Source organism: Acinetobacter sp. AOR41_HL (assembly GCF_027854645.1).
Taxonomy (GTDB): Bacteria; Pseudomonadota; Gammaproteobacteria; order Pseudomonadales; family Moraxellaceae; genus Acinetobacter; species Acinetobacter nosocomialis.
This window is the reverse complement of record NZ_JAKTHZ010000036.1, coordinates 57,672-115,342: the sequence shown is the minus strand read 5'-3', so window position 1 is coordinate 115,342 and position 57,671 is coordinate 57,672. Positions and strand designations below refer to the sequence as shown.

Genomic DNA, 57,671 nt, shown 5'->3' with positions numbered 1-57,671 from the left:
CTTGCAATGTTGATTGAATTCTCTACGTTTTTTATCAAAAATTTGGGGTAAACTAGGTGCGAGTTTTCATGTGAGCAGATTATGCGTAAACGACAACCAGTACTTAAACAGGAAGAAGTGTTAAATCCTGCATTGAAAACATGGTTGTATGCGTCTGGTTCTCTGACCCAACAATTGACTGAACTTGGCGGTGGACAGTTCAGCGTAAAACCTTTTAAAGAATACTTTCAGCGTTTAACTTTTGCAGACAGTCAATGGATGAATATGCCTCATACCCATACTTCATGGGTAAGGGAAACATATTTATATGGCTGTGAAGTGGAACCTTGGGTTAAAGCAAAAAGTATTTTTCCAATTCGAAGTTTACAAAAAAAAGCCCGTATATTTCAGCATATTGGTTCTAAACCGATAGGTCGTTTTTTATTTCAAAGAACTACGCCACTGTGTGATCGCCGTGTTATTCGCTTACCCGAAGGTTGGACGCGACAAAGTTGCTATACTTGGCATGGCTGTAAATTTATTGTTCAAGAAACATTCTTACCGGCTTTTGAAGCTTTTTTATATCAGCAGCACGACAAGGAATTACTATGACGACTGCAACAGGTACAACATGGCGTCAGCGTTTAGAAGCTTATTATTATCTATGCCGATTTGATAAGCCAATTGGTACAGAACTGGTGTTTTGGCCAACCATGTGGGCACTTTGGGTTGCATCAAAAGGAATACCGAATTTAGGTATTTTATTCGTCATGATTTTAGGCGTTATTTTTATGCGCGCTGCTGGATGTGCGATTAATGACTTTGCTGATCGTAAAGTAGATGGTCATGTAGAGCGTACAAAAACTCGTCCTTTGGCAACAGGTGTCATTCGTGCGAGGGAAGCAGTATATGTATTCTTAGGTCTTGTTTTAGCAAGTGCATGTCTTTTGTTCTTTTTACCTATAGAAACTTTTTATTGGTCATTTGGCGCGTTATTTTTAGCGTTTATTTATCCATTTATGAAACGCTATACCAACTTACCGCAAGTTTTTTTAGGAGCAGCATTTTCATGGTCAATTCCAATGGCCTTTACTGCTGTAGGTAAAACTCCGGATCTGACTTGCTGGCTGCTGTATTTTGGTAATTTGGCTTGGACAGTGGCTTATGACACTCAATATGCAATTACAGACCGCGAATATGATTTAAAGATTGGTGTGAAATCTACAGCTATTCTTTTTGGTCGATATGACATCCAGATTATTGCACTCCTACAAGCAGCCAGTCTTGTTTTGATAGGAACGGCGTTGTATTTAGAAAATATCTTATTTCCATGGGCAATTGTTGCTTTAATTGTTGTGGCATTCGATTTTATATATCAAACAATTAAAACCAAAGACCGCAACCCTCAGGTTTGTTTCTGGGCATTTCGTCACAATCGCTGGGTAGGATTAATCATTTTTCTAGGAATATTTTTAAATTTCATATAGTAAAAATGACCGTGAGGTTGAAAAGTGTTCTATGCAGAGCACTTTTTTTATGTCTTAATATTTGTGCATAAAAATTATGCGGAATAAATAACACATAACATAAAAAGGATATTTTATGAAACGGTCAAAAATCGCTTTAGCTATAACATTATCGGTTTCAGCATTATTTCTTACAGCATGTAATGACAACAATGACGATTACACTGGGATAGATTCAAATAAAACCTTTTTGTCTGAAAGTAATTACGCTATAGATAAAGTTGATAATGCTTCATCAATTAAAGTCATGACTTATAACATGACAAATGTGCAGGGAAAAACAGCTACTGCTACTGCTATGGTATTGTTCCCAAAAGCATCGCAACCTAAAGATGGTTATCGAGTGGTTGTATGGGAGCATGGAACTGTAGGAGTAGGAGATAGCTGCGCGCCAAGTAAAAATGCAATTAATCCGCGATTTAAAATTTTAGCTGAAAACTTATTAGCAGCAGGTTATGTGATTATTGCACCAGATTATGAGGGTTTAGGTACGCCAGGTGTACATCCGTACTTAAACTTATCTAGTGAAGCAAAATCCGCATTAGCAGCAGTCAAGGCAGCAAAAGACCATTATGGAAATCAGTTGAAAGGCGATTGGATGTCAATTGGCCAATCACAAGGTGGACATGCATCATTAGGTACTGCTGAATTCGCCAATACAGATACAAGTTATAAAGGTGCTGTAGCTGGGGCGCCGGCATCAAGCTTGGGCACAATTATTCAAATTTATATTGATCCTGCAATGAATCAAGATAGTAATTTTGCAGTTAGTAAGCTAGATCAGGCAATTATAGCGCGTAGACAAATTGATGCAGCGATTGCTGCAGGGCAAATGTCTCCAAATGATCCACTGGCGCTTGGTGTACCAACAATTGATAAAACTGCAGAAGGATATGCTGAATTGTTAGCATATGCTGCTTTTGCAAGTGCTGGGATTAAAGCACAGCAACCAAATTATGATTTGAAGTCAATCTTTACATCAGGGGCAGCTGATATTGCAGAATTGGCTTATGGTCGTACAGGAGATGATGGTACATGTCTGAGTTATCCTGCACCTGATACTGCAAATGGTTTACAAGAGAAATTTAAAGCAGGAATCCTAGCTTTCTTAGCTGACCCTACACATCAAATTTCACAGTACGGTATTGATCTAAATAAATTCAAGACCGATCAAGTAGTTCAAAGCTTTTTAACATCGACTCAACCTGCAACGAATGCTACAGCTGAAAAAGTTATTAAAGCACCTGTATTTATTATTCAAGGTGAAAAAGATCAAGCAGTATTGCCTGTAGTAACACAAGCCTTATTCGCAAATATGAAAGCGAATGCTTTGAAATTTTTCCCTCAAGCTGGGTACGATAAGGGATATAACTTAACTATTGTACCGAATGCGACTCATACACAAGCAATCGTATGTCAAAATGCAAATGCCATAGATTTTATTCAAACGAATATGTCAGCAGGTACCGGTATTGTTTTAACTGATGCACAGAAAGATGCTAGCCAAAGCCCGCACTGTACAGGTAAGTTCTAAGTTTTATTTAACTAGCATTTAGCTTAAGAAAAGAGCCTTTATATAGGCTCTTTTTTGTTATATTGTTACATAGCTTAAAATTAATGATGTTCGAGTTTAAATCACTTATGAGTCAGCAATCAGTTGAAAAAAAATCTGTTCCTTGGTTATTAATGGGGTTGGGTTTACTTATTCCTTTTTTAATTATTGGAATGCTTTTCTTGGCTGCAAAGAGTGATGCTAAGAATAAAAAACAATATGAGCAGCAACGTATAGAAATGGAAAAAAGAATAGCTGAAAAAGAGGCTGCAAATTCAGATAAGAAATAGCATTAGCTGTTCAATGAATATCTCTTTGTAGTTGGCGTACGCTCGGTATGCTTGTATAACGTTTTACGATATATCCGGCTTCTGTCAGCATTTGATCGCGTAGACGGTCTTCTTCTGCTTTTTCAAGATGAGTAGGGTCATCTAACTCAATAATAGCAATTACTTCCATTTTGTCATTAAGCAAAACAAAGTCGGTAACTTTACGATTGAATTGGCTACGAACCTTATAGTCATTGCTGGTGATTAATGCGCTAAACGCCACTTGCGCTAAAACATGGCAACTTGGGAAACTCTGTTTTAGACGTATAAACATTTGAGTTTCAAAATTAGTAATAACAGGACGAGCAAAGAATTTTTGTTTTGGGAATAAATAGGGACGTAAACAAACAACAAGAAAAATACAGGTGCTTAAGCAACCTAAAACAATAAAAAATAAGTGACTCGATTCGAACATGTGACAACATCATACAAATAAAAACCCACTCGTAATGAGTGGGTTTTTAAGAATCTTGGCTCTCCCACCTGGGCTCGAACCAGGGACCTGCGGATTAACAGTCCGTCGCTCTACCGACTGAGCTATGGGAGAATCTGGAAAAGGATTTTAGGCAGGAAAGGGGGCTGGGTCAAGCCTTAATAGCAGAATTAGTGAGAATATCTAATCGTTTGGCTTAAAAATACACGAAACATTGATTTTATTCAAAATAATAGAAAGTTATTAGAGGATTAGAAAAGAAAAAACCCGCAATAAATGCGGGCTTTTAGAATCTTGGCTCTCCCACCTGGGCTCGAACCAGGGACCTGCGGATTAACAGTCCGTCGCTCTACCGACTGAGCTATGGGAGATTAGTAGATGGCTCTCCAACCTGGGCTCGAACCAGGGACCTGCGGATTAACAGTCCGTCGCTCTACCGACTGAGCTATTGGAGAATCTGATGCGCATTTTATGGATGAAATCTAAAAGCGTCAATAAGAATATTAAAGAAAATGAATCGTTTGCTTGATTAATATGCTTTTGTTGCCTTAAAAATAAAAAAACCACCCTAAAGAGGGTGGTTTTTTATAAAGAAATAAAATTATTTCTCTACACCAGCTGGCTGACCTGCAAGTTTTGCATTTGCATAGTCCCAGTTCACAAGGCTTTCTAAGAAAGTTGCGATGTATTTAGGACGTAAGTTACGGAAATCGATGTAGTAAGCATGTTCCCATACGTCAATTGTTAATACAGCAATTTGACCATGTGCAAGTGGAGTGTCTGCATTTGAAGTTTTAGTAATAGAAAGTTTACCGTTTACTTCATCAGCAACTAACCAAGCCCAACCTGAACCGAATTGAGTTGTTGCAGCAGCAGTAAATTCTTCTGCAAATTTTTCGTAGCTACCAAAAGCTTCGTCGATTTTAGCAGCGATTGCGCCAGTAGGCTTTCCACCACCATTTGGCTTCATGCTGTTCCAGTAGAAAGTGTGGTTCCAAACTTGAGCAGCATTGTTGAAAATACCAGCTTTAGATGCGTCACCAGCAGTTGCTTTGATGATTTCTTCTAAAGTTTTACCTTCAAGGTCAGTGCCTTTGATAAAGTTGTTTAAGTTAACAACATAGGTGTTATGGTGTTTGTCGTGATGGTATTCTAAAGTTTCTTTACTGATATGTGGCGCTAAATCATCATAGCCATATGGAAGTGCAGGTAAAGTAATGGTTGTCATGTTCCTATTCCTTGCATTTGCTGGGTTATACAATATTAAGTGGCTCTATTGTAAATGATTCTGTTAACAATAGGGCATCGTTTTAAAGAACTATACACAATAAAGATCTAATTAATACGCATAACACAGATTGAAAAAAAGACTTAATTAAATCGGATTATTCAATTCAAAATATTCAGATTCAACTGTGAACTGTTTTGAAATGGCTTGTGCCAAACGTTGAACTCCATAACGTTCGGTTGCATGGTGACCACAGGCAAAATAATGAACACCTAATTCTTTTGCTTCGTAAAAAGTTCGTTCACTGACTTCCCCTGAAATATAAGCATCACAATTTTGCAAAGCAGCTTTAGCAATAAAATCCTGAGCACCGCCTGTACAGAAACCTACTTTTTGAATCGTTTTCTTCTCGGCTGGTAAGTGAATCACTTTAAAATCAAAACTGTTTTGTAGTTTTGCTTTAAAGTCATCTACAGAAAGTGCTTGTTCTAAATAACCAATATTACCAATTGGGTGTTTCTCGGTTAAATCGAGTGGTTCTAAGCTTTGCAAGTTTAGCTTTTCTGCAATGGCGATATTATTGCCTAAAGATGGGTGTGCATCTAAAGGTAGATGATAAGCGACTAATGAAATATTATTTTGAATGAGTTTCTTAATGCGGTTGCCTCGCATACCAGTAATAGGATACGGTTCGCCTTTCCAAAAATAACCGTGGTGTACAAGTAATAGATCGGCATTTTGAGCAATAGCTGCATCAATTGCATCTTCAGAAGCAGTCACTGCACAAACAATACGTTTTACTTCAGTTGAACCTTCAATTTGCAGGCCATTTGGTGCGTAATCTTTAAACTCTGCTGCTTTTAAGGTTTGGTCGCACCACTGAATAATTTCATGCAAATTTGCCATGATATTTCCTGAATTGAGTAGTAAAAGTTGCTAAAGCTATAGAAACATATTTTGTTGTGTAACTAAAGCTAGACAAATCTTTTTTGACTTTTTTATGTATATCGACATATTTAATTTAAAATGCTTAACTGAAAACTCTTTTTGTTCAATATATTAATTTAATTAAAAACTTCTTTGCGTAGAGGATATGAACGTGCGCCGCACCTTTACATGGTTACCTTGGGTGTTACTTATTATTGTAATTGCCAGTTTTATTGCATGGCAAAAATACCATCAGCCGAAACCAACTGTTGCAGTTGATGGGGTGCAAATGCCTGCTGAGAAAGTTGAGCCTCTGGTGAATACTTCTCGAACGGGTGGGGTGGTATCTTATAGTGCTGCGGTAAAAGTTGCAGCGCCGGCAGTTGTTAATATTTTTACGACCCAGAAAGTTAAACAAAATCATCCTTTATTAAGTGATCCGGTTTTCCGTGAATTTTTTGGAAATCAGGTTCCTGAACAACAACAGCAAAATGAAAATAGCTTAGGTTCAGGGGTTATTGTTCGTGCTGATGGTTATATTCTTACCAACAACCATGTGATTGCCCAAGCTGACCAGATCGTAGTTGCTTTACATGACGGACGTCGTGCAGAAGCTACAATTGTGGGGACTGACCCAGATACAGATTTGGCAGTTATTAAAATCGATTTAGATAAACTGCCAGTATTGCCATTTAAATTGAGTGGTAATGAAGTGGGTGACGTTGTTTTAGCAATTGGTAACCCGTTTGGTGTAGGACAAACGGTAACTCAAGGTATTGTTTCAGCGACAGGTCGATCAGATTTAGGTATTAATACCTATGAAGACTTTATTCAAACTGATGCAGCAATTAACCCTGGAAATTCAGGGGGAGCCTTAATTGATGTTGCTGGTAACTTGATTGGTGTGAATACGGCTATTTTTTCACAATCGGGTGGTTCTTTAGGTATTGGTTTCGCTATTCCCGCGAAGGTTTGTCAACAAGTACTTAACTCAATTTTAAAAGATGGCCGTGTGGTTCGTGGTTGGTTAGGTATTAGTTTACTACCACCTACACAAGACGATGTATTGGCACCAAAACCACCAGTTGGTGTAATCGTTGCTGATGTATTAAAAAATGGTCCAGCGGCTTCTGCTGGTATTAAAGTGGGCGATAAAATTGTTCAGGTGAATAATGAACCGATTACTTCGGCTTCTCATTTGATTAACTACGTTGCTTTACAGGCGCCCAATAGTGAAATTAATGTATTGGTTGAACGAGATGGTAAACAACAAAACTTTGTTGTGACTGTGGGCGAGCGAAAAGCGCAAAATACTCAATCTCAGTATATCCCGCTTCCTAAACGTTAAAACCTCAATAAAAAAAGCCTCACGATGAGGCTTTTTTTATGACTACTGATTAAGAATGGCTAAAACTTTGATGTTGGTTTTTAAACTCAGCTAAAGCCTCAATTCGATATTGAATGAGCATTTCACCAATTTCTGCACCCTTAATGTTGTCAGGTAAATCCTGAACTTTAATAGAGCGAACAATCTGCATGGCTTCACGCATATATTGAGCTTGAGGATATGGACGGTCTTCTAGTCCTAATCTGCCTTTTGCATCACATTCACAGGCTTGGACAAAAGCTTCTACTCTTTCTGGACGACGTAAAACATCTAAGCGTTGTAATAGACGCCATAAAGTACCTGGCTTTAATGACATAATCTGGTGGCATTTCAAATGTTCTTTACACACTGATAATGCCAACTGCTTGGTTTGCGTTGGGACTCTTAAACGTTCACATAATTGAGTAACTGGTTTAATTCCACGTTCTTCATGCATGATATGACGAGGAAGCTCATCGGCTGGAGTAAGAGCCTTACCTAAATCATGCACTAAAACAGCAAAACGTACATCGAGTGAGTAATTCGATTTACAAGCTTGTTGTAATGACATAAGGGTATGAACGCCACAATCTACTTCAGGATGATATTCAGGACGTTGAGGTACACCAAATAAAGCATCAATTTCAGGGAAAAGATGTTTTAATGCGCCACAATCACGCAAAGTTTGAAAATAAATATCTGCATGAGTTTCCATTAAAGCGCGAGAGGTCTCTTTCCAAACACGCTCTGGTGTTAATGCATCCAGTTCACCTGACTCTGCCATGGTTTGCATAAGTTGCAAAGTCTCTGGCGCAATTTGAAAACCATATGGAAAATATCGTGCAGCAAAACGAGCGACACGCAAAACCCGTAGGGGATCCTCAGCAAATGCTTCTGAAACATGACGTAGAATTTTATTTTCTAAGTCGCTTTGACCGCCATATGGATCATATATTTTGCCATCTTGATCCATGGCAATTGCATTAATTGTTAAGTCACGGCGAATTAAGTCGTCTTCTAAACTTACGGTTGTATCAGTAAAGAATTGAAACCCATGATATCCCTGACCAGACTTTCGTTCGGTTCGTGCAAGTGCGTATTCTTCTTTGGTTTGAGGATGAAGAAACACAGGGAAATCTTTGCCTACAGGCTGGAAACCTTGGGCGAGCATGTGTTCCGGCGTTGCACCGACAACAACATAGTCTTTTTCTTGATAGGGATGCCCAAGTAAAAAATCTCGGACGGCACCGCCTACTAAATACACTTGCATGAAAAAACCTCTATTCTTCAAGCAATCATGCTACAGAATAGAGGTTTTCTCAAGTGATTAGAGATGCTTTTCGTAAAAAGCAGTTTCTAAATTACTTTTCTTGTTGTTGAATTTCAGCAACAGTTAAAGCAGTCATATTGATAAGGCGGCGAGTCGTCGCTGTAGGTGTCAAAATATGAACTGGTTTAGCAGCACCTAGCAAAATTGGACCAATTGTAACGTTGTTACCAGAAGTTGCTTTTAACAAGTTAAATGAAATGTTTGCTGCATCTAGGTTCGGCATAATCAGCAAGTTTGCTGAACCTTTGAAACGTGAACCTGGGAAAGCATATTGACGGATGCTTTCATCTAATGCTGCATCACCATGCATTTCACCTTCAACTTCAAGCTCTGGAGCTTGCTCAGATAAAATACGATAAACTTCACGCATTTTTTGAGCGCTTGAATCAGTCTGGTCGCTACCGAAGCTTGAATGAGAAAGTAAAGCTACGCGTGGTGTAATACCAAAGCGACGTACTTCTTCAGCTGCTAAAATTGTCATTTCAGCAAGTTGTTCAGCAGTCGGGTTAGTATTTACATACGTATCAGCAATAAACAAATTACGGTCTTCAAGCATTAATGCATTGAGCGTGAAGAAGTTGTTCATGCCTTCTTTAAGACCAATAACGTTACGCACAAAGTCAAGGTGAATGTTATAGCTACTGTACGTACCACATAACATACCATCTGCTTTGCCGAATTTAACCAGAAGAGATGCAATTAAAGTTGAACGACGGCGAGCTTCACGTTGAGCATATTCAACAGTAATGCCTTTACGTTGCATTGTTTGATAGTAGTCTTTCCAAAACTCTTCGTACATCGGGTTTTGTTCTTGATCTACAATCTCAATATTTACACCGTGTTGTAAACGTAGACCTAATTTTTTGATGTTTGCTTCAATGACTGCAGTACGACCAACTAAAATTGGTTTAGCCAAATCTTCATCCACTGCAATTTGAACAGCACGTAATACGCGCTCATCTTCACCTTCAGCATATGCAATACGTTTAGGATCTGTTTTTGCTTGAGCAAAGATTGGTTTCATCAAGAATGCTGAGTTATAAACAAACTCAGAAAGTTTTTGACGATATGCAGAGAAATCTTCGATAGGGCGAGTTGCAACACCTGAATCCATTGCTGCTTTAGCAACAGCAGGTGCGATTTCTAAAATTAAGCGTTGATCAAGTGGGCGTGGAATTAAGTAGTCACGACCAAATGAAGCAGATTTTTCACCATAAGTAGCTGCGTCAGCTTCTACGTGAGCCATACGTGCAATTGCGTGTACACATGCAATTTTCATATCTTCGTTAATTGTTGTAGCACCTACATCAAGTGCACCACGGAAGATATAAGGGAAACATAACGCATTGTTTACTTGGTTCGGGTAGTCCGAACGACCAGTTGCCATAATGACATCAGGACGTACTTCATGTGCATGTTCAGGCAGAATTTCTGGATCTGGGTTTGCTAATGCAAAAATAATTGGATTTTCAGCCATTTGTTTCACCATATCTTTGGTGAGAATACCTGCAGCTGAAAGACCTAAGAACATATCTGCGCCAGCCATTACTTCATGTAATTGAGTCGCTTTAATGTCTTGTACATAACGCTTTTTAGATTCATCTAAGCCTTCACGTGAAGTCGTAAGTAGACCACGAGAATCGGCAACAATGATATTTTCTTTATTTACGCCTAACGCGCAAAGTAAATCTAAACAAGAAAGGGCAGCAGCACCTGCACCTGAAGCAACGATTTTGATTTCTTCAATTTTCTTGTTAACGATTTGTAGAGCATTTAATAATGCTGAACCTACAATAATACTTGTACCGTGTTGGTCATCATGAAACACAGGAATTTTCATGCGTTCACGAAGTTTCTTCTCAATATAGAAACATTCTGGTGCTTTGATATCTTCAAGGTTAATGCCGCCAAAAGTTGGTTCTAATGAAGCAACAATATCAACGATTTTATCTGGATCGTTTTCAGCAATTTCAATATCAAATACATCAACACCAGCGAACTTTTTAAACAGAACGCCTTTACCTTCCATTACCGGTTTAGAAGCTAATGGACCGATGTTACCTAAACCAAGAACCGCAGTACCGTTACTGACAACAGCAACTAAGTTACCACGCGCTGTGTATTTTGCAGCAGCTGAAGGATCACGTTCAATCTCTAAACATGGAGCAGCAACCCCTGGTGAATAAGCTAGAGCCAAATCTCGTTGGTTGACGAGTTGCTTACTAGGCGTGACGCTGATTTTCCCTGGATTTGGATATTCGTGGTAATTTAAAGCGGCCTGTTTTAAAGATTGATCGTCCATCTGAGTCTCTATTTGATACAAAAAAGCAAACTAGTCAAATCACTCATTTAGGGGGAGGCAACTCATTTCGTTTACTTTGCTTTAATTTTTACCAATTAAGAGAATAGTAGACGAATTGCCAATAGCCCCGTAGTGAGCTAAATGCTAAAGAATATAACACTACTTCTTTATTTCTCACAGTCAAAAACGCTCATTTTTGGAAAAACCAGCGCATGTAAAATAGACTGTTAAAACAATTATGAAATATACGTATTTGATTGTAGATATTGAATAATCTGATTTGGATGGAGTGGGCGACTAAAGAAATAGCCTTGTAAAAAATCACATTGTTGTTTTTGTAGATAAATGACTTGTTCCTCAGTTTCAACACCTTCAGCAACCAGTTTTAATCCCATGCTTTTACCCATCGCAATCATGGCATTGACAATCGCTTCTTGTTTTTGATCACCAATTTTAGAAATAAAGGCTCGATCTATTTTCAAAACATCGATTGGGTACTCTGTTAGATAAGCTAAAGATGAATAACCTGTACCAAAATCATCGAGTGCAATTGAAATATTGCGTTCTTTAATTGAATGCAATAATTTTTTCACATTATCAGTATTGTCTAATAAAGCCGATTCGGTAATTTCTAGCTCTAAATTTGAACCATCTAACTGATATTGTTCTAAAAACTCATCCAAGTCATTGAGTAAAAGGCCTCGATGAATTTGTTGGGCAACAATATTTACCGAGACTTGGATATCTGTATAGCCAGCTTTTTTCCATTCTTGTAATTGTTTGCCGACTTTATCTAAAACGACTTTACCGATATCAGAAATAAGGCTACTACGTTCAGCAAAAGGAATAAACATATTTGGCATAACTAGTCCTTTTTCAGGATGTTGCCAGCGAATTAAAGCTTCAAAACCCTTAACTGATTTGTCATTTAAATTAATTTTCGGTTGGTAATAAACAACGAACTCATCATTTTGAATGGCTTTACGGAGTTCTTGTTCTAAATCGGCTGTCTTATATGGATTTGTTGTTTTATTACAATAATAGCTAATAGTATTGCCTCCCAGACGTTTTGCTTCTGACAATGCTTGTTCAGCGTGGTTGTTAAGATGGTCAACTTGTCTGCCATGTTCTGGAAAACAAGCGACTCCAATAGATGCTGTAATAAAATATTCCTGCTGATCAATATAAAAAGGTGCATTCAAAGCTTGTAATATATTTTGACAATATTGCTCAATATTTGGGTGAATCGGTGATATTTCATAAATAATCGCAAAATCGTCCCCATTTAAATAAGCGACTAAAATAGCATTAATATTGGTGAGACGTAGACGCTGTGCAAATTGTTTCAGTAGTTCGTCACCACTATCATTATTTAAGAACTCATTAAATGCTCTAAATCTATCAATATTAATTCGAATTAATGCCAGATTTTTAAAACTATAAGAAGGATTGACTAAATATTGATGTAATTGATTGTAATAATAAAAACGGTTAGGAAGGTGAGTTAAACTATCATAATTTTTTAAATAAGATAAATGTTGTTCTTGGCGTTTTTGCTCAGTTAAATCACGTGCAAAACCAATATAATTAATGACTTGATTGTGTTCATCTTTAACCGCATTAATATGAAGCCATAAATAAACGCTCTTACCCGATGCAAATTTTTCATCAAACTGGCCCATATATTCACCAGTTTTAAGAAGTTGTTGGGTAATCGAGTCATGAAACTGTTGTTGCTGCAATTTCTGATTTATTGCGATGTTAAATAACTGCTGATTTAATAACTCAGATTTCGAAAAACCAGTTAATTTTTCATAATAAGGATTAACATCAATATAATTAAGTTTTTCATCAAGAATGAAAATTCCTTCAGCAGCTTGTTCAAGAACAATAGCGCAGAGTCTTAGATGCTCTTGATCTTTTTTTTCCTGATGAATATCTCTGGTCATTCCAACCATGCGTAAAGCTTTATTGGTTTTAGGATCACGGCTAATGACACGCCCTACATCATGAATCCAGCGCCAAGAGCCATTACGACGTAAAATACGAAAAGTAATATTGAAATGATCAGATTTTCCTTCCAAATGTTCTTTTAAACGTTCATCAAATAATTTTCGGTCATTCGGATGAATACGCTCTAATATGGCTTTGAGATGTAAAGAGGTATTTTGCGTTTGTTTTTGTTGATCAAAAAAAGTGATTTCTAGTTTTTGTTTTTCAATATCCCAGTCCCACGGTCGAATACCTGCAGTTTCATGGGCAAATGCTAAATTATGACGATGACTTTCAAGCCTCTCATTCATTTTGGTTAAGTCGTATGTTCTCTCACGTACTTTTTGTTCGAGTAAATGATTATTAAATTGAAGCTGTGCTTCAATATCTTTGGATTTATTTACTTCTTGTTGGAGCTGTACACATAACTCTTCAGCCCATTGAGTATGCTGTTCTGCGACTTGTACAAGTTGCTTATTTTTAAATAATAGTTGAGAAATTTTTTGATAGTTACGTTGAGTTGCATATGCACAAAGCAAAGTTGCTACAAAGGCTAAGTTATAAGCAAAGTAAAAAGGAAGTTGGGTGACTTGAGAATGGGTAAATTGACTAATAAGGAGTGGAACTGTACTTGGAATAAAGAGTAAATAAAAATATCGGGGCTGCTGAGTTAAAAAAGTAAGACCAATAATGTGTGCTGAAGTAATAAATAGGGCGATTAGGATATGAACATCGGATATGGAGATTAAGCTAGCTGGAAGCGAAAAATGAAGAACAATTATATTTATTCCCATTAAAATTCCAGAGAGCAAACAAATAGCTTGCAGGGTCAAATCAGTTTTTTTAATAAAATTAATATCGCGATATTGTGTTAAAAGTTTTGGAATAAATAATAGACAGGTAAAAATTAAAACGGTAAAGCCAATTGACCAAATAAACTTTGTAATGTAAGAAGTAAAGTAACAAGAGAAAATAAGGGCTGAAATTATGCAAAGTAATATTAGGCTAATCAGATACCAGCGAATATATTGAATTGAGAGCCGGAGCTGTTCAATTTTTGTTTGATGCTGTAAATATTCTTCCTGAAGGCCAGACATAAGATTTTTCTATCCTATTTTTTTACATTTATACAGAAAGAATCTGATTTATCAGTGGAAAAAAATTTAAATTAATATTCATACAGTAAAAGTAAGTTAACTTTAATTGTTGATTTAATCAATGTTCAATTAGTTTATATGGATAAAAACCGATAATTTAAAATAGATAATGCTACAACAGGTGCAGTTTCAGTGCGTAATACACGATCTCCAATACACCAGTTCATAAAACCAGCTTGATTCGCTTGCGTAATTTCATTTTCGCTTAAACCACCCTCTGGACCAATTAATAGGGCAAGTTCAGGCTGAATCCCTGACAATACATCTTTTTGTTCTTTTTCAGGAGCTAAAACAAATTTAGATACAGGAAGTTCAGAAGAGCTTAGCCATTCATTAAGCGAAATAGGGGCTAAAACTTCTGGGACTAAGTTAAGTCCACATTGCTCACATGCTGCAATCGCAACAGCTTGCCAATGGTCTAATTTTTTTTGGTCTCGGTCATATTTCAAACGCATTTCACAACGTTCACTGGTTAAAAGCTGAATTTTGCTAACACCAAGTTCAGTGGCTTTCTGAATAGCATAATCCATTCGGTCACCTTTACTCATGACCTGACCAAGAATAGCTTTAAAAGGAGCGTTACGGTTTGTAGGATTAAAACTCTCAATTGTGATAAATGCATTTTTTTTATTAATTTCGGTCAATGTTGCGAGATATTCTCCGCCTTGTCCATTAAATAGAGTCGCTTGTTCTTGTAGTTGTGCACGTAAAACACGTACCCAATGATGGAATACCGATTCAGTCAGCTGAATTGTTGAGCCAACTGTAAGTTCAGTTTCGATAAAAAAACGATTCATTGGGTACGCCTTACAAAATTAATTTAAACCAAGATCAACAACAAGTTGACGAGTTGGTTCGACTTGGTTCATTGAGTAGAAGTGCAAGCTTGGTGCACCACCTGCAATCAGGCGTTCGCATAGCTTAACAACAACTTCATGACCAAAAGCTTTAATACTTTCACTGTCATCGCCATAGGCTTGTAACTGCTTACGGATCCAGCGAGGAATTTCAGCACCAGTACCATCTGCAAAGCGAATTAAGTTGCTTGCATTGGTAATCGGCATGATACCAGGAGCTACCGGAATGTTAATTCCAGCTTTTTCCAAACGCTCCATAAAATAAAAGTATGAATCTGGATTAAAGAAGAATTGGGTAATTCCAGCATTGGCACCAGCTTGTACTTTTTCAATAAAACGTTGGATGTCTGAATCAAGGCTTTCAGCTTGAGGATGCATTTCTGGGTAAGCTGCAACTTCAATATGAAAATGATCACCTGAGTGCTCACGAATAAAACGTACTAAGTCTTGAGCATAAGGAAGCTCGCCAAGACCAACCTGTCCAGATGGTAAGTCGCCACGTAAAGCGACAATACGGTCAATGCCTTGAGCTTTATATAAATCGAGTAGTTCAGCAATACGCGTCTTATCATCACCAATACAAGAAAGGTGAGGGGCAACAGGAGTGCCTTTACCGTTGAAATCTTCAATAGCGGCAAGTGTACGTTCGCGAGTAGAACCACCAGCGCCATAAGTAATCGAGAAAAACTCTGGATTTAATAGCTGTAATTCTTGGTGAACAATACGAAGTTTTTCAGCACCGGCATCAGTTTTTGGCGGGAAAAACTCAAAAGAAATAGGTGTACGTTTAGTCATGTCAAATCCTTGTAAACAGCGAAACATTTTTAGAAAAAAGGGCAGTCGGTTCACCGTCTGCCCTTAAGTTCTTAGTATTTGTAAGCGTCAGATTTGAATGGTCCCTCAACAGCAACACCTAAATAATCGGCTTGCTCTTGAGTTAACTGAGTAAGTATACCACCGAAACCTGCAACCATTGCTGCAGCAACTTCTTCGTCAAGTTTCTTAGGAAGAACTTCTACGCGAATTTTTGCAGCTTTTTCGCTTGCAGGAAGGTCAGCAAATTTCTCTTGGAATAAGTGAATTTGGCCTAAAACTTGGTTAGCAAAAGAACCATCCATTACACGTGATGGGTGACCAGTTGCATTACCTAAGTTCACAAGGCGGCCTTCAGAAAGAAGGATAAGGTAGTTGTTTTCGTCTTCTGAACGATAAACTTGGTGAACTTGTGGCTTAACTTCAACCCACTTGTAACCACGTAAATAAGCTGTGTCGATTTCTGTATCGAAGTGACCGATGTTACATACAACTGCACCAGCTTTTAAGCTGTCTAGCATTGCGGCATCACACACGTGGTAGTTACCAGTTGTTGTTACAACAAGGTCAGTGTTGCCAAGAAGATCGTGGTTAATATCTTCTTTTTTACCTGTTTGTACGCCGTTTTTATATGGAGATACAACTTCATAGCCGTCCATACATGCTTGCATTGCACAAATTGGATCAACTTCAGTTACACGAACGATCATGCCTTCTTGACGTAAAGATTGAGCAGAACCTTTACCTACGTCACCGTAACCGATCACAAGCGCACGGCGGCCAGATAACAACATATCTGTAGCACGTTTGATTGCGTCATTTAATGAGTGACGGCAGCCATATTTGTTGTCGTTTTTAGACTTAGTAACAGAGTCGTTTACATTAATTGCAGGTACTTTCAAAGAACCGTCTTTCCACATTTCGATAAGACGTTGAACACCTGTAGTTGTTTCTTCGGTAATACCGTGAATACGTTCTAAAAGAGCAGGGTATTTTTCATGAACAAGAGCAGTTAAGTCACCGCCATCGTCCAAAATCATGTTGGCATCCCAAGGTTGACCATTTACATTGATCTGTTGTTCTAAGCACCATACATATTCTTCTTCAGTTTCACCTTTCCAAGCAAAAACTGGAATACCGCGAGCAGCAATTGCAGCAGCAGCATGGTCTTGAGTAGAGAAAATGTTGCAAGATGTCCAGCGAACTTCAGCACCTAATTCAACAAGCGTTTCAATAAGAACAGCTGTTTGAATGGTCATGTGGATACAGCCAAGAATTTTTGCGCCAGCAAGTGGTTTAGAAGCTGCATAGCGTTTACGTAAGCCGATCAAAGCTGGCATTTCTGCTTCAGCAAGTTTGATTTCTTTGCGACCGTAGTCAGCAAGTGAGATGTCAGCAACTTTGTAATCTGTAAATGAAGCATTAACCGCGTTCATCAGGATCTCCTAGGAAAAAATAGTATTGATCATTCTGTTCGCGGATGCCGTTGTTGGTTAAAACGAGTGTTTAACCGATCGTCGAGCCTGGCAAAATGATCTTTAGTGCCGATCATTTGTCGCAGCATCCCTCGACTAGCGAAACATTGTACTTGGAAAAGCTTTTAGTGCCAATCCAGTTTTGTTTATTATCTGCTTAATTACGACTTTAGGTTTAAATTATGGCCTTAAATATTCCCGAATCTTTGGCAAATCTCGAAGCGAACAGTGGAGTTTTCGCAGTTTGGATGGTACTAAAGCATTATGGGATAGAAATTGATGTCGCTGAGTTGATTAAAGTTTGCCGATATGAGCAAGATGGTACCTATACCATTGCTTTAGCTGTTGCTTTAAAAAAGTTTGGTTTTGATGTGTCCTTTCACTCAGATCATGATCCCAATATTAGCCCGAGCGAACGCATGAGCTATAAAGAAGCAAAGGTACTAAAAATTCCAATAGGATCTGCTTTGAGCTATCAAGATATTCAAGCTGCTATTCATCATGGAAAAATGATGATTGTGTACTACGACACTTTAGATGGTGTAGGTAATCAGTCACTGGTTTATTCTATAGATCAAAAGGAAATTTGCTTTTTTGATAGTTTTGAGCCGATGTCGGCAACAGTTTTTGAGAACCAGCGTAAAGCAGAAGGAATTTGTCGTCAGGCTATTATAATTGGTGAACGTAATTTAAATATTTATTCGACTACATTAAATTAGATCAAAGTGAGCCAGTAGAGTTCTGGCTCAGATTAAAGTTATTGTTGTTGATATTCTTGAATGACTTCTAAAGCAGCGCGAAAAGCTTCCTGAGTAGCAGGAGCACCGCAATATGGCAAACTATGCAATAAAGTTTCCTGAATTTCTTCCACTGTACAACCATTATTGAGTGCACCACGGACATGGCCTTTAAGCTCGGTAGGAGATTTAAGCGCAGTTAACATTGCTAGAGTGATTAATGAGCGATATTTACGTGGTAGCACACCTTCACGCTGCCAAGTCGAACCCCAAGCATGTTCATTAATCCAGTCTTGTAAGGGCTGGGTAAAGGGTACCGTATTTTCTTGTGCACGTTTTACAAAAGCTTCTCCCATTACTTCTATGCGTACTTTTAATCCATTTTCGTAATCTTGCTTAGACATTAATTTCTCCTAAAAATAAAAGCGTCGAGTGACGCTTTTATGGTTATTTATTAATTAATGCGAATCAAAAATGATTGCAATAGTGAATTGGTGGAGGCATCAGTCACACTATTTGATGAGGGTTTGATAAAGGCAGATCCTTGTCGAGTTTTTCATCAAAAACATCGGTAAGCATGCTGTCAAATCGAATTGCGTTGTATTGCAACAATTGTTGAGCTTCGCTATCAGAAATAAAGCCTTCTTTTGTAGCCTGTGCAATATTCTCTTCAAAAGTAAGCCCTGTAAATTTTCCTTTAGATTCAGCTTTCTTAAACTTATCCCAAAGCGGCTCGATGGTTCTTAAAATCTGGAATGTATGTTCCAGACGTCCAGTCACGTCATTAGGTTCAGTTGAATAGTACACATGGTGTTTAAGTTGCTCTCTAAATGGGTGTTCTTCCATCATAAGTTCAGCTACTTGTTGTTTTAGCTCATCGTCAGGTTTTGAAATAATGCGGCCTAACGGGAAACATATCCATTTTACAAGTGCTGCTGGAAACTTGGCTGGGAAGTTATCAAATAGCCCCCAAAACGCTTCCTGAATATTCAAGAATGCTTTTTGTAGTGCTAGTTTAGCATGCAGTTGTTCAGCTTCAGTTTTTTGCCCAGCTTCATAAAATTTTAAAATTGCAGTAGATATAAATAAATGCGCATGTATATCGGCCAAACGTCCTGATAGCATTTCTTTACGTTTTAAATCTCCGGCAAGTAAGCCAAGCGACATGTCAGAAACAAGTGCGAAGTTGGCACTAAAACGATTAATCGTTTTATAGTAACTCGCAGTGAACTGATCTGATGATTGAGGTGCATCACTTGAACCACCTGTCCAACCATAAGCAAATGATTTTGCACCACGGTTAAAGGTATAGGCTAAGTGTTTAAATAACAGGTCATCGAATTTTTGTACTGCATTGGCTTTATCATCAGACTGAAGCAATTGTAGTTCTTCAAAAAGATAAGGGTGACAGCGCATTGAACCCTGACCAAAAATCATTAATGAACGGGTTAAAATATTTGCACCTTCGACTGTAATTGCAATAGGAATAGCTTGATAGGTAAGTGCAAGGAAGTTGCGGGGCCCAAGCTGAATACCACGTCCACCAGCAATATCCATGCCGTGATTAACCACTTTGCGCATGGTTTCAGTTGCATAGTATTTTGCCATGGCGGTCATCACGGCAGGGGTTCCACCTTGATTTAAACCACATGTCACTAAATAACGGAATGCTTCAAGCATATAGGCATCACTGGCAATTTCACTACTTGCTTCTTGTACACCTTCAAATTTGCCGACAGAAATATTGAACTGTTGACGAATTCTCGCAAAAGCACCGACAGTTAAATAGCTCATTTCACCTGCGGCTGTGGCTAATGCTGGAAGGGAAATGCCACGACCGACGCCTAAGCATTCCATCAGCATGCGCCAGCCTTTACCAGCATTTTCTTGTCCGCCAATAATCCAATCAATTGGAATGAAGACATCTTCACCTTCTACTGTTCCATTCATAAATGGAGAGCCGGGATAATGGCGTGCACCTATTTTTACACCTGCATGGCTTGCAGGAATGAGTGCACACGTAATACCGTATTCGGTTTTATTTTTATCGCCGAGTAGACCTTCAGGGTCATAAAGCTTAAATGCTAGGCCAACTACGGTGGCAATTGGAGCAAGCGTAATCCAGCGTTTAGAGAAATTCATGCGTAGACCAAGAACTTGAGCGCCTTCATATTCGCCGTAGCAAACCACTCCCGAATCTGGAATTGCGCCTGCATCTGAACCTGCTTCTGGACTCGTTAAACCAAAGCATGGGATCTCTTCACCTTTAGCCAGGCCTGGTAAGTATTGCTGTTTTTGTGCATCAGTACCGTAGTGCATGAGTAGTTCGCCGGGTCCTAATGAGTTAGGAACCATACAACTCACCGCAGCAGTTAACGAACGCGAGGCAATTTTGCTCATAATGCGGCTTTGAGCAAATGAGCTAAATTCTTTACCGCCAAAGGATTTTGGAATAATTAGGCCTAAGAAACCTTTATCTTTAATGAATTGCCAAACTTCAGGAGGAAGGTCTTTTAATTGATGATGAATTTCCCATTCATCAAGCATACTACATAGCACTTCAACTTCATTATCGATAAAACTTTGCTCTTCTTGTGAAAGTGTAGGATAGGGATATTTTTCAAATTGCGACCAGTCTGGAGCCCCCATAAACAATTCTTTTTCCCACCAGCTTGTTCCTGCTTCTAAAGCTTCTTGTTCGGTTGTGCTGATGCTCGGCATTGAATTTGCCAGAGTTTTATATGCAGGTTGAGTAATTAAGTTAAACCGTAAAGGTTTAAACAAAATGATAATGCTCAGCGCAATAAGAGGAATACCTAAGAGTAATGACCATGGCGTTAAAATGAATGCAGTAAGTATGGCGACCGCAATCATAAGAACACTGCCAATGACTCTGTTTAGGTTAAAAAAGAAAATTGCCCATATTGCAATGAGCTGAATGACAATACTTAAAACAAAGAGTAGGAAAATCATACTTGCTCCTTGCTAGATAAGCCCTCAAGTTGGAAGTTACAAAAAAAGCGAGGAGAGATTAAGGCTTAACTAGCTAATTTTTTAATGCTGTTTAAATTTAATTTTTTATGTCGCAATTGATGTATATGCTAGAGCAGGGATATATCGTGCTTTTAGATATAAGATATTTTTAAATGAATGTGTAATGGCTTGTTTTATCGATTTGTCAAGAAATGTTATTGATTTTCTTATACAAATAAAAAGCCCTCAGATTAGAGGGCTTTTTAAAAAGATTTACTAGATTAAGCTTCGACGACCTGAACCGCGATTTTTTTAGCAGGATCTACTTTACGACGAACTTCTGGTACTGGTTCGCCATGATATTGGCGGTCAGCAAAATAACTTGAACGAACCATTGGTGCAGACCAGATATTTCTAAAGCCAAGTTTACGGCCATGCTCTGCATAGCGTTCAAACTCTTCTGGTGTTACAAAACGGTCAATTGGCGCGTGTTGTTTAGAAGGTTGTAAATATTGACCGATAGTCACATAGTCGACATCGTGAGCACGTAAGTCATCAAGTAATGCAATCACTTCTTCTTCAGTTTCACCAATACCTACCATCAAACCACATTTTGTTGGAATGTCAGGGCAGTATTCTTTAAACATTTTCAATAAGTTTAAAGAATGTTGGTAATCTGAACCTGGACGCATGGCTTTATACAGACGAGGTACAGTCTCAATGTTGTGGTTAAATACGTCTGGTGGACATTCAGTCATAATGCGTAAAGCAATATCCATACGTCCACGGAAGTCTGGCACTAAAATTTCGAGTAATGTATTTGGACTAAGCGCACGAGCTTCTTTAATACAGTCAACAAAGTGTTGTGCACCGCCGTCGAGTAAGTCATCACGGTCAACCGAAGTAATTACTGCATATTTGAGCTTAAGATTGGCAATTGTCTCTGCCATGTGACGAGGCTCATCAGGGTCTAATGCATTTGGACGCCCATGTGCTACATCACAGAACGGACAACGACGTGTACAAATATCGCCCATAATCATGAATGTTGCTGTACCACCACCAAAACACTCTGGTAGGTTAGGACAAGCTGCTTCTTCACAAACGGTATGGAGTTTTTGAGCACGTAAAGTCGTTTTAATACGCTGAACTTCTTCTGGTGCCGTCATCTTGACACGAATCCAGTCAGGTTTACGCGGCACTTCAACCGTAGGTACAACTTTTACAGGAATTCTTGCGACTTTTTCTGCGCCACGAAGTTTTACACCCTGTTCAGGTTTACGGTGTTCTGACATATTTAACTTTTCCACTCGTTTATAGAGACATTGACATTGTATTATAGCGGAGTTCTTTGGTTAATAGCGGAAAATAACTATTCATATAATAAATGTGGTTATTCAGAAATATAGGGTTGAGAAATACATAAATTCACCGCATATTAGTCATAATCTATTATAAAATATGGTCATTCAAGAGAGGAAGGAGCTTTCAATGCCACGTAAAAAAGAGGTCGTTAGTGGGAATTTCGTTAAGTACGATACGGTAGTTCTCGGTTCTGGACCTGCAGGTGAAGGCGCGGCAATGAAGCTTGCAAAAGCGGGTAAGCGTGTTGCAATTGTAGATGTGCGTGATCAACTTGGTGGTAACTGTGCTCACGTAGGGACTATTCCAAGTAAAGCATTGCGTCAAACAGTATCTAGTATTATCCGCTATCAACGTGATCCAATGTTTCAAAAAGTAGGTGAATGGAAACAGTTCACCATGAAGCAGGTTTTGCGTAATGCACACAAAGTAATTCAACAACAAGTTGATACACATACACGCTTTTATGATCGTAACAAAATAGGTGTATTCCATGGCCGTGCATATATTCAAGATAAAAATACAGTTTTAGTTTTTAGCCATGAAGGTATTAAAGAAACAATTATCTGTAAGCAAATCGTGATTGCGACAGGTAGTCGTCCTTATCATCCACAAGGCCTCGACTTTGACCATCCTCGTGTATTTGATTCAGATAAAATTCTTGATCTTGATTATTCGATTCAAAAAATCATTATTTACGGCGCAGGCGTTATTGGCTGTGAATATGCTTCAATCTTTATTGGTTTAGACCATAAAGTTGACTTGATTAATACTCAGCAAAAACTCTTAAGCTATTTAGATGATGAAATTGCTGATGCTCTGTCTTATCACTTACGTGAGCAAGGGGTGTTAATTCGCCACAACGAGCAAATGGATCATCTTGAAACATTTGATGACCACGTTGTTTTACACTTACAAAGTGGTAAAAAGATTAAAGCTGATGCGATTCTTTGGTGTAATGGCCGTTCAGGAAATACAGAAGGTTTGGGTCTTGAAAATGTCGGACTAGTACCAAATAGTCGTGGTCAACTTTCTGTAAATGATCAGTATCAAACTGAAGTTGAAAACATCTATGCTGCTGGTGATGTGATTGGTTGGCCTTCACTTGCTTCGGCTGCTTATGACCAAGGACGCTGTGCTGGTGCGAACATGAGTGGTGAAGATGCGAAGCCAGTGCGTGATATTCCAACAGGTATCTATACAATTCCTGAAATTTCTTCGATTGGTAAGAATGAACAGGAATTAACGGAAGAGAAAATTCCATATGAAGTGGGACAGGCATCTTTCCGACATTTAGCACGTGCACAAATTACGGGTGATACCGTGGGTGAGTTGAAGATACTTTTCCACCGCGACACTTTAGAAGTTTTAGGTATTCACTGTTTTGGTAATAATGCTGCCGAAATTATTCACATTGGGCAGGCAGTTATGCACAGCCCAAATAATACCTTGAAATATTTTGTTGAAACGACGTTTAACTATCCAACAATGGCTGAAGCATATCGTGTAGCTGCACTTAATGGTATGAATCGTTTATTTTGATTTTAAATAAGTTTTTCATAAAAAAGCCCGCAAACTTGCGGGCTTTTTTATTTTCATTAGACCATACGATTTTTATATTTTTATGACAATGTGCAGACTGATTTTAGTGTCTCATCTATCTAGTGTGCACAAAATGCTTGATTAAAATATTCAAATAAATCAGGCGTCTGCTTCCATAATACGATAGAAAGAACCAGAAGAGCGGCAATGAAGAAAGTCATAATTGTTTTCAAAAGTAAGGCATTATGCGTCATGAATAACAGCCTCCTCATTTACAAAGAAATGTACGATTATCCCTAATATACTCAATGCAATAGAGCAGAGCCAAATCGCATTGTAATTACCTGTTAAGTCATGGTTAACACCACCAAGCCAACCGCCAAAGAAAGAACCAACTTGATGGGTGAAAAACACGATTCCGCTCAGCATTGAAAGATATTTAACACCAAACATATTTGCCACAATGCCGTTTGTAAGCGGAACTGTAGAGAGCCATAGAAGTCCCATGATGATGCCAAAAGCATATACCGTATAAGTGCTTAAAGGTAATAATAAAAAGGCAATGATTGCGATGCCACGGCTTCCGTAAAGTGCCATTAATAGTTTAGGTTTCGAGAAACGGTCTCCCAACCAACCTGCACCGTAAGTTCCCACAATATTAAACAACCCGACCAAAGCAAGAAATACTGTACCTGTGGCTGCATCAAAGCCGTGATCGATTAAATAGCCTGGTAGGTGGACACCCAAGAAAACAACCTGGAATCCGCACACTAAAAAACCTAAAGCTAACCACCAGAACGGCTTATGTTTTCTAGCAATATTTAGTACTTGTTTAAAGGTGAGCTGAGATTGAGCGATTGCTTTTGGGGCTTGGTTGCTTGGCCCTTTTAACATCCATGCTAGAGGAATGATAAGAGCGATTAACAGCGCACTTACCATTAAAGCTGACGACCATCCCACTGTTTTAAGTAAGAGAAGGGTGGAAGGCAGCATAATAAATTGGCCAAAAGAACCAGCTGCACTGGCAATGCCCATTGCCATACTTCTTTTTTCTGGTGGAGCAGCTCGGCCTACTGCGCTAAGTAATACTGTGAATGAAGTGGCTGATAAAGCTAAACCCATAATAAGACCTAGGCTCAAATTCAAAATGAGTACACTTGAGCTAAAAGCCATTAAGAGTAAACCAAGCGCATAAAGTAATCCGCCGACAGCAACCACAACTTTACTGCCATATTTGTCTGCGATTGCACCGGTAAAAGGCTGCACAGCTCCCCAAATTAGATTTTGCATAGCAATTGCGAGACTAAAAACATGCTGACCCCAACCAAAATCATGGCTCATTGGGACCAGATAAAGTCCGAAACCATGACGAACACCTAATGAAAGAGCCAAAATAATGGCACTACCAATGAGCATATAAATGAGTGATTGAGAAAACTGGTTGCTTGTTTTAGTCATTGTGAGTGTAAAGTTATAAGAATGTGATGAATCATTGTAAAAGATATATCGAATAATATCGATATATCTATAAAAATATTTAAGAAGAATTAAAAAGCTTGAAAGAGATATGTGACGCTATAAAAAGTAAATAAGCAGAAATCATTTTAATTTCTGCTTATTATGAAAATTAAGCTGCGGAATTACGTTCAAGTAGAGCTTGTTCAAAAAGTACTTTTTCCTTTTCTTTATGCTCGGTTGTGAAGCGAATCAAAATTACGCTACAACCTGCAACCATAACCAGTCCACCTAAAATAAAGAGACAAGTTTGAACATCAAGTACACCTTTTAACAAGAAACCAGCTGCTACTGCGCCTGCATTCCCACCTGCACCAATAATTCCAGCAACACCGCCTAATGCATTGCGATCAATAAATGGTACCAATGCATACGTTGCGCCGCAGGCCATGTGAGTAAATAGTGCAAAGATAGTCATTGAAAGAATAGCGAGAGTGACGCCGTTCATTTGAGAGAAAAGAATCAAAAATAAACCTTCGCCTAAAATCATGAGTACCAGTACCTTAGTGCGTCCGTCTAGTCCTTTTTTAAGTGCGACTTTATCTGAAATAATGCCTCCCAATGCCCGTGCGAATAACGCGAGAAGGCCAAATATTCCGGCCGTTAAGCCCGCAGTTTTTAAATCCATTTTGAACTGATCAACATAGTACATCGCTGCCACGTTATGGATAAAAATTTCGATACCAAAGCATGCGCCATAAGCCAGAAATAAAATCCAGACGCGGTAGTTACGAGCAGCTTGCATTAAAATTGCCATACCGCCTTTTTTACCACTGCCAACTTCAATACCTTGTGCGCGAACCTCTTTAAAATTTCCTTGAGGGCAATCTTGAGTTAGTTTCCAGTAAAGGACTCCCACAATCACCATCATTACACCAGGTACGATGAGAGCAATGCGCCAGCCCATAGTTTGTTCGACACCAAACATGACAATTGCACCAAGTAATAAAGGCATTAACGCTTGAGTTGCACCGCCACCAGCATTGCCCCAACCAGCTGCTGCTGCATTTGCTGTGCCTACAACGTTAGGCGCAAACATAATACTTGTATGATATTGCGTAATGACAAAGCTTGCGCCAATTGCACCAATCAGCAAGCGGAAGAATAGAAAAGATTCATAACTGTTAGCTGCAGCGACACCAAATACCGGAATACTGCCTAGTAAGAGTAGGGCTGTATAGGTAATTCGTGGACCATATTTATCGCAAAGTGGTCCTACAGCAAGTCGTACTAAAATCGTAATCGCAACGGCGGCAATATTAATATTGGCAATTTGATCTTTTGTTAAGCCAAATTCGCCTTTAATAACAGGCATTAGTGGAGCACATGCAAACCATGCGAAAAAACACACAAAAAATGCGAGCCAAGACATATGGAACGCACGCATGGCTGGAGTTGAGAAACTAAATAATTTAATCTCAGTTGCTTTTTTTGCATCTAGATTGATATTTGAAGACATACGCCGTCCCCCTGAACTGAACGAAATTTTAATTTGCATGACAAATTGAATTGTCTATTTGCATACCGATCAGAGCGGACGTCATTGGCCGTCTTGGTTTATCCATTGAATCGCCATTGATTCATCATGTTGTAATAAAGCAAAGGACGTGCCAAAAAATAATTTTTACTAAGAGGAAAACTTTAGTTTTTAATTTTATTAAATTAGTTAGAAATTAAAAAAATTAATGACTAAAACAAAATTAAGAAAATAGGAAGAAAGAGGAAAATGATGAGAGATTCTTTTAATAAGAAATGCTCATTTTTTTAGCATATTGGTTTAAAAAGAAGCAGCTTTAATTTGTTTAATAAAAAAAGCTATAAAAACCTTTAGTAAAGCTTTTATAGCTGGGGTGCTTTTAAAAAAATTAGAAACGATAACCTATACCAACATATGTAATTAGTGGATCGATATCAATTTTGGTGTTTGCTTTGATAAGCTCTTTACCAGTGTTTTGGTCAGTAACATAAATTTTTGCTTCATTATTCATTTTCGAATAAGAAACGGAACCTACAGCAAACCAGTTTGGATTGAAATCATAAGTCGCACCAACAGTAACAATAGGTGCGAAAGTATCAGTTGCCTCTAACTTCACAATAGGGTTAGCTGAAGATGTTTTGCCATCTAAAGCTGCTCCAGCTTGACCATCATGAATATTTTGAATCATATGGCCTGCTTTAATTAAATCTGACTCAATCCCTGAATTCATTTTTAATTCATTAAAATAGGCATACATGACCCCGGCACCTACATATGGACGGAATTTATTTACCCCAGATTTACCAAATTGATAGTGTAGTTCCACAGCAGGTAACCAGGCACGTGCGGTAGCAGCTTTACCACCTTGAGTGAGATCGGTGATATGAATATCTTCTTTTAAACCTATCGTGCCAAGAGTGGTATTTGCTGAACCTGATAATGGTGCATAAATATTACCTTTACCTTGAATATCAACTTTAGGAGGGACACCGGCTTTAATTTCTAGAGATAGATTATCTGTAAAATTATAATTCGCCATGATCCCTAACGTGTCGACATCTTTTGCTTCTAAACCCGTACCTTGACTTTGCCAATTTGATAATCCATTTACAGTGGCTGTTCCGGTGAGTATTGAAGGCAGTGTATCTGTGGGTAAAATTTTGATTGCATCGTATAAGAGGGGATTGGAACTTCGGTCAGCCGCATTTAAAACAGATTGTTTTGATACGGAACCTACTTTAGAAGTAGTTCCTTCTGCAACACTAGTATTAATATTAACTGGATTTGCGCTTCCTTGTGGCATGGCATGTAACCAGCCAGCAGAAACCGAAAAACGCTTGAAACCATCACCATCTTTAAAACTAAAATATGGTGAAGCAGCGAAAGTGACTGTAGGCAGAGCAAAAAAGGCAGCTGTCATACAAAATAATGACTTTTTCATCATAAAGGACTCCATGTCCGGACATTTGTTTACTGATTTTTATTGAGCCCACCATAGCGCGTTTTATTAAAATGATTGTGTAATAAAAATTAATAATTGTAATGTTTTTGAAATATTTGTTTATATTTAGAAAGATTTATTAATAAAAAGTACAAAATAAAAAATAAAAGGCTACATAAAGTAGCCTTTTATTAAATCTGATTAAACTATTAATTGAAACGTGAGAGGTCTTCTTCAGGACGAGCTGTTAACACTTCAATCCCTGTTTGAGTCACTAAAATAGTATGTTCATATTGAGCAGAAAGTTTATGGTCTTTAGTTACAACAGTCCATTTATCACCAAGCAATTTAGTCTGCCAAACACCCGCATTGACCATAGGTTCAATGGTAAAAGTCATACCTGCTTCTAAACGCATGCCTGTACCAGGTTGTCCATAGTGCAATACTTGAGGTTCGTCATGGAAGACAGTACCGATACCGTGACCACAATATTCACGTACTACGCTAAAACGTTCTGACTCGACATATTTTTGGATGGCATGGCCAATATCACCTAAATATGAACCATCTCTAACTGTTGCCATTCCACGATACATTGCTTCTTGAGCAACTTTACATAAACGGTTTGCCAAAATAGAAGTCTCACCACCCACGATATACATCATGTTAGTGTCGCCGTGATAACCGTCTTTGATCACTGTTACATCAATATTAAGAATATCGCCGTTTTTCAAGATTTTATTTTCAGAAGGAATACCATGACATACAACATGGTTAACCGAAGTACAGATAGAGTGTTGAAAAGCAGGACGTCCTGGAGCACCGCCGTAACCTACGCAGGCTGGAATAGCGTGTTGTACATTTTCAATATGATTACGGCAAATCGTATCAAGTTCGAGGGTACTTACACCGGCCTTAATATACGGCTTGATCATCTCTAGAACTTCAGCCGCCAGTCGTCCTGCAATGCGCATTTTTTCAATTTCATCTGGAGTTTTGATTAATCGACGTGGAGCTGTATAAGTACTGTTCATGATCTCTAAAAACTTTTGGTAATTTACAAGCGTCTATGGTATAAATAGCCGCCCATTTTATCAAATGCTTTTCGTGAATATCTTTTACGAAGAATTTTGATAGGTGGAGTAAAAAATCCGCACATATATCGTCACATTACTCTGGGTGCCCGTAAAAAGGTGGAGAATGCGGATATATGGAGGCCTAACCCAACTTTTAAGGTAAAGAAAATGGCAGATTACAACGTAAGCATGCGCGACCTTCTTCAAGCAGGTGCGCACTTTGGTCACCAAACTCGTTTCTGGAACCCAAAAATGCGTCAATACATTTTTGGCGCGCGCAACAAAATTCACATCATCAACCTTGAGCACACTGTTCCTGCGTTAAATGATGCTTTGAACTTCGCTAACCAATTAGCAAGCAAAAAGAACAAAGTTTTGTTCGTTGGTACAAAACGTGCTGCTTCTAACATCATCCGTGAACAAGCTCAACGCGCTGGTCAACCATATGTAGACCACCGTTGGTTAGGTGGTATGTTGACGAACTGGAAAACACTTCGCCAATCTATCAACCGTTTAAAAGATCTTCAAACTCAATCTCAAGACGGTACTTTTGCTAAGCTTACTAAACGTGAAGCTTTAGAACGTACTCGTGAGATGGAAAAACTTGAGCGCTCTTTAGGCGGCGTTAAAAACATGGGTGGTTTACCTGACGCATTATTTGTAATCGACGTTGATCACGAAGCGATTGCAATTAAAGAAGCTAAGAACTTAGGTATTCCTGTTATCGGTATCGTTGATACAAACTCTAACCCAGATAACGTTGATTACGTTATTCCTGGTAACGACGATGCGATCCGTGCAGTAACTTTATATGCTTCAGCTATGGCTGATGCAATTCTTGCTGGTAAAGAATACGCTCAATCTCAAGCGAACGCTCAAGCAAAAGGCGATGACGCTGCGAAAGACGCTTCTGAGGCTTAATGCGTTTTGACGCAGGCTTGTCATTTTTGCGACATGTAATGGTGGCAAATTAAGCGTCGAGAGTGCAAACGGCCCAGAGTTTCTTTGGGCCGTTTTTGTTGAACAGATTTATTTTCTACCGATTTTAGGAGATCAACATGACTGCAATTACTGCAAGCATGGTAAAAGAATTACGTGACCGTACTGGTCTTGCAATGATGGAATGCAAAAAAGCATTAACAGAAGCGAACGGTGACATCGAACTTGCTATTGATAACCTTCGTAAATCTGGTCAAGCTAAAGCTGCTAAAAAAGCTGGCAACATTGCTGCTGACGGTGCAATCACTATCGTTCAAGACGGTAATAAAGCGATCTTAGTTGAAGTAAACTGTCAAACTGACTTCGTTGCTAAAGACGAAAACTTCTCTAACTTTGCACACGCAGTTGCTGCTGCTGCTTTAGCTGCTGGCGAAACTGATGCTGCTAAAATCGCTGAATTAAAATTGGCTGATGGCCAATCAGTTGAAGAAGCTCGTATTGCGCTTGTTCAAAAAATCGGTGAAAACATCCAAGTTCGTCGCGCGAAAATCGTTGAAGGCGAAAACTTGGCTATCTATAAACACGGTTTAAAAATCGGTGTTGTAGTTTCTTACACTGGTGATGCTGACACTGGTAAAGGTATCGCAATGCACGTTGCTGCATTCAACCCAGTAGCAGTAAGCGCTGAAGCTGTTCCTGCTGACCTTATCGCTAAAGAGAAAGAAATTGCTGAAGCGAAAGCGTTAGAATCTGGTAAGCCAGCGAACATCGTTGAGAAAATGGTAACTGGTTCTGTTGAGAAATACTTAAACGAAGTTGCTCTTGACCGTCAAATGTACGTTATCGACAACGAGAAAAAAGTTGCTGACGTATTAAAAGCAACTGGTACAACTGTTGCTAACTTCGTACGTTTCGAAGTTGGTGAAGGTATCGAGAAAAAAGCTGAACTTAGCTTTGCTGAAGAAGTTGCTGCTGCTCAAGCTGCTGCGAAGTAATTCGTATCTTCAAAAAAAGCCCCTATGGGGCTTTTTTTATCCCTGTTGAAATCGGAATATAAAGATGACAAATAAAAAAAATTTGAGTATTGGCGGCATTATTGTTTTATTGATCGCTGCATATTTCGGTCTGGATTTATCTGGGCATAAGAAAAATCAATCGCCATCATCAAGTCCTGCCACTCAGCATACTGAAACTACGTTTTCAAATGATGGGATAGATACTATAAAAGCTGCCTATGACCGCAGACAAAGTAATGTTCAAGTGCAGGGAAGTGGTCGAGTAAAAGCAATTTTAAGAGAAGATAATGATGGGACAAAACATCAGAAATTTATTCTTGTATTAAAAAATGGTCTTTCAATCTTAGTGGCTCATAATATTGATTTAGCACCAAAAATTGAAGATTTACATAAAGGGGATATTGTCGAATTTAACGGTGAGTATGAATATAACGAAAAAGGTGGTGTATTACATTGGACGCATCATGACCCACAAAACCGCCATGAAAATGGTTGGTTGAAACATAATGGGCATATTTACCAATAGAAATAGGGTATACATTTCTATTTAACAGCAATTTTGTTCTATGCATCTTTTTAAAACATGCTATGTTTTTTTTAGATAAATAGATGAGATGTATATATGCACCGGGAACATGCTGACTACTTGCATTTGCGAGAGTTGGGCGGTTTAGAATTATTAAAAGCACATTACCATCAAACGCAATTTTCAAAGCATACCCATGAGGGATATTGTATTGGTGTTATTGAAGAAGGTGCACAGTCTTTTTTTAGGACGGGTCAATTACATGTCGCTCCTAAAGGCGACATTATTTTGGTGAATGCAGATGAAATTCACACAGGCTCATCTGCTGTTGAATCGGGCTGGCGTTACCGTGCAATCTATCCTACACCCGAAATGCTTGCTGAAGTAAGCCAAGATTTTTTTGAGCAAGGCCATGGGGCACCTTGGTTTCCGCAAGCAGTTATTCAGGACTTGGGTTTGTCTCAACAACTTTGTTTATTATTTGATTTATTAGAACAAAAAGACAATTTTTTGCTTAAAGAAACCATGTATCTATCCACATTAGCATGTTTAATGATGCGCCACGGTAAATCTCGACACACCTTTTGTGAATTACCAGAAGCTTATTCGAAAATATTAAAAGTTAAAGATTTGTTGGCAGATATGCCTGAAAAGAATTTTTCTTTGCAGGAATTGGCTGACATGGCCGGATTAAGTGCTTGGCATTTTTTAAGACAATTTAAAAAACATGTGGGTTTGCCACCTCATGCGTGGTTAGTGCAGGCACGTTTGCAAAAAGCGAGACAGTTGTTAAAGCAAGGTGATCAAATTGTGATGGTTGCACAGCAATGTGGATTTTCTGATCAAAGTCATTTTAACCGTCATTTTAAAAAGGCCATGGGTGTTACACCTACCCAGTATGTAGCAAGTCTTAATCTCTAAAATTTATTTTTATTTCTAAACGCAATTTTGTTCAAGAGAAGTTAACCTGCATAGAAGAAAATCTATAAATATTTAATATTATAGATGTCTAGAGATGAATACTCCTTTAAATCAATCTATTAGATTTTCTAAAAGCCGACCTCCGCATGTTTTTTTACGAGGGGCGGTAGATATACTGCCATTGTCTATTTCGGTTATTCCGTGGGCTATTTTGGCTGGTTCAATGGCAATTCATGCAGGTTTATCATTTTATAAAGCATTGGCAATGTCAGGAATTGTGTTTGCTGGTGCTGCACAATTGGTCAGTTTGAGTATGGTGATGGAGGGTGCTTCATTATTAACAATCTATATCACGATTTTCTTTCTTACTGCTCAACATTTTATTTATGCATTAACTTTAAGAAATGATATTTCTATTTTGTCTTTGCCCAAACGATTAAGTTTAGGTTTTTTACTAACAGATGAATTGTTTGCCTTAAGTGCTCCGAACGAAAAAAGGCATCCTCATTATTTATTGGGGGCGGGTATATGTTTTTATTTATTTTGGGTAATTTTTAGTCTAGTTGGAATTTTATTGGCTACGGCGATTCCAGATTTATTGTCCTACCATTTAGATTTTTCGATTATTGCTATTTTTGTGGCCATGATTATTCCTATGTGTAAGGAAAAGCCTGTCATAGCCGGAGTTTTAACAACTTGTTTTAGTGGTTTTATTCTCAAATTTTTTCATGTTGAAGGCGCCATTCTGATTTCCGGTTTATTGGGAATGCTAATTGCGGTTGTTGCAGAAAATAGAACAGGAGAAAAATAAGATGTCATGGCTCATGATTTTAGGATTAGCGGCTATTGTGTTTTTTAATCGTTATTATTTTCTGGAACCCAGTGTAAAAGTAAAATTACCGGTATTGATGAATAAAATGCTGAACTATTCAGCGCCTTGCTTATTAACTGCTATTTGTATACCAGTAATTTTTTTTGAAGGAAATGAACTAAGAGGTCTTTTAGATAATCCATATTTATATGCGACAATATTTTGTATTGTAATTGCTTTTTATTTAAAAAAAGTCTTATCAAGTGTGCTACTCAGTCTAGCATTTTTCTATTTTATAAATTTTCTAATAAATCAGTAAACTTAAGCTGAATCTAAAAGATTCAGCTTTTTAAAAATTATTGAGTAATCAATTTGTTCTGCCGACTTTTCCACTTTGGCAATATTTTTCCAAGATAGGCATCCATACACCAAACTGGGCCAATCAATAGAAATTGCAAATCTTTAAAGAAAGAGGGCTTTTTATCTTCAACTTTATGACCATAAAATTGTCCAACCCAAGCAATCACAAAAATTGCAATATAAAACCCTATACCTACAGGTAGGGCATAAATGAGCCAAGCCATCACAACGAGAAGCGCAGCCATCGCTACTGCAAGTACAAGATCGAGTCGAGCATAGAAAATAAGAGTCAATACAATGAGTAAAGCAGTGAGCAAAGCACTAAAGTGGGCGATGATTCCGATAATAGAAAACAAAATAGCTGGGACGCATACCCAATGAATTTTCTTATTCGTTGGATTTTGATGGCTTTCACTGTATTCATCAAACCATTCAGCAATAGATTTCATAGACCTTGTTCTCCATGTCTAATTTTGAGTCATTCTTTTTATGTCTATATTTTATCCTGTTGTTATGTAGATAGACAAGAAAAGTCAAAAATCTTCCTTATCGTACATTCATGTGACCTTAAAAATTAAGGACTGATCATCTGGGAAAAGCAGGGTGGAAAAAATTAAAAAACACTCTTAAAAGGCAGCACAATCGTTTTAAAAAATCAGGCTATTTATTTTTGGATTTTGAAGTGGGGAAATCCTTACAAAAACCACTTTTTTATGAAAAGTTGGAAAATAATAGAAAAAAGCTCAACTCAACTTGCTTTAAAACGCTATAAACAGCTTTTTTGGCACTAAGGTGGTACTAGGGTAGCGGAATTTTTTTAAAATGGCTCTAATCAAAAAATATAAGCAAAAATGGATGAGTAATAAAATGATGTGTTTTTGGGTTGAAAATTAATCAATTTTGTAATTAAAAAATGAGTAAAAAAACAAAATTTTTAGCATGATTTTTATATTTTTGGGTCTAAAAATTAAAAAGCCACAAATTAATTTGTGGCTTTTCCATGAACTCTAGGAGTAATCGCTTATGAAGTAGGACCGTCTACACGTTCAATACTTACTTTTGCAGTACCAGCATTGGTAATACCAAGACGTTTTGCAGCACCGTATGATAAATCAAGTACACGATTTGCATGGAATGGACCACGGTCATTTACTTTTACTACCACACTTTTACCATTGTCTTTATTTGTAACACGGATATAACAGTTCAATGGCAGACTACGGTGAGCAGCAGTAAGTGCATTCATATCGAATGTTTCACCACTTGCAGTTTTACGGCCATGAAATTGACGACCATACCAAGATGCCATACCAGTTTGGCTAAACTTACGAACAGTATTTGAAGCTACTGTGTTAAGTTTTTCAATCACTGAAGGCTCATCTTCAGGGATTTCAATTTTAGCTGCGATAGCTTGACGACGAATTTGATCGCCAGAACGTTCAGTGATTGAAAGACTGTTAATGTTAGAAAAACGAGAATTAAAGCTTTGAGTATCTTTACTCAATACACGTGCAGCTAAATTAGCATTTGGACCATCTACATCACTGTTTAATGATGATGATTGCATCATTTCAGCGTGCAGTGGGGCCATGCTTAAACTAGCCGTCAGTGCAAGAATGTATTTCAGCGATAACTGCATTTATATAAACTCCTGAGAACATGCTCTTTTTCTTTTAGCCAACAGGCTAAAAATTGAAGTGAACATGCCTAATTATTCACTTTTGCAATTGCTTGATTGGGGTGGATAATATTCATCGCTTACGGAGAGTGTCTAGTCTTTAACGAGAAATAGTTACAAAAAGGGCAAAAACTTACAGTTTTAGGTTAAAAAATAATCAAATATGTAACAAAGTATTTAAAATGTATGTATTGTGATCGATTTAACAAAAATATTTATTGACTTTTACATAAACACATCAAAAAGCTAGCCTATCGGCTAGCTACCTCTGTGCCTAATAACCATACAGCAGTCGCATACATTCGACTTTTGTTATAGGTCGTAATTACCTGAAAATTTGGATAGGTTAAATAGTAAATTGGACCGTTATAGTCTTGTAATTGAATAACATTTACCATATCTAAGTCATCAATTTTAACTAATGGGTTTAATGGAGAAATTCCTTGATTTTTGAGCACACCATACGGAGTAGGTTGAGTGAGATCTTTAGCAATAATACTTTCTGGATTTGAGCCTACATAACGAGCCATAAAACCAATAGGCTGATCACGTTGCCAACCTTGCTTTGCTAGGTAATTTGCAATTGAACCAATCGCATCTTCCGCAGAGTTACGAAGATCGATATGACCATTACCATCAAAATCTACTCCATACTTACTGATATTACTTGGCATAAACTGTGGATAGCCAATTGCGCCAGCATAAGAGCCAACAATACTATTGGTTGGATAGCCTTCTTTGTAAGTCCATGCAATCAGAGCAGCTAACTCATCACTAAAATAATCAGCACGGCGAGGGTAACCAAATGCTAATGTTGCAAGTGCGTCACGAGTGATAAAAGAACCTTTATTTGCCCCATATCCAGTCTCAACACCTAAAATACCCAAAATAACAGCTTGAGAGACACCAAATTGCTGTTCAGCTCGGTTAAGCGCATCTGCATATTGATTTTTAAACCGGACACCACGTTGAATAGTACCTTCAACTAAAAACATAGAGCGATAATCGTACCAAGGCTTACTTTCTCCTGGACGAGTCATAATATTTATAATGTTTGGTAAATTTTTTGCACCGCTCATCGCGGCATCTACTTGTACACTACTTAAACCATAAGTATTCATGGCTTTTTGTTTAAAATTTAAATAATTAGGATCATTTACAAAATCATTGGCTTGAGCAAAATGACTTGTGCTCACTAGGCCGGTACACAAGGCAAGCGCTTTTAAAGTTTTATTAATAAATTGAGACAACATATCTTTTTAAAATTCCAAATTATCGATGTGTATGAATAGACATGACTAAACCAAAAGTGGCCATTAAAGTAATAATAGCGGTACCGCCATAACTCATAAAAGGTAAAGGAACACCCACTACAGGTAAAATACCACTGACCATTCCTGCGTTTACAAATACATAAACAAAAAAAGACAAACCAAAGGCACCAGCAACTAAACGACCGTAGTTATGAAAGCTCTGTAAACCAATCTGAAATGTTCTAAAAATAATAGCTGAATAAAGAATAACTAATATAAGTACGCCAATTAGGCCAAATTCTTCGGAATAAGCCGCAATAATAAAGTCAGTATGGCCTTCGGGTAAAAAGTGTAAATGTGATTGTGTACCTTCAAGAAAGCCTTTACCTGAGAAACCACCAGAACCAATAGCTGTTTTGGACTGAATAATATTCCATCCTGTTCCTAATGCATCTGCTTCTGGGTCAAGTAGCGTTAGAACCCGTTGACGCTGATAGTCGTGTAAAAGAAATTCCCAGGCAATTGGAATAACAATAGCTGCACAAGCTGCTGCGGCACCGATCATGCGCCAAGATAACCCACTTAAAAATAGTACGAAAATACCACTTGCTAATACGAGTAGGGATGTTCCTAAGTCAGGTTGTTCTGCAATCAGTAAGAAAGGAACACCAATTAACATTAATGATAAAACAACTTGAGAAAAGCTTGGAGGAAGTGGTTTGCGTGCTAAAAACCATGAAATCATCATTGGCATGCCAATTTTCATGAACTCACTGGGTTGCACGCTCCCGAAACCGGGAATATCGATCCAGCGTTTAGCCCCCATGCGGACTTCACCAAAGACCATAACTCCAATTAAGGAAAATAGTGCAAATAAATAAAAGTAAGGTGAAAAAGCTTGATAAACCTTAGGGGGAATTTGAGCCAGACTAATCATGACTAAAAAGCCAATACCAAAGCTCATGGCTTGTTTACTGACTAAGCCTACATCTTGTGCAGATGCACTATATAGTACCGTTAAACCTAATAGGGCATTTAGGAATAAAAATAGGCATAACCACGGGTCAATATGAAGTTGCTGCCAGCGCGATGGTTGCATGGCAGTACTAAGACCATCTCGAGGAGCTTGGCGTAAAAATTTATATTGTGGACTAGGAGACATGCGGCTTTAACTAGGTCAATCAGTGCTTGGCGCATGCTAACATAAACCTGATTAATGGCAATGTATATCAATATTTTGCAATAAAAAAACCTGGCTCTCGCCAGGTTTCCGATGGTCTATTTTCTGTTAGTTAAAGAATAAACTATCGTGATATTCAGCCATCGCTTTTAGTTCAGTGCGATTTAAACTTGGAATAAGTTTATCGATCGCAATGTGGACTGCTTTTGTTACAGCTGCTGCGCCAATATCAGCTGCTTTGCGCTTAATCATGCCTAAATCTAATGTTTTATTAAAATCAGACATAAAGTGTCTAACCATAGCATCACCAAACTGTTTATATAGTTCTGCTAAGGCTGCTTTGTTAATGTCATTACCTGCTTGAAGCTCGGCAAAATTATGCTTCAAATTAGTAACTAAACCAGCATCTAAAGCTACACCAACTTTATATTGACCTTGTGGGTCTTTAAATAAGCTTTTCTCTGAAAACTCCACGGATTGTTTAACAACATCGTTTGGTGCTTTACTGAGTAATTGCTTTAAAAGCACGGCAACTGTTGATTTGACATAACCAGCTAGTTTTTCGGCAGTATCTCTTTTTTCACTCGCTGGGAAATGTTGTACTAACTGAGTCAGTACATTTTCAATAATTTCTTCATTGAGTTGTAAAGCGATTTTGTCTCGAAGTGGATATAACGGTTCACTGGAATTCTTATTCGCAATTCCAGTCTGTATATCGTTCAATAAGCCTTCAGAAGGGGTAAAACCAAAAAACGGCATGGTGTATCCTCAAATTATTCGTTTTATTGTCGTGCCAATCGAATCGGTTTTGGCATCCATGATAGATCCGATACTCGGCAAGGATTGATATCAAGTCCACCGCGGCGAGTATAAGTTGCATAAACCATCAGCTTTTCAGGTCGCAAATTTTGCCAAATATCTGCAAAGATTTGCTCAACACACTGTTCGTGGAAACCGTTATGCTGACGGTACGAGATAATATAAGCTAAAACACTACGATAACAAGGTTTTTTGCCCTTAAAACGGATAAAAACTGTACCCCAATCTGGCTGTCCCGTGACTGGGCAGTTACTTCTCAAAAGATGAGAATACAGTTCAATTTCGACTTCTTCACCAGACTCATCCAATTTTAAAAGTGATGCATCGGGATGTTGTTCTAAACGTTCAGGTGTTAGATCATCAATACAAATGCCTTGTGGTTTAGAAATATCAAGTTCATCTACTTGAAATAGCGTTAGCTCAACTTTGGCACCAGCTGCAGACGATAGATCTTTTTCAACCGTTTCAATAAATAACGCTTTAGAGCCAAACTGAGTAAAGTTAAGACTATTGAAGTATAGCTTTAATGACTTTGATTCAATCAAATTTGGTGAAGAAGCTGGCAGGGTAATTCTGCCAATCGCAACCTGTGGAATACCATGCGAGTTTAACCAAGATATTTCAAAAACATGCCACCAATCTTTACCTTGGTTAATACCTTCAATATGTGAATAGTTTTCACGAGATTGAGCACGTGCAATTGGAAATAACACATCGGGTTGATAGCTAGTTGGATATTGGGTTTCTTTACCCAATAAAGACTGTTCGACACTCATTCACGCATTCCTGAACCACGAGCAAGTAAATAGTAGGCAATTCCATAAAGTACAACACAACATAATGTCACAATGATTAAAGAGAACGTAACGTTCACGTCACTATGACCTAAAATGCCGAAACGGAAAGCATTTACCATATACACAATAGGATTAATTAAAGAAAGTTTTTGCCAAAAAGGACCAAGTGCACTAATGGCATAAAACACACCACCTAAATAGGTGAGTGGAGTAAGTACAAAGGTTGGAATAATAGAAATATCATCAAATGATTTTGCATAGACTGCATTAATAAAGCCGCCTAAGGAAAATAAAACGGATGTAATTAATACTGTATATATAGTTACGAACCAGTTATGTATAAAAAGATGGGTAAAGAACATGCTCATCGCAGTAACAATGGCACCAACCAAGACACCACGACAAATACCACCAATCACGTAGCCCCATAAAATAATATGTAAGGGCACGGGACTCATGATGAGTTCTTCAATACTCTTTTGAAATTTAACACTGAAGAAACTAGAAGACACGTTAGCATAGCTGTTCGTAATAACAGCCATCATGATTAAGCCAGGTACAATAAACTGCATGTAGCTCACGCCGCCCATTTGCCCAATACGTGAGCCAACCAAATTACCAAAAATGACAAAATACAAGCTCATGGTAATCGCAGGTGGTAATAAAGTTTGTGGCCAAATGCGAAGAAAACGGCGTACTTCTTTACGAACTAAAGTCCAAAGGGCAATTTGCAGTTGGTTAAAGTTCATTTTGCCGCTCCTTCAAGATTTTTCTCGACCATTTTGACAAATAGCTCTTCAAGGCGATTCGATTTGTTACGCATACTACGAACACGAATACCTTGTGACTCTAAAAGTTGGAATAAGTCATTTAATGTATGTGCTTTATCCATTGTTACTTCTAAAGTACTACTATCAATTAAGTTGAACTTCACACCAATAATATTGAGCTGGAGTGGGGCAATTGGTTCTGCTAAATCAAAAATAAAAGACTCTTCACTCAGCTGGTTTAAGAAATTTTTCATGCTGGTATCTTCTTTAATGACACCACGGTCAATGATGGCAATTTGACGACACAACATTTCTGCTTCTTCTAAATAATGTGTCGTTAAAATGATAGAAGTACCGTTTTCGTTCATTTCGGTTAGAAAATCCCACATAGAACGGCGTAATTCAATATCTACACCTGCAGTAGGCTCATCTAGAATAAGAAGTTTAGGTTCATGCATCATGGCGCGGGCGATCATTAGGCGACGTTTCATACCACCAGACAGCATACGTGCTTGTATATTGCGTTTTTCCCACAAGCCAAGCTTTTCTAGATAATGTTCCGCTCGTTTCTCGGCAATCTTTTTATGAATACCGTAATAACCAGCCTGGGTAACTAAAATATCGAATGCTTTTTCAAATTGCCCGAAGTTAAATTCTTGGGGTACAACGCCAAGCTGCTGTTTTGCCAAGGATGGATGAGTATCGAGATTATGTCCAAAAATCTCAACAGTTCCTGAAGTTTTTTTCGTGAGGGAGCTGATAATACCAATGGTTGTTGATTTGCCGGCACCATTTGGGCCTAACAACGCATAAAATTCACCTTCAGGCACAGTGAGGTTAATACCTTTTAACGCCTGAAAACCATTACGATATGTTTTGGACAAATCTCTTAAAACCAAAGCATCAGTCATGAAATTCTCACATTATGAAAGAGGGGTATATTTTGAGCGATAATGATTAATAAACCAAGTAAAATAGTCGGAATTTTATGAAATTGAGATAAATTTATGAAGTTATTATATATAAATTGGTGCGCTCGGCGGGGATCGAACCCACGACCCCAGGCTTCGGAAACCTGTACTCTATCCAACTGAGCTACGAGCGCACATGTGTGGGGCACATCATAGGAAAAAAACACCGGTAGGTAAAGCACGAAATACGTACCAAGTGGGTTTAATGCTTAATTAAACAGCAGCTTGTTCTATTTTAGATGCGTTGCTGAATAAGCTGAATTGAATAATTAATAGAATGGAGCGTATGTGCTAGCTCATGAGGAGGAATACGTGATTCCTGCAAACTGGTAATCCATTGCATTTGGCACATTTTAAGTTCTTGAAGTGTTTTTATTTGCTCTATTTTTTGAATAAGTGGCTTTGCCATAAGGCCACAGTATTGGCTTAAGCTTTGCTTCATCAACTGTTGTATTTCTTCAAAAGATAGTTGCTGAACTGGAATGCTTGGTTGGTTATTTTCAATATTTGAAGGCGCAGACGTTGATTGAGGAACCTGAATTTCTCCAACTAAATCATTACTTTTATTCTCGTCAACATTTTTTTGATGTATTTCTTTAGTTGTTATAGATGACTCTTGGGGAGATATTTGTTCAGGTAACTCTGAATAATTTTCACTAGAAGGGGCAATTAGTTTTAAGTCAATGAGCTGTTGTATCAGTTCTGGTGGGGCGATCCGCTTTTTAAACTCGGTATCGAGACTTTGAAAATCTTCATGGTCTATTAATAGAAGTAAACGTCTTTGTTTTGCATTTAACGTAATATTACGTTGTTGAAGCGCAACTCTTCCCAAATTGGTTCGATAAAAACCAGACATTGTATTTCCCCAATATAAAAATGAAGCAGTCTGTTTGATTTTTCTCTATCAAACAGTACTGTTCTTAATAAAATATAAATGGGGTTAAAGATAAAACTCAAAAATGACAATTTGATGAAGAGTTTATGAATATCATTTATTTAAGGAAATTAAAATGCGCTTTCTAATGCCTTGCGTAAATAGACATCGAGCTCGTCCTGACGTAGAAGCCATTGAATATAATCTTTAGGCAGTTCAGCAATTGCCGTACCTTTATGCTTACCAAAATTAATCGTATGCGGAATACGGGCTTCTTCAGAAACTTGGTAAAGCTCTTCAATATCTTGAATATTTAAATGATAGATAATATGCATCAAAATATTGGCAGTTAAAATAATGTCAGCGTCGGCACGGTGAGCACCTTTCAGCATTTCTCGAGCTTTACCGCTACCTTGGGAAATCATATAAATGAGTGCAGAAATATTATGAGCTTCGGCATCTGGCCAAGCTTTACGTGCTAAAGCTAAAGTACAAATCGGTTTAATATGAGATACATCGACGCCACAGCGAGCAATTGCGGCAATATCATAATCAATATTATGGCCAATAATATAAGTTGTGCTATCAGGTAATTTAAAGGTTTTATAGTGAGGCTGATTTTCTAGGTCGGACTCTAAGATATGGTGAACAGCCATTGCAGCATAAGAGATCGGAGCTCCCACCTGATAAAGCTGATCAAACAATTTGCTTTTATCTAAAGTGAGTTTACCTGCATTAAGTTCAATAGGGGCGTATGCAATTTCAATAGGCAAACCATTTAGTGTATGAGTTTCTGTATCTAAAATAATGGCTTGCATCTTTTGAACCTTTAAACAATTACAAGTAACCATCAATCTTAACAGTTGGCTATCTACTTTAAAACATAGAGTAAGGCTAGATGAGCTATCAAATGCAATTTATGTTGAAAAGTAGAAAATCTCGCTGTTCATTTTGATTAAATATCACTTGCGAAAAATGAAGATTAGGCGTAATTGTTTGTAAGACATTTAAAATGTTCATTAAAAACTAAAGCACAACAAAAATTGAATTTAAGGAAGATATACGAATGAAAATGAAATTGTTCATGACCAGTGTTCTTAGCACAAGTTTACTATTGACGGGATGTGGAGATGGAAGTAGCGATGACAGTCCAGCAACTACTGATCCATCGGGTACTCCAGCCAATAATATTCAAAATCCAGTGGTTAAGGTCGATGCTTATACAAGTACTAACTTAGGAGCGGTTGCTGCTGAAAGTAGTATTTTAACTTATAAAATGTTAGGTCAAAGTGGACAAGAGGTGCAGGCAACAAGTCTAGTATTTACACCGACTACTCCACCACCAGCAGGCGGTTGGCCAATTGTGGTTTGGGCACATGGTACGACAGGGGTTGCAGATGCATGTGCACCGAGTAAATCGGCATTAACAGACAGTACTAAAGATTTAATTAGTAAACTTCTTGCAGCGGGTTATGTGGTGGTTGCACCAGATTATGAGGGATTAGGTACACCAGGTATACATCCATTTTTAAATATTAAAAGTGAAGCTTATTCAATTACCGATGCAGTAGTAGCAACACGCAATTATTTATTACAGCGGAACTTATTAACTTCGAAAAAGTGGGTTACTGTAGGACATTCGCAAGGTGGGCATGCTGCATTGGGCGCTGCACAATATGCGAGCCGTGCGCAGCTTGACTATAAAGGTACAGTAGCGGTAGCACCAGCTTCAAATCTAGGATTTATTTTAATTGCAGGTGAACAGGCTGTTGCTAATGCAACTGTGGATAAAAAGATTCCAATGTATGCGCAGCTTGATACATATACTGCTTTAGTGACAGCCGGCATTCGAAATACACAGCCAAGCTTTGATTATTCCCAAGTATTTACTTCACAAACAGCAAGTACTGCACAGCAGGCGGAAACAATTTGTGCAGGGCCATTGGGGCAAGCCTTTGGTGCAGGTATGACTAAGTATGTTACAGAGCATAATGGAACACTGGATGGATATACGCGTACACAACCTAATTTTATGGCAGTACCTTTAGTTAAAACATTCTTAGATAAAGATTCTCAACCTTTACAGGCAAAAGTCACTACACCGATTATTATTTATCAGGGGCTAGCAGATACAACAGTTCCGAAAGTAGCTACTGATATTTTGATATCTAATGCCACTGTCGTCGGTACAAAAATTAATAGCTATGTAACGGGTAATTGGGACCATGAGGCGGCAATGAGCAGTAATGTAGATAACATTGTTGGAAATGTACAAAACTTGCTGTCAGCTCAATAAGAGTGTTTGATATTTAAGGTTTTTTTATTGCTATGAAAAGCTAAATTTAACTTTGGAAAATTATTAATTAAAAGCTTTTTAAGTGTTTATAAATTATTTTAGATTTGATGGCTCATTTTTTATAAAAATTGAGCCATTTTTATTTAAAACTGAGCTAACTTGATTCTGTTTAATTATAAAGTTCATGCTACAATATGCCGCAATCTTAGCACGGCTTAAAAGCCCTAATTTATAGGACCCCCGCTAATGTTTGCCAATATTTCCATTTCTGAATTTGATCCAGAATTAGCTCAAGCAATTGCTTCTGAAGGTGAGCGTCAAGAAGCACATATCGAGTTAATTGCATCTGAAAACTATTGCTCTCCTGCTGTGATGGAAGCGCAAGGATCAAAACTTACGAACAAATACGCAGAAGGTTATCCTGGCAAACGCTATTATGGCGGTTGCGAATATGTAGATGTTATTGAACAAATGGCGATTGACCGTGCTAAAGAACTTTTTGGTGCTGATTACGCAAACGTTCAACCACATGCTGGTTCACAAGCTAACTCTGCTGTGTATTTAGCACTTCTTAACCCAGGCGACACAGTTTTGGGTATGAGCTTGGCTCACGGTGGTCACTTGACTCACGGTGCAAAAGTTAGCTTCTCTGGTAAAACGTATAACGCTGTTCAGTATGGACTAAATGCTGAAACTGGCGAGATCGATTACGAAGAAGTTGAACGTTTAGCGTTAGAACACAAGCCACGTATGATCGTTGCTGGTTTCTCTGCTTATAGCCGTGTTGTAGATTGGCAACGTTTCCGTGACATCGCGGACAAAGTTGGCGCTTACCTTTTTGTTGATATGGCTCACGTTGCTGGTCTTGTTGCTGCTGGTGTATATCCAAACCCAGTTCAAATTGCTGACGTAACGACAACGACAACTCACAAAACACTTCGTGGTCCACGTTCTGGTTTAATCCTTGCGAAAGCGAATGAAGAAATCGAGAAAAAACTTCAATCAGCTGTATTCCCTGGTAACCAAGGTGGTCCATTAATGCATGCGATTGCTGCTAAAGCAATCTGCTTCAAAGAAGCAATGTCTGATGACTTTAAAACTTACCAACAACAAGTTGTGAAAAATGCTCAAGCGATGGCTGAAGTATTCATCGCACGTGGTTATGATGTTGTTTCTGGTGGTACAGACAACCACTTATTCTTGTTATCTTTAATCAAACAAGACGTAACTGGTAAAGATGCAGATGCTTGGTTAGGTGCTGCTCACATTACTGTGAACAAAAACTCAGTTCCAAATGACCCACGTTCTCCATTTGTGACTTCTGGTATCCGTATCGGTACTCCGGCAGTAACAACTCGTGGTTTTGGTGAAGCTGAAGTTCGTGAACTTGCTGGTTGGATCGCTGATGTGATTGACAGCAAAGGTGACGAAAAAGTTATTGCTGATGTAAAAGCAAAAGTTGAAGCTGTTTGTGCAAAATTCCCTGTATATGCAAAATAATTTGTGTATATAAAAAAAGCGCCGTAAGGCGCTTTTTTTATTAACTATTCCAACCGCCCCCTAAAGCACGGATTAAATTGATGCTTGCAATGATTTGGCTACCTTTCAGCTGAGCTGCTAATTGTTCTTGTTGCAAAATAGTACGGTCAGAATCAATGACATCAAGATAGCTAATCGCACCTTCTCGATAACGTAAATGAGAAAGTTGATTGGCATGACGAGAAGAGGAGAGTGCTTGGTTTTGAGCTTGAATTTGCTGATCGAGAATTCTTTGATCAGATAAACCATTTTCAACTTCGCGAAATGCGTTTAGTACAGTTTGCCGATAATTCGCAACGCTTTCTTCATAAGCTGCTCGTGCTTGAGCAACGCCTGCTTTACGTTGTCCACCATCAAATAAAGGTAACGACAAAATAGTACCGGCGACAGGTCCTAGTAAAAAAGTCCGACTCGACCATTTACCCAACTCGCTTAAACTTGAAGATTCATAACCTAAAGCTCCTGTAAGACTGAGTTTTGGGAAAAATGCTGCACGAGCAATTCCAATACGTGCATTATCTGCTGCCATTGCACGCTCTGCAGCCGCAATGTCGGGTCTTCTTTCAAGTAAAGTTGATGGCAAACCGGCAGGGAGACGGATACTATTTGCAGTTAAAGATTGAACTGGCAAGTTAAAGTCCGCTGGTGGTTTTCCTAATAAGACTGCAAGCGCATGTTCTGCACTGGCTCTGTTACGAGCAATATTTAGGGCAGTGGTTTGTGCGGTAGCAAGTTCGGTTTGTGCACGAGAAACATCTAATTCACTGACCAGTCCGTTTTTAAAACGAAGCTGCATTAAATCTCGTGTTTCACCTAGTAATTTGATTGTTCGGTTATAAATTGCTTGCTCGGTATCAAGTTGACGTATCAGAAAATAGCCTTGAGCAACATCTGCTTGTAGAGCTAAAAGTGCCGACTGATATAGAGCCTCTTGTTGCTGTAGATCTGCTGTTGCTGCATTGACACTACTTGCTACACGACCAAATAAATCGAGCTCATATGAAACATTGGCTTGAGCGCGCCATAAGGTGTGAGCCGAAGTATGTGCATTGTCATCTAAACCGAGTGAAGCCGGAGACGGCTTTTGGCGGGTTGGCCCAAATCCGGCATCAATACTTGGTAAGCGCTCAGCTTGAGCTGCCGAACGTAGTGCACGTGAAGCCTGAATATTGGCTGCCACCGCTTTAAGGTTCTGATTGCCTGCGATAGCTTGCTGTTCAAGTTCATTCAGTTGAGCATCATTGTAAATGCGCCACCATTCACCACGAGTTTGTTGATCGGCAGGTTGGGCAATCTTCCAGTTATTATCTTCAATTTTTGGATCAGATTCTTTGAATTTGACTGGCACTATAACTTTTGCAGGTTGATATTCTGGAGCTAATGAGCAGCCTGCAAGGAGCAGGCTTCCCATGAGTGAGGACAACAACCAGTTTTGTTTTGATGTAATCACCAAATGCCCTCCTTAATGATCGTGTGGGCTAGCTAACGGCGCTTCATGAACTGCCGCAGAATGCAGTTTATGTTTGCTGTTCAGAGTACGAATCAGGACATAAAAGGCAGGGGTGAGGAACAAACCAAAGAAAGTTACACCGATCATGCCGAAGAATACGGCAACCCCCATCGCATGTCGCATTTCAGAACCTGCCCCAGTTGAAGTCACCAGTGGTACGACACCCATAATAAATGCAATAGAGGTCATTAAAATTGGGCGTAAACGTAGACGACTTGCTTCAACGGCTGCTTTAAAGGCAGTCGCACCTTGCATTTCAAGTTCCCGTGCAAATTCGACAATCAAAATGGCATTTTTACAGGCTAGCCCGACCAGTACCATTAGACCGATTTGAGTAAAGATGTTGTTATCTCCAGCAGTCAGCCAGACACCTGTCAGAGCCGCTAAGATTCCCATTGGTACAATTAAGATAACTGCTAATGGTAGGGTTAAGCTTTCATACTGAGCAGCTAAAACCAAGAACACCAGTAATACGCTAATTGGGAATACCCAAAGTCCTGCATTACCGGCCAAGATTTTTTGGTAAGTTAAATCTGTCCATTCAAACTTGATACCACGCGGCAGAGTTTGTGCAGCAATACGTTCAACCGCAGCTTCTGCTTGACTAGATGAATAACCCGGTGCAGGTCCGCCGTTAATATCTGCTGAGGTATAACCGTTATAACGAACGACCATTTCAGGACCATAGGTTTGAGTGACATTTACCAATGAAGATAATGGCACCATTTGTCCTGCACTATTACGGGTTTTAAGTTGCAAAATATCTTCAGGGTTAGCACGGAAAGGCGCATCGGCTTGTGCACGAACCTGATAAACACGTCCAAAGCGGTTAAAGTCGTTAACGTACTGAGAACCTAAATAAATCTGCATGGTGTTGAAAACATCTGTCACAGCAACGCCTTGCTGTTTAGCTTTTACACGGTCCAGATCTACGTTGAGTTGAGGTACGTTAATTTGATAACTTGAGAACATTGGACCAAGCTCAGGGGCTGATTGTGCTGCTTTCATAAAGTTTTGTGCAGCATCATTCAAGGCTGAATAGCCTAAGGCGCCTCGGTCTTCAAGTTGGAGTTTAAAGCCGCCCATAGTACCTAAGCCCATCACTGGTGGTGGTGGGAAAACCGCGATATATGCATCTTGAATAGCTGAATATTTCTGGTTGAGCGCACCTGCAATAGCATTTGCAGATAAGTCTTTAGCCTTACGTTCATCAAATGGCTTTAAAGTCACAAAGACAATACCGGCACTTGAGCTATTGGTGAAACCGTTAATTGATAGGCCAGGAAAGGCAACCGCACTTTCTACACCGGGTTGTTTAAGCGCAGTATCACTCATTTTACGAATGACTGCTTCGGTACGATCTAATGATGCGCCGTTTGGTAGCTGCGCAAAGCTAATCAAATATTGTTTGTCCTGCGCAGGAACGAAACCACCTGGAACAATATAGGAAATACCAATGGTTAAACCTAGAAGTGCTGCATAAACACCCATTGCCGAAGCTTTATGGGAAATGACACGGCTGACACCTTGACTATAACGGTCTGAAGCACGTGAAAACACACGGTTAAACAGTGCAAAGAAACGTCCGAATACACGATTCATAATACGTGTTAAGGCATCAGGTTTAGTATCATGTCCTTTAAGTAACATTGCTGCCAGAGCTGGAGAGAGGGTAAGTGAGTTAAATGCCGAAATGACTGTTGAAATGGCAATGGTCATGGCAAATTGTTTATAGAATTGTCCAGTTAAGCCTGTCATAAAGGCAAGTGGAACGAACACGGCTACAAGTGTTAATGCAATCGCAATAATCGGTCCGCTCACTTCTCGCATGGCACGGTAAGTCGCTTCCCTTGGATTTAAGCCAGCTTCAATATTCCTCTCGACGTTTTCGACGACCACAATCGCGTCATCGACCACAATACCAATGGCAAGTACCATCCCGAACAGTGAAAGTGCATTGATGGAGTAACCAAAAGCGAGCATGAGCGCGAATGTACCAATAATTGAAACCGGTACGGCAAGCAATGGAATAATTGAGGCGCGCCATGTTTGTAAAAATAAAATAACAACCACAACAACCAGTGCAATTGCTTCAAGTAGGGTATGAACGACCGCTTTAATACTGGCCCGTACGAATTGAGTCGGGTCATAAACAATGTCGTATTTAATTGAAGATGGGAAATCTTTCGAAAGCTCCTTCATCGTGCTACGTACTTGATCCGAAACTTGTAAAGCATTCGCACCCGGAGCTTGGAAAATTGGAATCGCGACTGCTTGTTTATTATCAAGTAATGAACGTAAGCCGTATTGAGAGGCTGCAAGTTCAACACGAGCCACATCACCCAATCGGGTAACCGCACCATCAGGGGCAGTTTTTAAAATAATATCTGCAAATTCTTGTTCAGTGGTTAAACGACCTTGAGCATTCACTGAAAGCTGCAAAGGTGAATTACTTGGTGAGGCACCGATTGTACCTGCTGCAACCTGAATGTTTTGTTCACGGATTGCATTCACAATTTCAGTGGCTGTAAGGTTACGCTGTGCTACTTTTTGTGGATCGAGCCACACGCGCATCGCGTAGTCACCAGAACCAAATAATCCGACTTCACCAACCCCTTGTAAACGCGCTAAACGGTCTTTCACGTTGAGTACCGCATAGTTACGTAAGTAGGTCATGTCATAGCGATTATCTGGGGAGGTCAGATGCACTACCATGGTTAAAGTAGGTGAGCTTTTTAAAGTCGTGACACCTAAGCGCTGTACATCTTCAGGTAAACGGGGCATGGCCTGAGACACACGGTTTTGAACCAATTGTTGTGCTTTGTCTGGGTCGATGCCGAGCTTAAAGTTCACCGTAATGGTTAGGTTACCGTCGCTGTTTGCTTGAGATTGCATATACAGCATGTCTTCTACACCGTTGATTGATTCTTCAAGTGGAGAGGCAACGGTTTCAGCAATCACTTTCGGGTTTGCACCCGGATATTGAGCACGTACCACCACAGATGGGGGAACAACTTCGGGATATTCAGAAATCGGTAACTGAAATACCGAAAGGAGACCGGCGAGTAAAATCAAGACTGATAGCACACCAGCAAAGATCGGCCGATCAATAAAAAATTTAGAAATATTCATATGTGATTAACCTTTTGCCGGAGTTGATGTTTTATCTGTTGGCTGAGGTTGAGGAGGAGTAGCGTTAGCAGTGATTTGGGAATTTGGCATAGGAACAAGATGCGGTGTAACAGGGGCACCCGGACGAATCCGTTGTAAACCATTTACCACGATACGATCACCCGCTTGTAATCCGCTATTTACGATTTGCAAGCCATCTTGTTGGGCACCGAGTTTTACTTCGCGGTAAGCAGTTTGATTTTTCGCATCAACGACTACGACAAAGCGTTTATCTTGGTCGACACCAACCGCGGTTGGACTAATCAGAATCGCTGGGCGAGGTTGGCCTCCACCTAAACGGATTCGTGCATATAGGCCCGGCAATAAAACACCGTTTGGATTGTTAAAAGTTGCGCGAACACGAATCGTACCTGAGGTTGTATTCAGGTTATTGTCGATTGAGTTGATCGTACCTTCGCGAGTAAAGCCTGTTTCATTGGCAAGTCCCATATAGACAGGTACTTGCGAAGAATTGCGCTGATTACTGATGTACTTGAGGTAAGTTTGTTCATCCACATCGAAAGATGCATATAGGCGTGACACAGAAACCAAACTTGTTAAAACCTGTGCGCCGTTACCTGCAGAAACGACATTACCAACGGTGACTTCGGCACGGGAAATTCGACCACTGACTGGTGCAGTTATACGGGTATATTCCAGATTTAAGCGGGCAGATTGAACTGCTGCTCTAGCGGCTTGTAGGTTAGCATTCGCTGAACGTGCATCATTTTCGGCTAAATCCAGTTCTTGGCGAGAAACAGCATTACTCTGAATGAGACGTTGAATACGTGAAAGATTGCTTGCGGTATATGTTACCTGTGCTTCAGCTGAAGCAAGCTGGGCTTTTGCACGATTCAGTTCTGCTTCAAAAGGACGCGGGTCAATGGTAAATAGTAAATCGCCTTTTCTAACAAGACTGCCATCTTTGAAATGTACGGCAATAAGTTTTCCTGAAACTTGAGGCCGAATATCAACTTGATCAATGGCTTCTAAACGACCGGAATATTCTTGCCAATCGGTAATGGTTTTGCTTACTACAGAGGCTACATCAACAGTAGCAGCTTGTTGGGCACTGGTCGGTGCAGCTTTTGCATCGGCATTTTCATGTAAAAACATAAAACTGCCCCCTGTAGCCAAAATGGCGACAAAGATGGCAGACAGTGCAAACTGTTTGCGGGAAAATGACATGAGGTGCTCCTAGTTATTTGGATACCTGTTTTCAGACTTTTAGTTATGGTCCGTATGGGAGAAACAGGGTTTATGGAATGGACGGAGCATAAAAGTTTGTCAATCACGAATAAATATATTAAATTTGATAACACTATTCGTATTTTTATAACAATTGATGTATTTGAATAAAGAAATGCATTAATAGGAGTGTGCGTGTGGATCTATTTCATGCCATGAGGGTGTTCAACAAAGTGGTTGAAACAAATAGTTTCAGTTTAGCAGCTGATAGTTTGGGTTTACCGCGTGCTTCTGTGACCACAACTATTCAGGCTTTAGAGAAGCATTTACAAGTTCGTTTGCTGAATCGGACAACACGAAAAATTAGTCTCACACCGGATGGCGCCGTATATTATGATCGGACAGCCCGTATTTTAGCGGATGTTTCCGATATTGAATCTTCCTTTCATGATGCAGAGCGGGGGCCAAGAGGTCAGCTTCGTATTGATGTGCCTGTATCCATTGGCCGTTTAATTTTAATTCCAAGACTACGCGATTTTCATGCACGCTATCCTGATATTGATTTAGTGATTGGTCTAAATGACCGACCTGTAGACTTGGTGGGAGAAGCAGTTGATTGTGCAATTCGGGTCGGTGAATTAAAAGATTCAAGCTTAATTGCGCGTCGTATCGGAACTTTCCAGTGTGCAACTGCTGCTTCACCGATTTATTTAGAAAAATATGGCGAACCTACCTCAATTGAAGATTTGCAAAAAAACCATAAAGCGATTCACTTCTTTTCAAGCCGTACCGGACGCAACTTCGATTGGGATTTTGTCGTTGATGATTTAATTAAAAGTGTATCAGTACGTGGACGTGTTTCTGTAAATGACGGTGATGCTTACATCGACTTAGCTTTGCAGGGTTTCGGTATAATTCAAGGCCCACGTTATATGCTCACCAACCATTTAGAATCGGGTTTGTTAAAAGAAGTATTGCCTCAGTGGACGCCAGCGCCGATGCCGATTTCAGCAGTTTATCTTCAAAATCGTCATTTATCGCTCAAAGTAAAAGTGTTTGTAGATTGGGTCGCTGAACTTTTTGCAGGTTGTCCATTACTTGGCGGTACGGCTTTACCTTTCGACCAGAAATGTGAATTTGCCTGTGATAAAGAAACTGGTCATGAATATACAATTCGTACTTTGGTCGAGCAGCACAATATTGCTGAAGCTTATACACTCAAAACTTAATCTTAAAATTTGATTGATTTTTCAACATTTAAACCATCAATACAGTTCATTGCTTAGACATCTTCATAAATCCTTAATTTACTGGTATAGAAATTGCAATTATTTCGGCAGAAGAGTAATTTAGAAATTGCTCAAGTTTTTATCACCTTATTAGGATTTTAAGGAGAAGCTTCAAGATGGCAAGCTTTATGAAAAAAATGTTCGTTTCAACAACCTTAGTTTTGGCTGCTGTTGCAACGAATGTTCAAGCAAAGGATTGGAAGGTGATTCGTTTTGGTACTGAGTCGTCTTATGCGCCGTTTGAATATAAAACACCAGATGGCAAGTTAACTGGTTTTGATGTTGATTTAGGTAATGCCATTTGTGCAAAGCTTAAAGCCAAATGTGTTTGGGTGGAAAACTCTTTTGACGGGATGATTCCCGCGCTTAAAGCGAAAAAATTTGATGGCATTCTTTCATCAATGACCGTTACTGATGAACGCGCGAAACAAATTTTATTTAGCAGCAAAATCTACAACACGCCAACTCGTATGGTTGCAAAAAAAGGTTCGCCGTTGTTACCAACACCTACTTCATTAAAAGGTAAGCGTGTCGGTGTACAGCAGGGCACTATTCAAGAAACATATGCTAAAACCTATTGGGCTCCAAAAGGTGTGAGTGTTGTTCCTTATCCAACTCAAGATTTGATTTACCAAGACATGATGTCTGGTCGTTTGGATGCAACTTTACAAGATGCAATTATGGTTGATGGCGCTTTCTTAAAACAACCGAAAGGTAAAAACTTCTCTTTTGCTGGCGGTAATGTGGTGGATGTCAAAACATTGGGGGTAGGTGCGGCTATCGGTTTACGTAAAGAAGATGCAGACTTGAAAGCGAATATTGACAAGGCATTGGCTGCAATCATTGCGGATGGCACATACAAGAAACTCGAGAAAAAATACTTCTCTTTTAGCATTTACTAATGATGTGAAAAATGTCGGCTAAGTGCCGACATTTTTAAATCTATTCTCATCTCATCAATATTAGATATTGTTTTTAAGGAGAAGATGAGTCATGTCTTTTTCTGGCTATGGGCCACTCCTTCTCAGCGGAACATGGATGACCATACAGCTTGCGCTGTTATCACTCTTGCTTTCTGTCATTATTGGCTTAATTGGTGCGAGTTCAAAACTCTCTAATATTAAAGCTTTACGTTATATTGCGACCGCCTATACCACACTCATCCGTAGTGTGCCTGACTTAGTGATTATGCTGCTGTTATTTTATAGCTTGCAGTTGGGTTTAAACCAAATTACTGAAGCACTGCAAATGGATCAGATTGATATCAACCCATTTGTGGCTGGTGTGATTACATTAGCGTTCATTTATGGTGCATATTTTACCGAGACCTTTCGTGGTGCATTTCAATCGGTTCCGAGGGGACAAATTGAAGCAGCAATGGCCTATGGGATGACGCCGTGGCAGGTTTTTCACCGTGTATTATTCCCTCAAATGATGCGTTTTGCGTTGCCTGGCATTGGTAACAACTGGCAAGTTTTGATTAAGGCGACCGCGCTGGTTTCCATTATTGGCCTGACTGACATTGTAAAAATTACGCAAGATGCGGGTAGAAGTACCATGCAACTGTTCTTTTTCAGCATCGTGGCTGCCGCTATTTATTTGGTAATTACTACCGTGTCGAACCTGATCTTAATGTGGCTTGAACGTCATTATTCTGCTGGTGTGAGGAAGGGGCAATTATGATTGAAATCCTTCAACAATATTGGAAAGCATACCTTTGGACGGATGGCCTACAAATGACTGGTGTCGCGATGACTGCCTGGTTATTGGTGCTTTCAATTGGTATTGGGTTTGTGCTTGCTGTGCCTTTATCACTTGCACGAGTATCAGAAAATAACTGGTTGCGTGGTCCAGTTTGTTTGTTTACTTATGTTTTTCGTGGCACACCACTCTACATCCAACTGTTGATTATTTACTCGGGTATTTATAGCTTTGATTATGTCCATGAACATCAAACTCTCGATGCATTCTTTCGAGAGGGCATAAATTGCACCATTTTGGCATTCGCGCTCAATACTGGTGCATATACCACTGAAATCTTCGCTGGAGCGATCCGTTCTATTCCACATGGTGAGATTGAAGCTGCTCAAGCTTTCGGTATGTCAAAATGGAAACTCTACACACGTATTATCATTCCGTCGATGTTACGCCGTGCTTTACCGTTTTATGGCAATGAAGTCATTTTGATGTTGCACGCGACAACCATTGCATTTACCGCAACAGTTCCCGACATTTTAAAAATTGCGCGTGATGTGAATGCAGCAACCTATGACACTTTCAGTGCTTTTGGCATTGCTGCGGTGTTATATGCAGTGCTGGCTTTTATTTTGATTTGGATATTTCGTAAGTTGGAAAAACGTTGGTTGGCATTTTTAAAGCCATCGAATCATTAGGAGACATAAATGGAACAGGTTGCAAAACTAGTGATTCGTGATTTACACAAAACATTTGGCGATCATGAAGTACTTAAAGGAATATCACTTGATGCAAATGCTGGTGATGTAATTAGTATTATTGGTTCATCTGGTTCAGGTAAAAGTACCTTGCTGCGTTGTATCAACTTTTTAGAACAACCGAGCAATGGCACGATTAAGCTCAATGGTGAAAAACTACGCACAGTCTTTGATAAAAAAGGCAATTTAAAAGTAGTTGACCCAAAGCAGCTACAAAAAATGCGTACCCAGCTCATGATGGTGTTTCAACACTTTAATTTATGGTCTCACATGACAGTGCTAGAAAATGTCATTGAAGGGCCAATCCATGTACTTGGAGTAAAACGTGCTGAAGCAGAAGAGTGTGCACGCAAGTATCTACGTAAAGTTGGATTGCCTGAAAGTGTTGAGAGTAAATATCCGGCATTTTTATCTGGTGGTCAGCAGCAACGTGTAGCAATTGCTCGTGCTTTGGCTATGGAACCGGAAGTGATGTTATTTGATGAACCAACCAGCGCACTTGATCCAGAGTTGGTAGGTGAAGTACTAAAAGTAATGCAAGGCTTGGCTGAAGAAGGTCGTACAATGATTGTGGTCACACATGAAATGGGCTTTGCACGTCATGTGTCTAATCAGGTGATTTTCTTGCATCAAGGGAAAATTGAGGAACAGGGACATCCTGATGAAGTACTTAATAACCCGAAAAGTGAACGTTTAAAGCAATTTTTGACGGGTAGTTTAAAATAAGCTGTTGATACCGAGTATGGTGAAACTTTTTTAAAATTCTCATCATACTCGGTTGCTTTTTAAATATATTTTATAGATGAGTATTTTTAGAAAATACATTAATAATCACAATACCCGCGATCATTAAAGCTAAACCAATGCAGGCAGCCAGGTCTAAATGTTGTTTGTAAAATATCCAGCCAATTGCGGAAATTAAAATAATACCTGCACCCGACCAAATGGCATAGGCGATTCCGCTTGGAATTGTTTTTAATGTCAGAGACAGTAAATAAAAAGCAATTGCATAGCCCACAACCGTAATAATAGACGGAATTGGAACAGTAAAACCTTGAGATGCTTTTAATGCTGAAGTTGCAATAACTTCACAAGCAATCGCAATTGCTAAATAAAGATAAGACATGGGAAGCTGCGCCAGAAAGGGTTTTAATCAATCTATATGAAATGTTGATATAGTTTGACCAGTTTTAACGATTGTTCAATTTTTTTGGTACAAAAGTACCAGTAAATGGAACTAAACTGATAAATTGATTTTATCACTAGCAATATGCTCTAGACCATTTCTTCGTTTATTTAATAGCTGGTCAGCATAGTCATAAAAAGAGGATCAGTGATTTTAACTTGATCCTCTAAATGGTTTTAAAAAGAGAATGAGCCAATTAAATTCAGGCCTTTAAATTTCTCTAATAATTGTTCTTTGCTTTCAATATGTGCAGGGTCTGGTTCTATACAATCGATTGGGCAAACCGCTTTACATGTTGGTACATCATAAAAACCTACACATTCTGTACAACGAGATGAATCAATTTCATAAACTTTGTTGCCTTCAAAAATAGCCGTATTGGGGCATTCTGGTAAGCACATATCACAATTGATGCAGTCATTCGTAATCAAAAGGGCCATGTTTAACTCACTGAATAAGCCAATGTAGAGGCAGTAATACTTTCTTTCGCATGCGGCAAATTGCGTATGAGTAGGGCATAACTAACATCAACATCTTGTGAAAGTGGAATCTCAACAAAATGTCCCGAACCTTTAGCATCTGTAATTGGATTGCCCTTTAAATCGCGCATTTCGGTTAAGGTAAAGCTGATATTGCCTTGAGGCATCATCAGCTCAAGTGAGTCGCCAATCACAAAACGGTTTTTCACCTCAATGCGAATATAATCGCCGTGACGTTCTAAAACTTCACCACAAA

The 57,671-nt window shown here is 38.9% G+C and carries 52 protein-coding genes, 4 tRNA genes and 1 pseudogene (1 of these 57 only partly in view); 20 read left to right on the top strand and 37 right to left on the bottom strand.

Annotated elements, in window-relative coordinates:
• Positions 1 to 81 precede the first annotated feature (81 nt).
• From MKL35_RS14050 to MKL35_RS14035, 4 genes are all read left to right on the top strand, one after another.
• Positions 82 to 591, top strand: a complete 510-nt coding sequence (locus tag MKL35_RS14050) for a chorismate--pyruvate lyase family protein (RefSeq protein WP_032010250.1) — start codon at positions 82 to 84, stop codon at positions 589 to 591.
• Positions 588 to 1,466 (top strand): 4-hydroxybenzoate octaprenyltransferase, encoded by an 879-nt coding sequence (gene ubiA / locus MKL35_RS14045; protein ID WP_004707723.1) that lies wholly within the window; start codon positions 588 to 590, stop codon positions 1,464 to 1,466. Before MKL35_RS14050 ends, ubiA begins: the two co-directional genes overlap by 4 nt.
• 115 nt (positions 1,467 to 1,581) lie before the next feature.
• A complete protein-coding gene (locus MKL35_RS14040) occupies positions 1,582 to 3,039 on the top strand; it encodes an alpha/beta hydrolase family protein (protein WP_032010249.1) in 1,458 nt (485 codons plus the stop codon).
• A gap of 107 nt (positions 3,040 to 3,146) precedes the next feature.
• A complete protein-coding gene (locus MKL35_RS14035; RefSeq protein ID WP_025465707.1) occupies positions 3,147 to 3,347 on the top strand; it encodes a hypothetical protein in 201 nt (66 codons plus the stop codon).
• Positions 3,348 to 3,357: 10 nt separating this feature from the next.
• Here the strand turns inward: MKL35_RS14035 and MKL35_RS14030 are convergent, their stop codons facing one another.
• The 6 genes from MKL35_RS14030 to MKL35_RS14005 all read right to left on the bottom strand — a co-directional run bounded on the left by MKL35_RS14030 (position 3,358) and on the right by MKL35_RS14005 (position 5,953).
• Positions 3,358 to 3,801 carry a DUF2726 domain-containing protein gene (locus tag MKL35_RS14030; protein WP_106479593.1) on the bottom strand — a complete coding sequence of 148 codons (444 nt, stop codon included), beginning with the start codon at positions 3,799 to 3,801 and terminating at the stop codon, positions 3,358 to 3,360.
• A 56-nt stretch (positions 3,802 to 3,857) separates the two neighbouring features.
• Positions 3,858 to 3,933 (bottom strand) — tRNA-Asn (locus tag MKL35_RS14025).
• Positions 3,934 to 4,114: 181 nt separating this feature from the next.
• Positions 4,115 to 4,190: transfer RNA gene (locus tag MKL35_RS14020), tRNA-Asn, on the bottom strand.
• An 8-nt stretch (positions 4,191 to 4,198) separates the two neighbouring features.
• A tRNA-Asn gene (locus MKL35_RS14015) sits at positions 4,199 to 4,274 on the bottom strand.
• Between the two features lie 146 nt (positions 4,275 to 4,420).
• Entirely contained in the window at positions 4,421 to 5,047 is a 627-nt protein-coding gene (locus tag MKL35_RS14010; RefSeq protein ID WP_032010246.1) for a superoxide dismutase, read from the bottom strand.
• Between the two features lie 147 nt (positions 5,048 to 5,194).
• Entirely contained in the window at positions 5,195 to 5,953 is a 759-nt protein-coding gene (locus MKL35_RS14005) for a Nif3-like dinuclear metal center hexameric protein (RefSeq protein WP_004886136.1), read from the bottom strand.
• A 193-nt stretch (positions 5,954 to 6,146) separates the two neighbouring features.
• On the opposite strand from MKL35_RS14005, the gene MKL35_RS14000 reads away from it, so the two are divergent.
• Entirely contained in the window at positions 6,147 to 7,322 is a 1,176-nt protein-coding gene (locus MKL35_RS14000; RefSeq protein ID WP_002052780.1) for a S1C family serine protease, read from the top strand.
• Positions 7,323 to 7,371: 49 nt separating this feature from the next.
• On the opposite strand, the gene MKL35_RS13995 is transcribed toward MKL35_RS14000, so the two are convergent.
• From MKL35_RS13995 to ahcY, 6 genes are all read right to left on the bottom strand, one after another.
• Positions 7,372 to 8,610: a multifunctional CCA addition/repair protein gene (locus MKL35_RS13995; protein WP_031952957.1), complete on the bottom strand. Its 1,239-nt coding sequence runs from the start codon at positions 8,608 to 8,610 to the stop codon at positions 7,372 to 7,374.
• Positions 8,611 to 8,701: 91 nt separating this feature from the next.
• The gene (locus MKL35_RS13990; protein WP_002052468.1) at positions 8,702 to 10,972 is read right to left on the bottom strand and encodes an NADP-dependent malic enzyme; all 2,271 of its coding nucleotides are present in this window, start codon (positions 10,970 to 10,972) and stop codon (positions 8,702 to 8,704) included.
• Between the two features lie 236 nt (positions 10,973 to 11,208).
• Positions 11,209 to 14,061, bottom strand: a complete 2,853-nt coding sequence (locus tag MKL35_RS13985) for a putative bifunctional diguanylate cyclase/phosphodiesterase (RefSeq protein WP_032010245.1) — start codon at positions 14,059 to 14,061, stop codon at positions 11,209 to 11,211.
• Between the two features lie 134 nt (positions 14,062 to 14,195).
• Positions 14,196 to 14,918, bottom strand: a complete 723-nt coding sequence (locus tag MKL35_RS13980; protein WP_032010244.1) for a 16S rRNA (uracil(1498)-N(3))-methyltransferase — start codon at positions 14,916 to 14,918, stop codon at positions 14,196 to 14,198.
• Between the two features lie 18 nt (positions 14,919 to 14,936).
• Positions 14,937 to 15,773, bottom strand: coding sequence for a methylenetetrahydrofolate reductase [NAD(P)H] (gene metF, locus MKL35_RS13975; RefSeq protein WP_004707740.1), 837 nt, complete (start codon positions 15,771 to 15,773; stop codon positions 14,937 to 14,939).
• 71 nt (positions 15,774 to 15,844) lie between these two features.
• Entirely contained in the window at positions 15,845 to 17,227 is a 1,383-nt protein-coding gene (ahcY, locus tag MKL35_RS13970; protein ID WP_032010242.1) for an adenosylhomocysteinase, read from the bottom strand.
• 221 nt (positions 17,228 to 17,448) lie between these two features.
• On the opposite strand from ahcY, the gene MKL35_RS13965 reads away from it, so the two are divergent.
• Complete coding sequence (locus MKL35_RS13965) at positions 17,449 to 17,985, top strand: cysteine peptidase family C39 domain-containing protein (RefSeq protein ID WP_004707743.1); 537 nt, start codon at positions 17,449 to 17,451, stop codon at positions 17,983 to 17,985.
• Positions 17,986 to 18,023: 38 nt separating this feature from the next.
• On the opposite strand, the gene MKL35_RS13960 is transcribed toward MKL35_RS13965, so the two are convergent.
• From MKL35_RS13960 to lipA, 3 genes are all read right to left on the bottom strand, one after another.
• A complete protein-coding gene (locus MKL35_RS13960) occupies positions 18,024 to 18,407 on the bottom strand; it encodes a carboxymuconolactone decarboxylase family protein (protein ID WP_004707744.1) in 384 nt (127 codons plus the stop codon).
• A gap of 103 nt (positions 18,408 to 18,510) precedes the next feature.
• Positions 18,511 to 20,976: an acyl-CoA dehydrogenase gene (locus tag MKL35_RS13955; RefSeq protein WP_032010240.1), complete on the bottom strand. Its 2,466-nt coding sequence runs from the start codon at positions 20,974 to 20,976 to the stop codon at positions 18,511 to 18,513.
• Positions 20,977 to 21,257: 281 nt separating this feature from the next.
• Positions 21,258 to 22,271, bottom strand: a complete 1,014-nt coding sequence (gene lipA, locus MKL35_RS13950; RefSeq protein WP_001289255.1) for a lipoyl synthase — start codon at positions 22,269 to 22,271, stop codon at positions 21,258 to 21,260.
• 196 nt (positions 22,272 to 22,467) lie between these two features.
• Between lipA and sthA the strand changes: the two genes are divergently transcribed.
• On the top strand, positions 22,468 to 23,880 hold the full coding sequence (gene sthA, locus MKL35_RS13945; RefSeq protein ID WP_002052850.1) for a Si-specific NAD(P)(+) transhydrogenase: 1,413 nt from the start codon (positions 22,468 to 22,470) through the stop codon (positions 23,878 to 23,880).
• A 243-nt stretch (positions 23,881 to 24,123) separates the two neighbouring features.
• On the opposite strand, the gene MKL35_RS13940 is transcribed toward sthA, so the two are convergent.
• The 4 genes from MKL35_RS13940 to map form a co-directional block, all read right to left on the bottom strand.
• A complete protein-coding gene (locus MKL35_RS13940; protein WP_032010238.1) occupies positions 24,124 to 25,338 on the bottom strand; it encodes an MFS transporter in 1,215 nt (404 codons plus the stop codon).
• 169 nt (positions 25,339 to 25,507) lie between these two features.
• Positions 25,508 to 26,854 (bottom strand): MFS transporter, encoded by a 1,347-nt coding sequence (locus tag MKL35_RS13935; protein WP_004707755.1) that lies wholly within the window; start codon positions 26,852 to 26,854, stop codon positions 25,508 to 25,510.
• 406 nt (positions 26,855 to 27,260) lie between these two features.
• Entirely contained in the window at positions 27,261 to 28,316 is a 1,056-nt protein-coding gene (locus tag MKL35_RS13930; protein WP_032010236.1) for an OmpW/AlkL family protein, read from the bottom strand.
• Between the two features lie 206 nt (positions 28,317 to 28,522).
• Positions 28,523 to 29,347: a type I methionyl aminopeptidase gene (gene map, locus MKL35_RS13925; protein ID WP_004707758.1), complete on the bottom strand. Its 825-nt coding sequence runs from the start codon at positions 29,345 to 29,347 to the stop codon at positions 28,523 to 28,525.
• Positions 29,348 to 29,557: 210 nt separating this feature from the next.
• On the opposite strand from map, the gene rpsB reads away from it, so the two are divergent.
• From rpsB to MKL35_RS13895, 6 genes are all read left to right on the top strand, one after another.
• Entirely contained in the window at positions 29,558 to 30,310 is a 753-nt protein-coding gene (gene rpsB, locus MKL35_RS13920; protein WP_001982118.1) for a 30S ribosomal protein S2, read from the top strand.
• 137 nt (positions 30,311 to 30,447) lie between these two features.
• A complete protein-coding gene (tsf, locus tag MKL35_RS13915; RefSeq protein WP_002052897.1) occupies positions 30,448 to 31,323 on the top strand; it encodes a translation elongation factor Ts in 876 nt (291 codons plus the stop codon).
• 64 nt (positions 31,324 to 31,387) lie between these two features.
• A complete protein-coding gene (locus MKL35_RS13910) occupies positions 31,388 to 31,870 on the top strand; it encodes a DUF3465 domain-containing protein (protein WP_002052771.1) in 483 nt (160 codons plus the stop codon).
• A gap of 96 nt (positions 31,871 to 31,966) precedes the next feature.
• Positions 31,967 to 32,791, top strand: coding sequence for an AraC family transcriptional regulator (locus MKL35_RS13905; protein ID WP_032010233.1), 825 nt, complete (start codon positions 31,967 to 31,969; stop codon positions 32,789 to 32,791).
• 94 nt (positions 32,792 to 32,885) lie between these two features.
• Entirely contained in the window at positions 32,886 to 33,602 is a 717-nt protein-coding gene (locus MKL35_RS13900; protein WP_004707764.1) for an AzlC family ABC transporter permease, read from the top strand.
• A 1-nt stretch (position 33,603) separates the two neighbouring features.
• The gene (locus tag MKL35_RS13895) at positions 33,604 to 33,921 is read left to right on the top strand and encodes an AzlD domain-containing protein (protein ID WP_025467967.1); all 318 of its coding nucleotides are present in this window, start codon (positions 33,604 to 33,606) and stop codon (positions 33,919 to 33,921) included.
• A 37-nt stretch (positions 33,922 to 33,958) separates the two neighbouring features.
• Here MKL35_RS13895 and MKL35_RS13890 read toward each other — a convergent pair whose 3' ends face one another.
• The 11 genes from MKL35_RS13890 to MKL35_RS13840 form a co-directional block, all read right to left on the bottom strand.
• Positions 33,959 to 34,411 (bottom strand): Mpo1 family 2-hydroxy fatty acid dioxygenase, encoded by a 453-nt coding sequence (locus tag MKL35_RS13890; RefSeq protein WP_032010230.1) that lies wholly within the window; start codon positions 34,409 to 34,411, stop codon positions 33,959 to 33,961.
• Between the two features lie 572 nt (positions 34,412 to 34,983).
• Positions 34,984 to 35,601 carry a septal ring lytic transglycosylase RlpA family protein gene (locus MKL35_RS13885; RefSeq protein ID WP_002052473.1) on the bottom strand — a complete coding sequence of 206 codons (618 nt, stop codon included), beginning with the start codon at positions 35,599 to 35,601 and terminating at the stop codon, positions 34,984 to 34,986.
• A 290-nt stretch (positions 35,602 to 35,891) separates the two neighbouring features.
• Positions 35,892 to 36,893 carry a lytic murein transglycosylase B gene (mltB, locus tag MKL35_RS13880; protein ID WP_002052939.1) on the bottom strand — a complete coding sequence of 334 codons (1,002 nt, stop codon included), beginning with the start codon at positions 36,891 to 36,893 and terminating at the stop codon, positions 35,892 to 35,894.
• 19 nt (positions 36,894 to 36,912) lie between these two features.
• A complete protein-coding gene (gene rodA, locus MKL35_RS13875) occupies positions 36,913 to 38,055 on the bottom strand; it encodes a rod shape-determining protein RodA (protein ID WP_004707770.1) in 1,143 nt (380 codons plus the stop codon).
• A gap of 126 nt (positions 38,056 to 38,181) precedes the next feature.
• Positions 38,182 to 38,832 carry a hypothetical protein gene (locus tag MKL35_RS13870; RefSeq protein WP_002052502.1) on the bottom strand — a complete coding sequence of 217 codons (651 nt, stop codon included), beginning with the start codon at positions 38,830 to 38,832 and terminating at the stop codon, positions 38,182 to 38,184.
• A 23-nt stretch (positions 38,833 to 38,855) separates the two neighbouring features.
• The gene (queF, locus tag MKL35_RS13865) at positions 38,856 to 39,668 is read right to left on the bottom strand and encodes an NADPH-dependent 7-cyano-7-deazaguanine reductase QueF (RefSeq protein ID WP_032010228.1); all 813 of its coding nucleotides are present in this window, start codon (positions 39,666 to 39,668) and stop codon (positions 38,856 to 38,858) included.
• Entirely contained in the window at positions 39,665 to 40,438 is a 774-nt protein-coding gene (locus MKL35_RS13860; protein ID WP_002052782.1) for an ABC transporter permease, read from the bottom strand. Before MKL35_RS13860 ends, queF begins: the two co-directional genes overlap by 4 nt.
• Positions 40,435 to 41,370, bottom strand: a complete 936-nt coding sequence (locus tag MKL35_RS13855) for an ABC transporter ATP-binding protein (RefSeq protein WP_002052950.1) — start codon at positions 41,368 to 41,370, stop codon at positions 40,435 to 40,437. The genes MKL35_RS13860 and MKL35_RS13855 overlap by 4 nt, the downstream gene beginning before the upstream one ends.
• A gap of 117 nt (positions 41,371 to 41,487) precedes the next feature.
• Positions 41,488 to 41,564: transfer RNA gene (locus tag MKL35_RS13850), tRNA-Arg, on the bottom strand.
• 101 nt (positions 41,565 to 41,665) lie between these two features.
• A complete protein-coding gene (locus MKL35_RS13845) occupies positions 41,666 to 42,286 on the bottom strand; it encodes a hypothetical protein (RefSeq protein ID WP_004707796.1) in 621 nt (206 codons plus the stop codon).
• A gap of 149 nt (positions 42,287 to 42,435) precedes the next feature.
• A complete protein-coding gene (locus MKL35_RS13840) occupies positions 42,436 to 43,122 on the bottom strand; it encodes a 3'-5' exonuclease (RefSeq protein ID WP_004707798.1) in 687 nt (228 codons plus the stop codon).
• A gap of 248 nt (positions 43,123 to 43,370) precedes the next feature.
• On the opposite strand from MKL35_RS13840, the gene MKL35_RS13835 reads away from it, so the two are divergent.
• Positions 43,371 to 44,600 carry an alpha/beta hydrolase gene (locus MKL35_RS13835; RefSeq protein WP_032010227.1) on the top strand — a complete coding sequence of 410 codons (1,230 nt, stop codon included), beginning with the start codon at positions 43,371 to 43,373 and terminating at the stop codon, positions 44,598 to 44,600.
• 108 nt (positions 44,601 to 44,708) lie between these two features.
• Here the strand turns inward: MKL35_RS13835 and MKL35_RS13830 are convergent.
• A pseudogene (locus tag MKL35_RS13830) lies at positions 44,709 to 44,786 on the bottom strand (hypothetical protein); the annotation flags it as partial.
• 60 nt (positions 44,787 to 44,846) lie between these two features.
• On the opposite strand from MKL35_RS13830, the gene glyA reads away from it, so the two are divergent.
• On the top strand, positions 44,847 to 46,100 hold the full coding sequence (glyA, locus tag MKL35_RS13825) for a serine hydroxymethyltransferase (protein WP_002049224.1): 1,254 nt from the start codon (positions 44,847 to 44,849) through the stop codon (positions 46,098 to 46,100).
• Between the two features lie 40 nt (positions 46,101 to 46,140).
• Here glyA and adeH read toward each other — a convergent pair whose 3' ends face one another.
• The 3 genes from adeH to adeF are packed head-to-tail and all read right to left on the bottom strand — an operon-like array spanning position 46,141 to position 52,008.
• Positions 46,141 to 47,589, bottom strand: a complete 1,449-nt coding sequence (adeH, locus tag MKL35_RS13820; protein ID WP_032010225.1) for a multidrug efflux RND transporter outer membrane subunit AdeH — start codon at positions 47,587 to 47,589, stop codon at positions 46,141 to 46,143.
• Between the two features lie 12 nt (positions 47,590 to 47,601).
• Entirely contained in the window at positions 47,602 to 50,781 is a 3,180-nt protein-coding gene (gene adeG / locus MKL35_RS13815; protein ID WP_032010224.1) for a multidrug efflux RND transporter permease subunit AdeG, read from the bottom strand.
• A gap of 6 nt (positions 50,782 to 50,787) precedes the next feature.
• On the bottom strand, positions 50,788 to 52,008 hold the full coding sequence (gene adeF, locus MKL35_RS13810) for a multidrug efflux RND transporter periplasmic adaptor subunit AdeF (protein WP_032010222.1): 1,221 nt from the start codon (positions 52,006 to 52,008) through the stop codon (positions 50,788 to 50,790).
• Positions 52,009 to 52,205: 197 nt separating this feature from the next.
• Here adeF and adeL point away from each other — a divergent pair, with 197 nt between their 5' ends.
• The 5 genes from adeL (at position 52,206) to MKL35_RS13785 (ending at position 56,476) form a co-directional block, all read left to right on the top strand.
• The gene (adeL, locus tag MKL35_RS13805) at positions 52,206 to 53,237 is read left to right on the top strand and encodes a multidrug efflux transcriptional repressor AdeL (RefSeq protein WP_002049092.1); all 1,032 of its coding nucleotides are present in this window, start codon (positions 52,206 to 52,208) and stop codon (positions 53,235 to 53,237) included.
• A 176-nt stretch (positions 53,238 to 53,413) separates the two neighbouring features.
• Positions 53,414 to 54,199 (top strand): ABC transporter substrate-binding protein, encoded by a 786-nt coding sequence (locus tag MKL35_RS13800; protein ID WP_002049251.1) that lies wholly within the window; start codon positions 53,414 to 53,416, stop codon positions 54,197 to 54,199.
• 91 nt (positions 54,200 to 54,290) lie between these two features.
• Positions 54,291 to 54,980 carry an ABC transporter permease gene (locus MKL35_RS13795; protein ID WP_000010370.1) on the top strand — a complete coding sequence of 230 codons (690 nt, stop codon included), beginning with the start codon at positions 54,291 to 54,293 and terminating at the stop codon, positions 54,978 to 54,980.
• A complete protein-coding gene (locus MKL35_RS13790) occupies positions 54,977 to 55,690 on the top strand; it encodes an ABC transporter permease (protein ID WP_270913894.1) in 714 nt (237 codons plus the stop codon). Before MKL35_RS13795 ends, MKL35_RS13790 begins: the two co-directional genes overlap by 4 nt.
• 9 nt (positions 55,691 to 55,699) lie before the next feature.
• Positions 55,700 to 56,476, top strand: a complete 777-nt coding sequence (locus tag MKL35_RS13785; protein WP_000438610.1) for an ABC transporter ATP-binding protein — start codon at positions 55,700 to 55,702, stop codon at positions 56,474 to 56,476.
• A gap of 70 nt (positions 56,477 to 56,546) precedes the next feature.
• Here the strand turns inward: MKL35_RS13785 and abeS are convergent, their stop codons facing one another.
• The 3 genes from abeS to trhP form a co-directional block, all read right to left on the bottom strand.
• Positions 56,547 to 56,876 (bottom strand): multidrug efflux SMR transporter AbeS, encoded by a 330-nt coding sequence (gene abeS, locus MKL35_RS13780; RefSeq protein WP_270913891.1) that lies wholly within the window; start codon positions 56,874 to 56,876, stop codon positions 56,547 to 56,549.
• A gap of 236 nt (positions 56,877 to 57,112) precedes the next feature.
• On the bottom strand, positions 57,113 to 57,376 hold the full coding sequence (locus MKL35_RS13775) for a YfhL family 4Fe-4S dicluster ferredoxin (RefSeq protein WP_032010218.1): 264 nt from the start codon (positions 57,374 to 57,376) through the stop codon (positions 57,113 to 57,115).
• A gap of 2 nt (positions 57,377 to 57,378) precedes the next feature.
• Positions 57,379 to 57,671: the final stretch of a prephenate-dependent tRNA uridine(34) hydroxylase TrhP gene (gene trhP, locus MKL35_RS13770; RefSeq protein ID WP_032010217.1), read on the bottom strand. Its footprint extends 1,078 nt past the window's final position; 293 of the gene's 1,371 nt are visible here — the last part of the coding sequence; its start codon lies beyond the right edge, outside the window; it ends in the stop codon at positions 57,379 to 57,381.

Excerpts from the sequence above, each read along its gene's own strand:
- MKL35_RS13870 (WP_002052502.1), bottom strand. The coding sequence starts at position 38,832 with ATGCCGTTTTTTGGTTTTACCCCTTCTGAAGGCTTATTGAACGATATA.
- abeS (WP_270913891.1), bottom strand. The coding sequence starts at position 56,876 with ATGTCTTATCTTTATTTAGCAATTGCGATTGCTTGTGAAGTTATTGCA.
- tsf (WP_002052897.1), top strand. The coding sequence starts at position 30,448 with ATGACTGCAATTACTGCAAGCATGGTAAAAGAATTACGTGACCGTACT.
- MKL35_RS14050 (WP_032010250.1), top strand. The coding sequence starts at position 82 with ATGCGTAAACGACAACCAGTACTTAAACAGGAAGAAGTGTTAAATCCT.
- MKL35_RS13995 (WP_031952957.1), bottom strand. The coding sequence starts at position 8,610 with ATGCAAGTGTATTTAGTAGGCGGTGCCGTCCGAGATTTTTTACTTGGG.
- adeG (WP_032010224.1), bottom strand. The coding sequence starts at position 50,781 with ATGAATATTTCTAAATTTTTTATTGATCGGCCGATCTTTGCTGGTGTG.
- MKL35_RS13845 (WP_004707796.1), bottom strand. The coding sequence starts at position 42,286 with ATGTCTGGTTTTTATCGAACCAATTTGGGAAGAGTTGCGCTTCAACAA.
- MKL35_RS13930 (WP_032010236.1), bottom strand. The coding sequence starts at position 28,316 with ATGATGAAAAAGTCATTATTTTGTATGACAGCTGCCTTTTTTGCTCTG.
- MKL35_RS13910 (WP_002052771.1), top strand. The coding sequence starts at position 31,388 with ATGACAAATAAAAAAAATTTGAGTATTGGCGGCATTATTGTTTTATTG.
- MKL35_RS13960 (WP_004707744.1), bottom strand. The coding sequence starts at position 18,407 with ATGTCTAAGCAAGATTACGAAAATGGATTAAAAGTACGCATAGAAGTA.
- MKL35_RS13785 (WP_000438610.1), top strand. The coding sequence starts at position 55,700 with ATGGAACAGGTTGCAAAACTAGTGATTCGTGATTTACACAAAACATTT.
- MKL35_RS13855 (WP_002052950.1), bottom strand. The coding sequence starts at position 41,370 with ATGACTGATGCTTTGGTTTTAAGAGATTTGTCCAAAACATATCGTAAT.
- ubiA (WP_004707723.1), top strand. The coding sequence starts at position 588 with ATGACGACTGCAACAGGTACAACATGGCGTCAGCGTTTAGAAGCTTAT.
- mltB (WP_002052939.1), bottom strand. The coding sequence starts at position 36,893 with ATGTTGTCTCAATTTATTAATAAAACTTTAAAAGCGCTTGCCTTGTGT.
- MKL35_RS13985 (WP_032010245.1), bottom strand. The coding sequence starts at position 14,061 with ATGTCTGGCCTTCAGGAAGAATATTTACAGCATCAAACAAAAATTGAA.
- MKL35_RS13955 (WP_032010240.1), bottom strand. The coding sequence starts at position 20,976 with ATGATTTTCCTACTCTTTGTTTTAAGTATTGTCATTCAGCTCATTGCA.
- MKL35_RS13840 (WP_004707798.1), bottom strand. The coding sequence starts at position 43,122 with ATGCAAGCCATTATTTTAGATACAGAAACTCATACACTAAATGGTTTG.
- adeF (WP_032010222.1), bottom strand. The coding sequence starts at position 52,008 with ATGTCATTTTCCCGCAAACAGTTTGCACTGTCTGCCATCTTTGTCGCC.
- MKL35_RS13795 (WP_000010370.1), top strand. The coding sequence starts at position 54,291 with ATGTCTTTTTCTGGCTATGGGCCACTCCTTCTCAGCGGAACATGGATG.
- MKL35_RS13940 (WP_032010238.1), bottom strand. The coding sequence starts at position 25,338 with ATGACTAAAACAAGCAACCAGTTTTCTCAATCACTCATTTATATGCTC.
- MKL35_RS14035 (WP_025465707.1), top strand. The coding sequence starts at position 3,147 with ATGAGTCAGCAATCAGTTGAAAAAAAATCTGTTCCTTGGTTATTAATG.
- rodA (WP_004707770.1), bottom strand. The coding sequence starts at position 38,055 with ATGTCTCCTAGTCCACAATATAAATTTTTACGCCAAGCTCCTCGAGAT.
- MKL35_RS13905 (WP_032010233.1), top strand. The coding sequence starts at position 31,967 with ATGCACCGGGAACATGCTGACTACTTGCATTTGCGAGAGTTGGGCGGT.
- MKL35_RS13895 (WP_025467967.1), top strand. The coding sequence starts at position 33,604 with ATGTCATGGCTCATGATTTTAGGATTAGCGGCTATTGTGTTTTTTAAT.
- MKL35_RS13965 (WP_004707743.1), top strand. The coding sequence starts at position 17,449 with ATGGCCTTAAATATTCCCGAATCTTTGGCAAATCTCGAAGCGAACAGT.
- metF (WP_004707740.1), bottom strand. The coding sequence starts at position 15,773 with ATGACTAAACGTACACCTATTTCTTTTGAGTTTTTCCCGCCAAAAACT.
- MKL35_RS13885 (WP_002052473.1), bottom strand. The coding sequence starts at position 35,601 with ATGCAGTTATCGCTGAAATACATTCTTGCACTGACGGCTAGTTTAAGC.
- MKL35_RS14005 (WP_004886136.1), bottom strand. The coding sequence starts at position 5,953 with ATGGCAAATTTGCATGAAATTATTCAGTGGTGCGACCAAACCTTAAAA.
- MKL35_RS13990 (WP_002052468.1), bottom strand. The coding sequence starts at position 10,972 with ATGGACGATCAATCTTTAAAACAGGCCGCTTTAAATTACCACGAATAT.
- rpsB (WP_001982118.1), top strand. The coding sequence starts at position 29,558 with ATGGCAGATTACAACGTAAGCATGCGCGACCTTCTTCAAGCAGGTGCG.
- lipA (WP_001289255.1), bottom strand. The coding sequence starts at position 22,271 with ATGTCAGAACACCGTAAACCTGAACAGGGTGTAAAACTTCGTGGCGCA.
- map (WP_004707758.1), bottom strand. The coding sequence starts at position 29,347 with ATGAACAGTACTTATACAGCTCCACGTCGATTAATCAAAACTCCAGAT.
- MKL35_RS13935 (WP_004707755.1), bottom strand. The coding sequence starts at position 26,854 with ATGTCTTCAAATATCAATCTAGATGCAAAAAAAGCAACTGAGATTAAA.
- MKL35_RS13900 (WP_004707764.1), top strand. The coding sequence starts at position 32,886 with ATGAATACTCCTTTAAATCAATCTATTAGATTTTCTAAAAGCCGACCT.
- MKL35_RS13835 (WP_032010227.1), top strand. The coding sequence starts at position 43,371 with ATGAAAATGAAATTGTTCATGACCAGTGTTCTTAGCACAAGTTTACTA.
- MKL35_RS13890 (WP_032010230.1), bottom strand. The coding sequence starts at position 34,411 with ATGAAATCTATTGCTGAATGGTTTGATGAATACAGTGAAAGCCATCAA.
- MKL35_RS13790 (WP_270913894.1), top strand. The coding sequence starts at position 54,977 with ATGATTGAAATCCTTCAACAATATTGGAAAGCATACCTTTGGACGGAT.
- MKL35_RS13775 (WP_032010218.1), bottom strand. The coding sequence starts at position 57,376 with ATGGCCCTTTTGATTACGAATGACTGCATCAATTGTGATATGTGCTTA.
- sthA (WP_002052850.1), top strand. The coding sequence starts at position 22,468 with ATGCCACGTAAAAAAGAGGTCGTTAGTGGGAATTTCGTTAAGTACGAT.
- MKL35_RS13980 (WP_032010244.1), bottom strand. The coding sequence starts at position 14,918 with ATGAATCGTTTTTTTATCGAAACTGAACTTACAGTTGGCTCAACAATT.
- queF (WP_032010228.1), bottom strand. The coding sequence starts at position 39,668 with ATGAGTGTCGAACAGTCTTTATTGGGTAAAGAAACCCAATATCCAACT.
- MKL35_RS14030 (WP_106479593.1), bottom strand. The coding sequence starts at position 3,801 with ATGTTCGAATCGAGTCACTTATTTTTTATTGTTTTAGGTTGCTTAAGC.
- MKL35_RS14040 (WP_032010249.1), top strand. The coding sequence starts at position 1,582 with ATGAAACGGTCAAAAATCGCTTTAGCTATAACATTATCGGTTTCAGCA.
- MKL35_RS13800 (WP_002049251.1), top strand. The coding sequence starts at position 53,414 with ATGGCAAGCTTTATGAAAAAAATGTTCGTTTCAACAACCTTAGTTTTG.
- glyA (WP_002049224.1), top strand. The coding sequence starts at position 44,847 with ATGTTTGCCAATATTTCCATTTCTGAATTTGATCCAGAATTAGCTCAA.
- MKL35_RS14010 (WP_032010246.1), bottom strand. The coding sequence starts at position 5,047 with ATGACAACCATTACTTTACCTGCACTTCCATATGGCTATGATGATTTA.
- ahcY (WP_032010242.1), bottom strand. The coding sequence starts at position 17,227 with ATGAACGCGGTTAATGCTTCATTTACAGATTACAAAGTTGCTGACATC.
- MKL35_RS13860 (WP_002052782.1), bottom strand. The coding sequence starts at position 40,438 with ATGAACTTTAACCAACTGCAAATTGCCCTTTGGACTTTAGTTCGTAAA.